At 71.0% G+C, this 57,081-nt stretch carries 55 protein-coding genes and 2 tRNA genes (2 of these 57 only partly in view); 25 read left to right on the top strand and 32 right to left on the bottom strand.

Features of this window, described 5'->3' with window-relative positions; genetic code table 11:
- The 3 genes from F1734_RS11275 to F1734_RS11265 form a co-directional block, all read right to left on the bottom strand.
- Positions 1–258, bottom strand: partial view of a DUF5130 family protein gene (locus tag F1734_RS11275; RefSeq protein WP_026138056.1) — the 5' portion only. It extends 219 nt beyond the left edge of the window; the window shows 258 of its 477 coding nt (coding positions 1–258); it begins with the start codon at positions 256–258; the stop codon falls past the left edge of the window.
- Complete coding sequence (gene ctaJ, locus F1734_RS11270) at positions 245–508, bottom strand: aa3-type cytochrome oxidase subunit CtaJ (RefSeq protein ID WP_003937126.1); 264 nt, start codon at positions 506–508, stop codon at positions 245–247. The genes F1734_RS11275 and ctaJ overlap by 14 nt, the downstream gene beginning before the upstream one ends.
- Before the next feature lie 64 nt (positions 509–572).
- Positions 573–1,196: an HNH endonuclease gene (locus F1734_RS11265; protein WP_010596404.1), complete on the bottom strand. Its 624-nt coding sequence runs from the start codon at positions 1,194–1,196 to the stop codon at positions 573–575.
- Positions 1,197–1,370: 174 nt separating this feature from the next.
- Between F1734_RS11265 and F1734_RS11260 the strand changes: the two genes are divergently transcribed.
- Both F1734_RS11260 and F1734_RS11255 read left to right on the top strand, forming a co-directional pair.
- Complete coding sequence (locus F1734_RS11260; protein WP_010596403.1) at positions 1,371–1,763, top strand: globin; 393 nt, start codon at positions 1,371–1,373, stop codon at positions 1,761–1,763.
- Positions 1,764–1,827: 64 nt separating this feature from the next.
- Positions 1,828–3,417, top strand: a complete 1,590-nt coding sequence (locus F1734_RS11255) for a glycoside hydrolase family 13 protein (RefSeq protein ID WP_017681997.1) — start codon at positions 1,828–1,830, stop codon at positions 3,415–3,417.
- A gap of 47 nt (positions 3,418–3,464) precedes the next feature.
- On the opposite strand, the gene F1734_RS11250 is transcribed toward F1734_RS11255, so the two are convergent.
- From F1734_RS11250 to F1734_RS11215, 8 genes are all read right to left on the bottom strand, one after another.
- Entirely contained in the window at positions 3,465–4,169 is a 705-nt protein-coding gene (locus F1734_RS11250; protein WP_010596400.1) for a DUF8010 domain-containing protein, read from the bottom strand.
- Positions 4,162–4,596, bottom strand: coding sequence for an acyl-CoA thioesterase (locus tag F1734_RS11245; protein WP_010596399.1), 435 nt, complete (start codon positions 4,594–4,596; stop codon positions 4,162–4,164). Before F1734_RS11245 ends, F1734_RS11250 begins: the two co-directional genes overlap by 8 nt.
- 51 nt (positions 4,597–4,647) lie before the next feature.
- Positions 4,648–9,465, bottom strand: a complete 4,818-nt coding sequence (locus F1734_RS11240; RefSeq protein ID WP_238424148.1) for an NAD-glutamate dehydrogenase — start codon at positions 9,463–9,465, stop codon at positions 4,648–4,650.
- Between the two features lie 108 nt (positions 9,466–9,573).
- Positions 9,574–9,984: an acyl-CoA thioesterase gene (locus F1734_RS11235; protein WP_010596396.1), complete on the bottom strand. Its 411-nt coding sequence runs from the start codon at positions 9,982–9,984 to the stop codon at positions 9,574–9,576.
- Positions 9,977–11,650: an energy-dependent translational throttle protein EttA gene (gene ettA, locus F1734_RS11230; RefSeq protein ID WP_017681995.1), complete on the bottom strand. Its 1,674-nt coding sequence runs from the start codon at positions 11,648–11,650 to the stop codon at positions 9,977–9,979. The genes F1734_RS11235 and ettA overlap by 8 nt, the downstream gene beginning before the upstream one ends.
- Before the next feature lie 80 nt (positions 11,651–11,730).
- Positions 11,731–12,867 carry a lipase family protein gene (locus F1734_RS11225; RefSeq protein WP_010596394.1) on the bottom strand — a complete coding sequence of 379 codons (1,137 nt, stop codon included), beginning with the start codon at positions 12,865–12,867 and terminating at the stop codon, positions 11,731–11,733.
- A gap of 79 nt (positions 12,868–12,946) precedes the next feature.
- Positions 12,947–14,029: an alpha/beta hydrolase family protein gene (locus F1734_RS11220; protein ID WP_203011673.1), complete on the bottom strand. Its 1,083-nt coding sequence runs from the start codon at positions 14,027–14,029 to the stop codon at positions 12,947–12,949.
- 78 nt (positions 14,030–14,107) lie between these two features.
- Positions 14,108–14,998: an SRPBCC family protein gene (locus F1734_RS11215; protein ID WP_010596392.1), complete on the bottom strand. Its 891-nt coding sequence runs from the start codon at positions 14,996–14,998 to the stop codon at positions 14,108–14,110.
- Between the two features lie 224 nt (positions 14,999–15,222).
- Between F1734_RS11215 and F1734_RS11210 the strand changes: the two genes are divergently transcribed.
- Both F1734_RS11210 and F1734_RS11205 read left to right on the top strand, forming a co-directional pair.
- Complete coding sequence (locus F1734_RS11210) at positions 15,223–15,579, top strand: ABC transporter permease family protein (protein WP_010596391.1); 357 nt, start codon at positions 15,223–15,225, stop codon at positions 15,577–15,579.
- 79 nt (positions 15,580–15,658) lie between these two features.
- A complete protein-coding gene (locus tag F1734_RS11205) occupies positions 15,659–16,204 on the top strand; it encodes a DUF2716 domain-containing protein (protein ID WP_010596390.1) in 546 nt (181 codons plus the stop codon).
- Between the two features lie 256 nt (positions 16,205–16,460).
- On the opposite strand, the gene F1734_RS11200 is transcribed toward F1734_RS11205, so the two are convergent.
- A complete protein-coding gene (locus F1734_RS11200; protein WP_010596389.1) occupies positions 16,461–17,588 on the bottom strand; it encodes an alpha/beta hydrolase family protein in 1,128 nt (375 codons plus the stop codon).
- A 114-nt stretch (positions 17,589–17,702) separates the two neighbouring features.
- Here F1734_RS11200 and F1734_RS11195 point away from each other — a divergent pair, with 114 nt between their 5' ends.
- Positions 17,703–18,560, top strand: coding sequence for a tryptophan-rich sensory protein (locus F1734_RS11195; protein ID WP_017681991.1), 858 nt, complete (start codon positions 17,703–17,705; stop codon positions 18,558–18,560).
- Here F1734_RS11195 and F1734_RS11190 read toward each other — a convergent pair.
- Genes F1734_RS11190 through F1734_RS11160 form a run of 7 tightly spaced genes read right to left on the bottom strand, consistent with a single transcriptional unit; the run spans position 18,557 to position 27,402 of the window.
- Complete coding sequence (locus F1734_RS11190) at positions 18,557–20,590, bottom strand: bifunctional copper resistance protein CopD/cytochrome c oxidase assembly protein (protein ID WP_017681990.1); 2,034 nt, start codon at positions 20,588–20,590, stop codon at positions 18,557–18,559. The genes F1734_RS11195 and F1734_RS11190 overlap by 4 nt on opposite strands.
- Positions 20,591–20,621: 31 nt before the next feature.
- On the bottom strand, positions 20,622–21,836 hold the full coding sequence (locus tag F1734_RS11185; protein ID WP_010596386.1) for a vWA domain-containing protein: 1,215 nt from the start codon (positions 21,834–21,836) through the stop codon (positions 20,622–20,624).
- Positions 21,833–22,702: an AAA family ATPase gene (locus tag F1734_RS11180; protein ID WP_010596385.1), complete on the bottom strand. Its 870-nt coding sequence runs from the start codon at positions 22,700–22,702 to the stop codon at positions 21,833–21,835. Before F1734_RS11180 ends, F1734_RS11185 begins: the two co-directional genes overlap by 4 nt.
- Before the next feature lie 25 nt (positions 22,703–22,727).
- A complete protein-coding gene (locus F1734_RS11175) occupies positions 22,728–23,615 on the bottom strand; it encodes an XdhC family protein (RefSeq protein ID WP_203011671.1) in 888 nt (295 codons plus the stop codon).
- Positions 23,616–23,643: 28 nt separating this feature from the next.
- A complete protein-coding gene (locus F1734_RS11170; RefSeq protein WP_040271682.1) occupies positions 23,644–26,040 on the bottom strand; it encodes an aerobic carbon-monoxide dehydrogenase large subunit in 2,397 nt (798 codons plus the stop codon).
- Entirely contained in the window at positions 26,037–26,516 is a 480-nt protein-coding gene (locus tag F1734_RS11165) for a (2Fe-2S)-binding protein (protein WP_003936856.1), read from the bottom strand. The genes F1734_RS11170 and F1734_RS11165 overlap by 4 nt, the downstream gene beginning before the upstream one ends.
- Before the next feature lie 4 nt (positions 26,517–26,520).
- Complete coding sequence (locus F1734_RS11160) at positions 26,521–27,402, bottom strand: FAD binding domain-containing protein (protein ID WP_040271681.1); 882 nt, start codon at positions 27,400–27,402, stop codon at positions 26,521–26,523.
- 159 nt (positions 27,403–27,561) lie between these two features.
- On the opposite strand from F1734_RS11160, the gene F1734_RS11155 reads away from it, so the two are divergent.
- Positions 27,562–27,635 (top strand) — tRNA-Arg (locus tag F1734_RS11155).
- A 147-nt stretch (positions 27,636–27,782) separates the two neighbouring features.
- Here the strand turns inward: F1734_RS11155 and F1734_RS11150 are convergent.
- Positions 27,783–28,652 carry an SDR family NAD(P)-dependent oxidoreductase gene (locus F1734_RS11150; protein WP_006554821.1) on the bottom strand — a complete coding sequence of 290 codons (870 nt, stop codon included), beginning with the start codon at positions 28,650–28,652 and terminating at the stop codon, positions 27,783–27,785.
- Positions 28,649–29,170, bottom strand: a complete 522-nt coding sequence (locus tag F1734_RS11145; RefSeq protein WP_006554822.1) for an NUDIX hydrolase — start codon at positions 29,168–29,170, stop codon at positions 28,649–28,651. Before F1734_RS11145 ends, F1734_RS11150 begins: the two co-directional genes overlap by 4 nt.
- A gap of 105 nt (positions 29,171–29,275) precedes the next feature.
- On the opposite strand from F1734_RS11145, the gene F1734_RS11140 reads away from it, so the two are divergent.
- From F1734_RS11140 to otsB, 3 genes are all read left to right on the top strand, one after another.
- Positions 29,276–29,443 carry a hypothetical protein gene (locus tag F1734_RS11140; RefSeq protein WP_017681093.1) on the top strand — a complete coding sequence of 56 codons (168 nt, stop codon included), beginning with the start codon at positions 29,276–29,278 and terminating at the stop codon, positions 29,441–29,443.
- A gap of 128 nt (positions 29,444–29,571) precedes the next feature.
- Positions 29,572–29,853, top strand: coding sequence for a hypothetical protein (locus F1734_RS11135; protein WP_026137847.1), 282 nt, complete (start codon positions 29,572–29,574; stop codon positions 29,851–29,853).
- A gap of 142 nt (positions 29,854–29,995) precedes the next feature.
- Positions 29,996–33,247 carry a trehalose-phosphatase gene (gene otsB / locus F1734_RS11130; RefSeq protein ID WP_203011669.1) on the top strand — a complete coding sequence of 1,084 codons (3,252 nt, stop codon included), beginning with the start codon at positions 29,996–29,998 and terminating at the stop codon, positions 33,245–33,247.
- Here the strand turns inward: otsB and F1734_RS11125 are convergent.
- Complete coding sequence (locus tag F1734_RS11125) at positions 33,244–33,573, bottom strand: DUF6191 domain-containing protein (protein ID WP_006554824.1); 330 nt, start codon at positions 33,571–33,573, stop codon at positions 33,244–33,246. The two genes, otsB and F1734_RS11125, sit on opposite strands and share 4 nt — an antisense overlap.
- Before the next feature lie 169 nt (positions 33,574–33,742).
- Here F1734_RS11125 and F1734_RS11120 point away from each other — a divergent pair, with 169 nt between their 5' ends.
- Positions 33,743–34,261, top strand: coding sequence for a hypothetical protein (locus F1734_RS11120; protein ID WP_010596356.1), 519 nt, complete (start codon positions 33,743–33,745; stop codon positions 34,259–34,261).
- Positions 34,248–34,832: a hypothetical protein gene (locus F1734_RS11115; RefSeq protein WP_059174773.1), complete on the top strand. Its 585-nt coding sequence runs from the start codon at positions 34,248–34,250 to the stop codon at positions 34,830–34,832. The genes F1734_RS11120 and F1734_RS11115 overlap by 14 nt, the downstream gene beginning before the upstream one ends.
- 72 nt (positions 34,833–34,904) lie before the next feature.
- On the opposite strand, the gene F1734_RS11110 is transcribed toward F1734_RS11115, so the two are convergent.
- The 3 genes from F1734_RS11110 to F1734_RS11100 form a co-directional block, all read right to left on the bottom strand.
- Positions 34,905–37,247: a heavy metal translocating P-type ATPase gene (locus F1734_RS11110; protein WP_203011663.1), complete on the bottom strand. Its 2,343-nt coding sequence runs from the start codon at positions 37,245–37,247 to the stop codon at positions 34,905–34,907.
- A gap of 106 nt (positions 37,248–37,353) precedes the next feature.
- Positions 37,354–38,745 (bottom strand): FAD-binding oxidoreductase, encoded by a 1,392-nt coding sequence (locus F1734_RS11105; RefSeq protein ID WP_203011662.1) that lies wholly within the window; start codon positions 38,743–38,745, stop codon positions 37,354–37,356.
- On the bottom strand, positions 38,742–38,912 hold the full coding sequence (locus tag F1734_RS11100) for a hypothetical protein (RefSeq protein ID WP_017681087.1): 171 nt from the start codon (positions 38,910–38,912) through the stop codon (positions 38,742–38,744). Before F1734_RS11100 ends, F1734_RS11105 begins: the two co-directional genes overlap by 4 nt.
- A gap of 153 nt (positions 38,913–39,065) precedes the next feature.
- Here F1734_RS11100 and F1734_RS11095 point away from each other — a divergent pair, with 153 nt between their 5' ends.
- Both F1734_RS11095 and gdhA read left to right on the top strand, forming a co-directional pair.
- The gene (locus F1734_RS11095) at positions 39,066–39,749 is read left to right on the top strand and encodes a GntR family transcriptional regulator (protein ID WP_064066577.1); all 684 of its coding nucleotides are present in this window, start codon (positions 39,066–39,068) and stop codon (positions 39,747–39,749) included.
- Positions 39,750–39,886: 137 nt separating this feature from the next.
- Positions 39,887–41,230 (top strand): NADP-specific glutamate dehydrogenase, encoded by a 1,344-nt coding sequence (gene gdhA, locus F1734_RS11090; protein WP_048773892.1) that lies wholly within the window; start codon positions 39,887–39,889, stop codon positions 41,228–41,230.
- Positions 41,231–41,273: 43 nt separating this feature from the next.
- Here the strand turns inward: gdhA and F1734_RS11085 are convergent, their stop codons facing one another.
- From F1734_RS11085 to F1734_RS11075, 3 genes are read right to left on the bottom strand one after another with little or no spacing between them, the layout of a single operon-like run.
- On the bottom strand, positions 41,274–41,507 hold the full coding sequence (locus F1734_RS11085) for a hypothetical protein (RefSeq protein ID WP_017681084.1): 234 nt from the start codon (positions 41,505–41,507) through the stop codon (positions 41,274–41,276).
- 13 nt (positions 41,508–41,520) lie between these two features.
- Positions 41,521–42,714 (bottom strand): fatty acid desaturase family protein, encoded by a 1,194-nt coding sequence (locus tag F1734_RS11080; RefSeq protein WP_203011659.1) that lies wholly within the window; start codon positions 42,712–42,714, stop codon positions 41,521–41,523.
- A 26-nt stretch (positions 42,715–42,740) separates the two neighbouring features.
- Positions 42,741–43,853 (bottom strand): ferredoxin reductase, encoded by a 1,113-nt coding sequence (locus tag F1734_RS11075; RefSeq protein WP_203011651.1) that lies wholly within the window; start codon positions 43,851–43,853, stop codon positions 42,741–42,743.
- A 95-nt stretch (positions 43,854–43,948) separates the two neighbouring features.
- Here F1734_RS11075 and F1734_RS11070 point away from each other — a divergent pair, with 95 nt between their 5' ends.
- The 5 genes from F1734_RS11070 (at position 43,949) to F1734_RS11050 (ending at position 47,374) form a co-directional block, all read left to right on the top strand.
- Positions 43,949–44,650: a TetR family transcriptional regulator gene (locus tag F1734_RS11070; protein WP_010596349.1), complete on the top strand. Its 702-nt coding sequence runs from the start codon at positions 43,949–43,951 to the stop codon at positions 44,648–44,650.
- Positions 44,651–44,673: 23 nt separating this feature from the next.
- Positions 44,674–45,513 carry an alpha/beta fold hydrolase gene (locus F1734_RS11065; protein WP_203011649.1) on the top strand — a complete coding sequence of 280 codons (840 nt, stop codon included), beginning with the start codon at positions 44,674–44,676 and terminating at the stop codon, positions 45,511–45,513.
- Between the two features lie 22 nt (positions 45,514–45,535).
- Complete coding sequence (locus F1734_RS11060) at positions 45,536–46,459, top strand: SGNH/GDSL hydrolase family protein (protein ID WP_040271737.1); 924 nt, start codon at positions 45,536–45,538, stop codon at positions 46,457–46,459.
- Between the two features lie 92 nt (positions 46,460–46,551).
- On the top strand, positions 46,552–47,022 hold the full coding sequence (locus F1734_RS11055; protein ID WP_237658197.1) for a hypothetical protein: 471 nt from the start codon (positions 46,552–46,554) through the stop codon (positions 47,020–47,022).
- Between the two features lie 49 nt (positions 47,023–47,071).
- Positions 47,072–47,374, top strand: a complete 303-nt coding sequence (locus F1734_RS11050) for a hypothetical protein (protein WP_238424147.1) — start codon at positions 47,072–47,074, stop codon at positions 47,372–47,374.
- Between the two features lie 117 nt (positions 47,375–47,491).
- On the opposite strand, the gene F1734_RS11045 is transcribed toward F1734_RS11050, so the two are convergent.
- Complete coding sequence (locus F1734_RS11045) at positions 47,492–48,142, bottom strand: TetR/AcrR family transcriptional regulator (protein ID WP_203011648.1); 651 nt, start codon at positions 48,140–48,142, stop codon at positions 47,492–47,494.
- 95 nt (positions 48,143–48,237) lie between these two features.
- On the opposite strand from F1734_RS11045, the gene F1734_RS11040 reads away from it, so the two are divergent.
- Entirely contained in the window at positions 48,238–49,059 is an 822-nt protein-coding gene (locus tag F1734_RS11040) for an acyl-CoA thioesterase (RefSeq protein WP_040271653.1), read from the top strand.
- 83 nt (positions 49,060–49,142) lie between these two features.
- Here the strand turns inward: F1734_RS11040 and F1734_RS11035 are convergent, their stop codons facing one another.
- Positions 49,143–49,682, bottom strand: coding sequence for a site-specific integrase (locus F1734_RS11035; RefSeq protein ID WP_238424146.1), 540 nt, complete (start codon positions 49,680–49,682; stop codon positions 49,143–49,145).
- A 193-nt stretch (positions 49,683–49,875) separates the two neighbouring features.
- Here F1734_RS11035 and F1734_RS11030 point away from each other — a divergent pair, with 193 nt between their 5' ends.
- On the top strand, positions 49,876–50,217 hold the full coding sequence (locus F1734_RS11030; protein WP_203011647.1) for a hypothetical protein: 342 nt from the start codon (positions 49,876–49,878) through the stop codon (positions 50,215–50,217).
- Between the two features lie 170 nt (positions 50,218–50,387).
- Here the strand turns inward: F1734_RS11030 and F1734_RS11025 are convergent, their stop codons facing one another.
- On the bottom strand, positions 50,388–51,722 hold the full coding sequence (locus F1734_RS11025; RefSeq protein WP_010596342.1) for an MFS transporter: 1,335 nt from the start codon (positions 51,720–51,722) through the stop codon (positions 50,388–50,390).
- A gap of 164 nt (positions 51,723–51,886) precedes the next feature.
- Here F1734_RS11025 and F1734_RS11020 point away from each other — a divergent pair, with 164 nt between their 5' ends.
- The 5 genes from F1734_RS11020 (at position 51,887) to F1734_RS11000 (ending at position 56,203) form a co-directional block, all read left to right on the top strand.
- A complete protein-coding gene (locus F1734_RS11020; protein WP_010596341.1) occupies positions 51,887–52,432 on the top strand; it encodes a PadR family transcriptional regulator in 546 nt (181 codons plus the stop codon).
- Positions 52,429–54,456 carry an NADPH-dependent 2,4-dienoyl-CoA reductase gene (locus tag F1734_RS11015; protein WP_040271650.1) on the top strand — a complete coding sequence of 676 codons (2,028 nt, stop codon included), beginning with the start codon at positions 52,429–52,431 and terminating at the stop codon, positions 54,454–54,456. Before F1734_RS11020 ends, F1734_RS11015 begins: the two co-directional genes overlap by 4 nt.
- Positions 54,457–54,482: 26 nt before the next feature.
- Positions 54,483–55,286, top strand: coding sequence for a mycolate reductase (gene cmrA / locus F1734_RS11010; RefSeq protein ID WP_040271644.1), 804 nt, complete (start codon positions 54,483–54,485; stop codon positions 55,284–55,286).
- A gap of 156 nt (positions 55,287–55,442) precedes the next feature.
- Positions 55,443–56,042, top strand: coding sequence for an oligoribonuclease (gene orn / locus F1734_RS11005; RefSeq protein ID WP_119699675.1), 600 nt, complete (start codon positions 55,443–55,445; stop codon positions 56,040–56,042).
- A gap of 83 nt (positions 56,043–56,125) precedes the next feature.
- Positions 56,126–56,203, top strand: a tRNA-His gene (locus tag F1734_RS11000).
- Between the two features lie 154 nt (positions 56,204–56,357).
- Here the strand turns inward: F1734_RS11000 and F1734_RS10995 are convergent.
- Positions 56,358–57,081, bottom strand: the final stretch of a protein-coding gene (locus F1734_RS10995) for a selenium-binding protein SBP56-related protein (protein ID WP_059174804.1). It continues 725 nt past the right edge of the window; 724 of the gene's 1,449 nt are visible here — the last part of the coding sequence; the start codon falls outside the window, past its right edge; it ends in the stop codon at positions 56,358–56,360.

Below are 57,081 nucleotides of genomic sequence, written 5' to 3'. Positions count from 1 at the left end.
GAACACCGCGTCGGTCGTGATCGCGGGATCTGCGGCGTCCGCGACGTACACGTTGAAGCGCACCTTCGTCGCCCGGGTGGCCTCGGTGAGCGCATCGTCGAGAGCGATCATGTCGCGGTCGCTGAACGGCGGGCCCTCGAACAGGCCGTCGAGGACACGGGTCCGGGAGATACGGCCGCTCGACGTCAGGGCCGCACCGTACGGCAGCTCCGCGGGAGCGACCGCCGTCCGGCTGTGCATCACGTCACCACTTGCCACTTGCCCTACCTCCGATCGGGTCGACCGGCGCGCCGGCGACGAGTTCATGATGCCCACCGTGATGGCCGTGCGTGGTGACCTCGTCGACCGCGCTCCACAGCATCGGCTCGTGGTCCCACTTCTCCCCGAGCTTGTACTCGGCGGGCCGCGTGCCCGGAATCGGCTTCGTGAAGACGGAGAAGACCCCGAATATCACGATGATCGCCACCGGGATGGCAACGAATATGAGGGTTGTCTCGAGAATGCTCACACCGCAAACGGTAGCCCAGCATGTCCGATCCCGGCGCGCTTGCCCCGACTTGCGGCGACGTCGGTCAGGCCGCGCCCTCGCCGAGGTACGGCAACCAGGTCGGATGCAACTCCGGCAGCGTCGCCAGCAGCCGCCAGTGCCTGCCCTTGGGGGGCACGAGCGCGGCGCGCAGCGTCCAGCCGAGTTCGCTGAGCAGCTTGTCGGCCTTGCGGTGATTGCACGACGCGCAGCACGCCACACAGTTCTCCCACGAGTGTTCCCCACCGCGGCTGCGTGGCACCACGTGGTCGATGGTCTCGGCCTTGGCGCCGCAGTAGGCGCACCGATTCCGGTCGCGGTGCATGAGCGCGGCACGCGTCATCGGCACCCGCGCGTGGTACGGCACGTGCACGAAGGTCCGCAGGCGGATCACCCACGGGATCTGCACGGCCCACTCCGCGGAGCGCACCAACGGGCCGAGCGGGTCGTCGTGCACGGTGTCGGCCTTGCCGCCGGCCATGAGCACGACCGCACGACGGGCGGGCAACGCGGTGAGCGGCTCGTAGGTGGCATTGAGCAGAAGTACGCGGCGTTTGACCCAATCCGGGACGGCGTCGTCGCGTACGACACACAGGGAGTTGGCCCCCGGCGCCCCGGTGGGGGCGTCGGCGGGCGGGAGTTGTCGATGTGCGCTGCGTCGGTGCTTCATACGACCTCCGGAAGACTGCTCACAAGTTGACCACGGATCTACGCACGTCGCACCCCGATTCTGCGGACTTTCCGGGTCGCGGAGGTGAACATCCGGTACCGGCGACATGCGGCTCGGGCGCGTCCCCACCGAACCGGCACAATGGACGAGCGAGAGGAACGGTGAGCAGAACCCATGAGTGACGAGCAGACCTTCTACGACGCGGTCGGCGGCGCCGAGACCTTCCACAAGCTCACGGCGCGGTTCTACGAGGAAGTGGCCAAGGACGAGATCGTCCGCCCGCTGTACCCCGAGGAGGACCTCGGGCCCGCGGAACGTCGCATGCGGATGTTCCTCGAGCAGTACTGGGGCGGACCGCGCACCTACTCGGACGAGCGCGGGCACCCGCGGCTGCGGATGCGCCACCACCCGTTCCGGATCGGTCCGCTCGAACGCGACGCCTGGTTGCGCTGCATGCACACCGCCATCGCCTCGATCGATTCGCAGACGCTCGACGACGCGCACCGCAGCCAGTTGATCGCGTACATGGAGATGGCGGCGGACTCGATGATGAACTCGCCGATCTGACGACGGGCCGGGGCGGCGACATTCGAGTCGTGGCCCACCTGTCGGTTTGGCACTATGGGTGGCTGTGAGCACTCCCCCCGGCACCCCTGAACAACGCTGGTGGGCGGACGCCGTCTTCTACCAGGTGTACCCCCGCTCGTTCGCCGACTCCGACGGAGACGGCGTCGGCGACCTCGACGGGATCCGCGACAAGCTCGGATACCTGGAGCTGCTGGGAGTCGACGCGATCTGGCTGAACCCGGTGATGCGCTCCCCGATGGCCGACCACGGCTACGACGTGTCCGATCCGCGCGACGTCGACCCCCTGTTCGGCGACCTGGCCGCCCTCGACGCCCTGATCGAGGCCGCGCACGCGCGCCGGATCCGTGTCGTGATGGACCTGGTCCCCAACCACACGAGCTCCGAACATCCCTGGTTCCGGGAGGCCCTGGCCGCCGCGCCCGGCAGCCCCGCGCGGGCCCGCTACCACTTCCGGGACGGACGCGGGCCGAACGGCGACCTGCCGCCGAACAACTGGCCGAGTGTGTTCGGCGGCCCCGCATGGTCCCGCGTCACCGACCCCGACGGCGCGCCCGGCCAGTGGTACCTGCACCTGTTCGCGCCGGAGCAGCCGGACCTGAACTGGCGCAACGACGAGGTGTTCGAGGACCTGGAGAAGACCCTGCGCTTCTGGCTCGACCGCGGCGTCGACGGCTTCCGCATCGACGTCGCGCACGGCATGGCCAAACCCGGCGGGCTGCCCGACTTCGACCACTGGGAACAGAACCGGCTGCTGCGGCACTTCGACGACGATCCCCGCTTCAACAACGCCGAGGTCCACGACATCCACCGCCGGATCCGCACGGTGCTCGACGAGTACCCGGACGCGGTGGCCGTCGGCGAGATCTGGGTGCACGACCATGTGCTGTTCTCGGAGTACCTGCGCCCCGACGAACTGCACCTGGCATTCAACTTCCATCTGGCACTCGCGAGCTGGGACGCCGCCCGGATCCGGGAGGCGATCGACACGTCGCTCGCCGCGGTCGCACCCATCGGTGGGGTCGCGACGTGGACGCTGTCCAATCACGACATCGAGCGTGAGGTGACCCGCTACGGCGGCGGGCCGCTCGGGCGCGACCGCGCGCGGGCGATGATCCTCGTCGAGCTGGCACTGCCCGGCGCGGCCTTCCTCTACAACGGTGCCGAACTCGGTCTGCCCAACGTCGACGACCTGCCCGAGGAGGTGCTGCAGGACCCGGTGTGGGAGCGGTCGGGGCACACCGACCGCGGCCGGGACGGGTGCCGGGTGCCGATGCCGTGGGAGGGCGCCCGGCCGCCGTTCGGCTTCACCACCGCAGCACAGACGTGGCTGCCGCAACCGGACGAGTGGTCCGAGCTGACCGTCGAGGCGCAACTCGAGGATGTCTCGTCCACCCTGTCGCTGTACCGGGCGGCGCTCGAGGCGCGACGGCGACGGCCGGAGTTCGACGGCCCCGACGTGGAGTGGTACGGCAGCCCACCCGGATGCCTGGCCTTCCGCCGGCCCGGGGGGCTGATCTGCGCCCTCAACACCACCGAGCACCCGGTGGAGATGCCGCCGGGCACGGTGATCCTGTCCAGCGCTCCGCTCGTGGACGGACAGCTGCGCGGCAACTGCGCGGCGTGGCTGATCTGACGGCACACTGCACGCCGACCGGGCCACTCACCCTGGTGCCGGCGGCGTCAGCGCACGCTGAGGCCGAGACCGCCCCCGCGACGGAGGTAGACCGATCCGTAGCGGGCGTCGAGCCGCAGCCACGTCGCCGTCGCCCGCACGCGCACCACCTCGGCCGGATCGATCCGGTCCAGGTCGATCTCCGCCGTCGCGCGGGCGCCGCCGGTGGGCACGAACCCCATCGCGTTGAGCGCGAACACCAGCCGCATCGGCACCCCGGCCCGCTCTCCCCCGCCGGCGACCTCGAGCACCTCCTGCGCGAGCAGCGACGACGGCGGTCCCTGTCCCTGCTCGCGGCTGAGCGCGACGCCGCGCTGCGCGAGGTCGACGAGAATGCGGGCGGGAACGTCGTCGAGGTGGACGTACCCGGTTTCCGGGGGCAGCGCGCCGCGCCACACCGAGTCCATCGCCCACCCGGGATCCACCCCGTCGTCGCCGGCGGCGACGAGGATCGCGCGCAGCCCGTCCGCGGCGACGGTCGTGTCCGGCGGGGCGACCGTGCCGCGCAGCACCCGGACGGCGAGGGCATCGAATCCGGTGTTCACCCAGGCCGAGAGGAGGCCGTCGCGCCGTTGCCGCAGCCGCACCACGGCGGCCTCGTCGAGACGGACCGCACGGGTGAGGAACGCGACGAGGTCGGCGCGGTCGACGGGGTCCGGGATCTGCAACCACCGTTCGGGTGCCGTCCCGGCCGCTCCGACGGCGTCAGTCACGACGCCACCGTTGCAGGTACTCGCGTTCGGGATCGGTGAGCCGGCGCAGCCGCTGGGTTCCGATGTCGAACGCCGCGATCTGGGTCGAGGCGACGACGGAGGCCGTGGCGTCGGCCGGCGCACCACCGGGCCGGACCTCGTAGCCGATGGTGAAGTCGACCGCCCGCACCCGCTCGATCCACATCAGCACGTCCAGGGGGCTGTCCTCGTGCCGCAACTGGCCGCGGTACCGCACGTGCAGGTCGGCGATCACGGCGCCTTCCCGCAGGTTCACGGTGGGCCGGCCGTCGGCGAACAACCACGGGATGCGGGCCTCCTCGAGGAGGGTGACCATGCGCGCGTGGTTGATGTGCTGGAACGCGTCCATGTCGGACCAGCGGACCTCCACCGCGGTGTGGAAGCCGAACTGTTCGGTCGCGTCGCTCACTGCGCGGTCCCCACGGCTCCACGGTGGTCGGCCCCGGCGTGCTTCAACTGTCTACCTCCTGTCGGGTGCGCCGGCGCGCACCATGCTCCTGACCTGACGCGCCGCCACGGACAGCGTCGCGAGGTCCAGGTTTCCAGACAGGAAGATCTCCTCGAGCGCCGACCTCGCGCGGCCGAGCCGCGAGCCGTTGGTCAGCTCCCAGTCCTCGATCATCTCGCGGGTGCTCTCGCCGGGTTCGGCCGTGGCGAGCACGTCGAGGGTGAGCGTGCGCAGCGACCCGTACAGCTCGTCGCGCAGGGCGAGCCGCGCCAGCGAGTGCCAGCGGTCGCCGCGTTCGAGGGACGTCACCGCCGAGAGCAGCCAGTCGATCCCCATGTGCGCGTCCATCGCGTAGTACAGCTCGGCGACCTCGGCCTCGTCCCGTTCGGCGATGTCGGCGATGTCGATCACGTCCAGCAGCGGGAACTGGTCGAGGAGGCGGAACACGTCCCACGTCAACTCCTCGGGGGCGCCGCGCGCGAGCAGCGGCTCGGCGCGCTCCTTCAGGTCCTGCACGTGGTGACCCTGCATCCACTCCCCCACGCGGGGGGCGAGCCGCGCGAACATCGCCCGGTACCGGCTGATCTCGGCGCCGACGGCCAGAGGTTGCGGCCGGTTCGACAGCAGCCACCGCGACGCCCGGTCGAGGACGCGGTGCGATTCGAGCAGCAGGTCGTCGGCGACGGCCGTGGTCGTGTCGGCGGAGCGGATACGGGCCCACACGCCGGGCAGGTCGAAGATCTCGGTGACGGCGGCGTAGGCGCGGATGGCGTCGGTGCTCGATGCGCCGGCCTCCTCGGAGAGCCGGTAGACGTAGCTGATCCCGCCGTTGTCGACGGTCTCGTTGGCGAGGATGGTCGCGACGATCTGCCGGCGCAGGGGGTGGGACCGGATGCCGGCGCGGAAGGGTTCGCGCAGTTGCCTCGGGAAATAGCCGGGTAGCCGTCCGGCGAAGGTCTCGCTGTCGGGCAGGTCGGTGTCGAGCAGGTCGTCGGCGAGGGCGAGTTTGACGTGGGCGAGCAGGGTGGACAGCTCCGGCGAGGTGAGTCCCTCACCTTCGAGGCGGCGCCGCTCGATCTCGGCGTCGCCGGGCAGCGCCTCGAGGGACCGGTCGATCCCGCGCTCGGCGACGAGATCGGCGATCAGCCGCTGGTGCACCGCGAGCATCGTGGGGGCGCCGGTGCGGGAGTAGCCGAGCAGGTTGTTCTGGGAAATGTTGTCCTCGAGGACGATTCGCCCGACCTCGTCGGTCATGGATTCGAGCAGCGGATTGCGGTCGGCGGCGGCGAGCGCGCCGGCGGTGACCATCGAGTCGAGCAGGATCTTGATGTTGACCTCGTGGTCGGAGCAGTCGACCCCGGCGGAGTTGTCGATCGCGTCGGTGTTGATCTTGCCGCCGGCCCGGGCGTACTCGATGCGGCCGCGCTGGGTGACGCCGAGGTTGCCGCCCTCCCCCACCACCCGGGCGCGGAGGGTGCCGCCGTTGACGCGGACCGCGTCGTTGCTCTTGTCGCCCACGTCGGCGTCGGTTTCGGGAGCGGCCTTGACGTACGTGCCGATGCCACCGTTCCACAGCAGGTCCACCGGGGCGCGCAGGATCGCGCGGATCAGTTCGGGAGGCGAGAGCTCGGTGACGTCGTTGTCGAGTCCGAGCACGCTCCGCACCTCGGCGCTGAGGGGGACGGACTTGAGGGAGCGCTCCCATACCCCGCCGCCGGTGCTTATCAGGTCCGTGTCGTAGTCGGCCCACGACGAACGGGGCAGCTCGTACAGGCGGCGCCGCTCGGCGTACGAAGCGGCGGGCTCCGGATCGGGATCGAGGAAGATGTGCCGATGGTCGAACGCGGCCACCAACCGGATGTGCGTGCTCAGGAGCATTCCGTTGCCGAACACGTCGCCGCTCATGTCGCCGATGCCGGCGACGGTGAAGTCCTCGCTCTGGGTGTCGACGCCCAGTTCACGGAAGTGCCGCTTGACGCTCTCCCAGGCTCCGCGGGCGGTGATGCCCATCGCCTTGTGGTCGTAGCCGGCGGAGCCGCCGGAGGCGAAGGCGTCGCCGAGCCAGAACCCGTACTCGCGGGCGACCTCGTTGGCGAGGTCGGAGAAGGTGGCGGTGCCCTTGTCGGCGGCGACCACGAGGTAGGTGTCGTCGCCGTCGCGGCGGACGACCCGCGGCGGCGGCACGGCCACACCCCGCGCGCGGTCGAGGTTGTCGGTGACGTCGAGCAGACCGGCGATGAACCGCCGGTAGCAGGCCTCGCCCTGCGCGCGGACCGCCTGTCGGTCGGCGGCCGCATCGCCGGTCGGCGAGACCGGACGCTTGACCACGAAGCCTCCCTTGGCGCCGACGGGGACGATGACGGCGTTCTTCACGGCCTGCGCTTTCGCGAGACCGAGGATCTCGGTGCGGAAGTCCTCCCGCCGGTCCGACCAGCGCAGGCCACCGCGGGCGACCGCCCCGAAACGCATGTGCACACCCTCGACGTCGGGGGCGTAGACGAACACCTCGAACTTCGGTCGCGGCTGGGGCAACTCGTCGATGCGGGTCGGGTCGAGTTTGAACGACAGGGCCCGGGCGGGTGCGGCGTCGGCGCGTGCGGGCGGGAGGGCCCCGTCGTCGCCCGACACGAAGTAGTTGGTACGCAACGTCGCCCGGATCAGGCCGAAGAGGCCGCGCAGGATCCGGTCGGCGTCGAGACCGACGACGGCGTCGATCCGGCCGGCCAGTTCGGCGGTGGTGTCCTGCTCGCGGTCGGCGGACGCCTCGTCCGGGTCGAACATCGCCTCGAACAGCTCCGCGAGCAGCGCGGTGGTGGCCGGGTCGGCGAGCAGGACTCCTTCGATGTGGTACTGGCTGTAGGGGAAGCCGGCCTGCCGCAGGTACTTGGCGTAGGCGCGCAGCATCATGGCCTGCCGCCAGCCCATTCCGGCCCGCAGGACCAGTTCGTTGAACCGGTCCGGTTCCGACAGTCCGTGCCACACGGCGGCGAACGCCGCGGTGAAGCGGGTGGTCACCTTCGGGTCGGGTTCGAGGTCGACGGGCAGGACCAGTCCGAAATCGTAGATCCAGCAGCTCATCCGGTCGGCGCGGATGATCTGGTACGGCCGCTCGTCGAGTACCTCGACGCCGAGGCTCTGCAGCACCGGCAGCACCTGGCTGAGGGTGATGCCCTCACTTCCGATGTAGAGCGTGAAACGCCAACGCCGTGGGTCGGCGCCGGGCCGCCGGTACAGCAGCAGGTCGATGCTGCCGTCCCGCAGCGCCTCGAGACGGGCGATGTCGGCCAGCGCCCGGTCTGCGTCGAAGTCCTCCTTGTAGCCGTCGGGCAGCACCTCCGCGTACCGCTGCACGAGCACGGGATCGACGGTGTGGTCGGTGGCGGCCAGGTCGGCGAGGTGATCGTCCCAGCTGCGGCTGGCCTCGGCGAGCAGGGCCTGGATGCGCAGCCGATTGTCCTCGGAGGTGTCGATCCGCGGCAGGGCCTGGCCCGGCGGCGTCCGGATGGTCACGTGCAGCAACGCCAGATCGCCCTCGGTGACCCGGGCGGTGTAGTGGATGGCACCTCCGCCGTACTCGCGCAGCAGGATCTGCTGCATCGCGACCCGCACGCGGGTGTTGTAGCGGTCACGGGGCAGGTAGATCAGGCACGAGACGAAGCGGCCGTAGGGATCGACCCGCACGAACAGCCGCAGTTGCCGGCGCATCGCGACGACCGCGGTGACGGTCTCGTGGAGGGTCTCGGTGTCGGCGGAGAACAGTTCCACCCGGGGCAGCGCCTGCAGCACCTCGAGCATGGCCTGTCCGGTGAACGACGACAGTTCCACGCCGGCGCGGGCCACCACCTCTCGTACCCGCCGGGCCAGCACCGGAATGTCGAGCACGTTCTCGTGCAGCGCGGTCACGGCGAGCACACCGAGGAACCGGTGCTCGCCGACGACCCGGCCGTCGGAGTCGAGAACGGCGACTCCCACGAAGTACGGGTACACCGAGCGGTGCACCGTGGCAGGCAGGGACGCCTGGGTGAGCACCAGCAGCGGGCGGTCGGCGGCCTCGACCGTTGCCGACATGTCGATCACGTCGTCGGCGGCCAGGTCGGAGCGCAGCACCCCGAGTCCGCTGCCCGGCACGGCGCGGGCATGGCGCGTTCCCGAGGCGTCGGCGACGACGTCGTAGCGCCGATAGCCGAGGACGGTGTAGTTGCCCCGCGCGAACCAGCGCAGCAGCGCCGCCGTCTCCCGCAGATCCTCCGCGGCGCGCCGCGGCGGCGGGTTCTCGGCGAGCGCGTCGAGTTCGGTGGCGAGATCGCGTTCCCGGACGAGCATTTCGGCGGTGTCCGCGCCGACCTGCCGGACGTCGGCGAGCACGCCCCCGATCTCGGTGCCGACCGCGTCGAGGGCGGCCTCGGCGGTGGCCGGATGCAACTGGACGTGTATCCACGACTCGGTGACGAAGCCGGACGGGGGCGTCGTGTCGGCCACCATCTCGCGCAGGCCGCCGTCCTCGTCGCGCCGGACGGACACGACGGGATGGACAAGTTCGCGGATGGCGACGCCGAGCCGGGTCAGCAGCGCGATGACGGATTCGACGAGCAGGGGCATGTCGTCGGTGACGATCTGCAGGGCGGCACCGATGTCCCATCGGTCGCCGGGCCGGTAGACGCGGGTCAGGACCTCGGCCTCGTGCCGCTGCCGGCCGAGGTCCAGGTGAGCGGCCAGGGCGCGCTCGGGGGCGTCGACGGTGTCCGCGTAGCGCCGGTAGCTGTCCTCGAGAGCGGATGCCGCGAGCTGCCGGTTCGGCGAAACCCCGTGGGGTGGGGCGGACTCGGCCATGGTGCTCACTCCCTCATTCGCGGCCGGAAACCGGCAGCGCCGCGGACAGGCTCTGGTGCGAGCCTATCCGCGGCGCCGGGTGTGAGGGGGGAATCCCGCGCCGGGCGGTCAGGCGACCGGGGCGGCGACGTACTCCTCGAGAACCGCCCGCTCCTCGGCGGACAGCGGCCGGGCGGTCTCCGTGCGCGGGTCGAACCCGACGAGCACCGCGTCCCCGGAGCCGCACGGGTGGCCCTGCACATCGGTGATCACGTGCCGCAGGGTGTACGAGCTGTTGCCCACATGCAGTACCGAGATGGCGACGGTGATCGGACCGGAGTCGTCCTTGAGCGGACGCAGGAACTCCACGTCCATCTTCCGCACCACCACGGCGCCGCGCGCGAACGGGCCGCTCTGCAGGAACTTGATCCGGGCTTCCTGCATGTACTCCACGAACTTCGTGTTGTTGACGTGCCCGAGGCGGTCGGAGTCGGCCCAGCGCACCTCCAGCGTGCAGGTGAAGGTCTTCCGCTCAGTCACGGGTGAGCTTCCGGTGGGTGACGCGGTGCGGACGCGCCGCCTCCGCTCCGAGCCGCTCGACCTTGTTGGCCTCGTACGACTCGAAGTTGCCCTCGAACCAGAACCACTTGCCCTCCTCGACGTTGCCCTCCCACGCGAGGATGTGGGTGCAGGTGCGGTCGAGGAACCAGCGGTCGTGGGAGATCACGACGGCACAGCCGGGGAACTTCTGCAGCGCGTTCTCGAGCGAGCTGAGGGTTTCGACGTCGAGGTCGTTGGTCGGCTCGTCGAGCAGGATCAGATTGCCGCCCTCCTTGAGGGTCAGCGCCAGGTTGAGGCGGTTGCGCTCGCCACCGGAGAGCACCTCGGCCTTCTTCTGCTGATCCGGTCCCTTGAAGCCGAAGGCGCTGACGTACGCCCGTGAGGGCATCTCGTTCTGGCCGACCTCGATGTAGTCGAGCCCGTCGGACACGACCTCCCAGACCGTCTTGTTCGGGTCGATGTTCGCGCGGGACTGGTCGACGTAGCTCAGCTTGACGGTGTCGCCGACCCTCACGGTGCCGGAGTCCGGCTTCTCGAGGCCGACGATGGTCTTGAACAGGGTGGTCTTGCCGACGCCGTTGGGGCCGATCACGCCGACGATGCCGTTGCGCGGCAGCGTGAAGGACAGGTCCTTGATCAGCACGCGGCCTTCGAACCCCTTGTCGAGGTGGTCGACCTCGACCACGACGTCGCCCAGGCGCGGCGGCGTCGGGATCTGGATCTCCTCGAAGTCCAGCTTGCGGAACTTCTCGGCCTCGGCGGCCATCTCCTCGTAGCGGGCCAGACGGGCCTTGTTCTTGGTCTGGCGGGCCTTGGCCCCGGACCGGACCCACTCGAGCTCCTCGCGCAGGCGCTTCTGCAGCTTCTGGTCCTTCTTGCCCTGCACCTCGAGGCGCTCGGCCTTCTTCTCCAGGTAGGTGGAGTAGTTGCCCTCGTACGGGTGCAGCTTGCCGCGGTCGACCTCACAGATCCACTGCGCGACGTGGTCGAGGAAGTACCGGTCGTGGGTGACGGCGAGGACGGCACCGGGGTAGCTCGCGAGGAACTGCTCGAGCCACAGCACCGACTCGGCGTCGAGGTGGTTGGTGGGCTCGTCGAGCAGCAGCAGGTCGGGCTTGCTCAGCAGCAGCTTGCACAGGGCGACGCGGCGGCGCTCACCGCCCGACAGGTGGGTGACCGGCTCGTCCGGCGGCGGGCAGCGCAGGGCGTCCATCGCCTGCTCGAGCTGCGAGTCGATGTCCCAGGCGTTGGCGTGGTCGAGTTCCTCCTGGAGCTTGCCCATCTCCTCCATGAGCTCGTCGGAGTAGTCGGTCGCCATCAGCTCGGCGATCTCGTTGAACCGGTCGAGCTTGACCTTGATCTCGCCGAGACCCTCCTCCACGTTGCCGCGGACGGTCTTGTCCTCGTTGAGCGGCGGTTCCTGCAGGAGGATGCCGACGGAGGCTTCGGGATCGAGGAAGGCCTCCCCGTTGCTGGGCTGGTCCAGCCCGGCCATGATCTTGAGGATGGACGACTTGCCCGCGCCGTTCGGTCCGACCACACCGATCTTGGCACCCGGGTAGAAGCTCATGGTGACGTCGTCGAGAATGACCTTGTCACCGTGCGCCTTGCGCACCTTCTTCATCGTGTAAATGAACTCCGCCATAGGTCCAGCGTATCGGGCCGACCCGCGGACACCACATCCCGGACGATCGGCCCGGTCGGTAAGACCCGGAAGCGGCCCGGCTACGAGGCGAACAGCCGCGCCACGAACGGGGTGGTGTCGGGCAGGGAACGGGTCATGGTCGTGTTGTGGCCGGCGACGTACACCCGATAGTCGATGTCGGCACCCGCCGCCAGCAGGTCGGCTGCGAGCCCGGCCGACAACGGCGCGGGGACCATCGTGTCGTGGATGCCCTGGGCGAGGAACATGGGGCGGTCGTACCCGCTGGTCGGGACGCCGAGGTAGTCGGTGAACACGGCGGGAAAGGGGCCTTCGGACAGGGGCCGCGCCGCGAGGTCGCCGACCCGGACGTCGCTGGCGAGCGCGTCGAGCTCGTTGTAGCAGAGTCGTTCGGCCGCATCGACGAACTCCCGCCCGGTGGGGGTCAGGTAGCTGTTCACGTCCAGGTCGGGATGGGCGGCGCGGAGTCCGGCGAAGATGTAGGAGCTGAACGCGACCAGACCTTCGAAACCCGGATCGGGGAATCCGGGCCCGCCGAAGGGGAACAGCCGCTCGAGGTTGGACGGCGCCCCGGTGGTGACCGTGCCGCGGAAGTCGAGTTCCGGCGCCCGCAACGAGGCCCGGTGTGCGGTGTGCAGCGCGGCGTGCCCGCCCTGCGACTGGCCGACGACGACCCACCGCGGCGACAGCGACGGCTCGGCGGCACGGCCCGCGCGCACGATGTCGACGACGCTGTTGGCGGCGCTCTGGCCGTCGAGGTAGGTGTGGACGCCGTCGGTGCCCAGTCCCGGGTAGTCGGCCGCCACGACGGCGTACCCCTGGGCTAGCCAGTGTTCGAGGTACGCGCGCTCGACGTCGGCGCGCGGATTCCGCGACGGTGCGCAGTCGTCGCCGATGCCGACGGTGCCGTGGGCGTAGGAGATCACCGGCCGGCCGCCCTCCGGGGCCGGGCCCGGAGGCACGAACAGCACTCCGGTGCCGACGGCCGGCGCACCGGAGCGCCACTCGGTGCGGTACGTGAGCCGCTGGGCGACCGCGGCGCCGGACACCGACAGTTCGGGTGGCAACGGTTCGACCGAGACGATCGCGCCGGGGTCGGCGGCTGCGGGTTCGGCCCCGGCGACGGGCGGAGTGAGCCCGCCCGCCAGCACCGCACCGACCGCACACAGCGCCCATCGCCACCGCCTGGTCCGGCCCATGAAAGTCCTCCGCTCGTCCGACGCGCGTGCCGGTCGTCGGCAGGCACCACCTCGCACGTCGGTCCCCGACCGTCCGGCGTTACCGGACGAATCGGGCGGTGACGAACCTCGTGGTGTCGGGGAGGGCCTCGAAGAGGGTGGCGAAGTGGTCGGCCGGATAGGTGCGGTAGTCGACGTCGGCGCCGCCGGCCCACAGGTCGGCGACGAGCTTGAACGACAACGGGGCCGGCACCATCCGGTCCTCCAGGCCCTGGCCCAGGAACAGGGGCCGGTCGTAACCGCGGGCCGGGACGCCGAGGTAGTCCGCGAGCGTGGCGCGCATCCGGTCGTCACCGAGCGGCCGGGACAACAGCTGCCCGACGGCCACACCGGCGGCGCGGTCCTCGAGCTCGCTGTAGCAGAGGCGCTCGGCGGCATCGACGAGTTCGCGTCCGACGGGCGTGAGGTAGCTGTTCACATCGACGTCGGGACGGGCCGTCCGCAGACCGGCCATGATGTACGCGCTGAACGAGACGAGCCCGTCGAGGTCGAGGTCGGGGAAGCCGGGCACACCGAACGGGAACAGCAGCTCGAGGTTGGACGGCGCACCGGTGGCGACCGCGCCGCGGAAGTCGAGCTCCGGCGCGCGCGCCGTGGCCCGGTGCGCGGTGTGCAGCGCCGCGTGCCCGCCCTGCGACTGACCGACGACGACCCAGCGGGGCGACAGGGACGGCTCCACTGCGCGCGCCGCCCGCACGATGTCGATCACGCTGTTCGCGGCCGTGGGCCCGTCGAGATATGTGTGCAGGCCGTCGGTGCCGAGTCCGGGGTAGTCGGCGGCCACCACGGCGTAGCCCTGCGACAGCCAGTGCGCGAGATACCGCTGTTCCCGGTCGACGCGTGGGTTGCGCGACGGGGCACAGTCGTCGCCGAGACCGACGGTGCCGTGGGCCCACGACACCACCGGACGGCCACCCTCGGGTGTCGGGCCCGGCGGCAGGAACAGCACCCCGGTGTCGACGGCGGCGGCACCGGAGCGCCACTGGGTGCGGTAGGTGAGCCGCTCCGCGACCGCAGCGCCCGGCACGGACAGCTCGGCCGGCAGCGGTTCCACGGACATCACCGCCCCGGGCACCGGTTCGGCGACCGCGACGGCCGGGCACAGCCCGGACGGGAACAACACGGCCGACGACGCGCGGTCGGGGACGGCGTGCCGGCCGCTGCGACGGTGCGATCCGGCACCCGGCGCGACCGGCTCGGGTCAGCCCACACGCTCGATCCGGGTCTTCAGGTGGGCCGGCATCTGCTGCATGCTGCTCTCGGTCCATTTCGGGAGATGATCGCCGAGGGGGACGTCGGCGACGAGGACGGCGACATGCGAGGTTCCTGCCAGCGTCACCTCGGTGCCGCCGTCGGCGGGCGCAAGCGTGAGCGTCCACAGGAACTCGATGCCCGCCCGGGGCGTCGACCGGACGACGATGCGTTCGTCGGGGACGACCTCGACGAACTCGACGTGATCCTCGAAATGCAGGCCCCGGAGTCCTCCGAACCACTGGGCGCTCGACCCGACACCGTCCGGGGTCGAGTGGACCTCCCGGACCGCCATGTTCGGGTGAGCGGACCACAGCTTCCCGATGTCGCGCGCGAACCCGAACACCTTCTCGACGGGGGCATCGATCGTGATGCTCTGCGCCGCACGCGCGCTCGGCGGCGCGGCCGGAGTCCGGGCACCCTCGACCCGTGCCTTCACGGTCGCGAGCATCCGTTCGATGTCACCCCCGCTCAACTTGAACATCAACTCCTCGACGGGCACCCCGACGACCGGAACGTCGAGTGTCCATTCGCAGTCCAAGGTCAGGCTCGTCGCGCCGTCCTGCGGCGCGAACGTGAAGGTCCAGACCGGTCCCATGCTGGATCGGGCCACGATGCGCTCGCCGGGGACGACCTCGGTGTACTCCACGCGTCCTTTCAGGTGCAGGCCCAGCAGCTTCTCGAACCACTCGGCACTCGTCCCGACCCCGTCCGGGGTGAGGTCGACGTCCCTCACTGCGCAGTCGGGAAAGCAGACCCACAACTTCCCGACGTCCTTCGCGAACTCGAACACCTCCGCCACGGGCGCCTCGATCGTGGTGGTGCGGCTCATCTTCGCCATCGGTCCGATCCCTTCCGTCCTGACTGTCACCGAATTACGGCCGCCGGATCACACGTTTCGCACGCTACGCTCCGCCGGCCACCCGGAGCTCGGGATCGGCCGGTTGTGGTCTCGATGTCACCGCTCCGTGGGCCCAGGCTGCTGTGCTGTTCGACGATCTTCGAACAGCACTCCGTACGTTGGTTTCCCGACCTTCCAGCGGAAGGGCCGTATCGTCCGAGCGCATGGCATGGTTGGTGTTCGGAGTTCTGGCGCTGATGGGGCTGGTGGCGGGCGTGGTGGTGCGACAGCGAGACCGGGTGGAACGCGCTTCCGGGTTTCCGTGGTTCTGGGTGGCATTCCCGGCGACCTGCATCGTCATCGCGGCTGCGGTGAGTGTCTTCGCATGGCCTCAGGTGCTGACCGGCTCGGGCAGTTACTGGTGGGATCCGCCCACCGTGAATCAGCCGGGTTTGCAGTTCCTGTCGAACGAGCAGTACCAGCGGTTCATGACATTGCGTCGGTGGAGATGGGTACTACCTGCGATATCACTCGTGGGAATTGCCTTGTGCGTGTGGACCTGGCGGCGACGCCACGTGTGACCCCGCCCTTGTGATGGTCCCGCACAGCAACAGAGGTATCGCTGTGGGCGCGGCGGTACCGGTTACGAGGAGACGCGCCATGATGAGACACACACTCGACTTCGGTAGCCCGTTGCCCCCGGGCTGGACCACACTCGACGACCAGAACCGGTACTGGGATCAGTTCACCGACCGGTTCAGGTTCCGGCCTGGTCTTACCGAGTCGGATTGGCCGGCGATGGCAGAACCGACACCGTCGATCACGTTCGATCTCACCGCGCCTGCCGACATCGCAGGCGCGTGGCAGAGCCGCTTCGATGCGATCAACGCCGAAGCGTTACGTTGTTTCGTCTCCGATTTCCCCGAGGACCCGATGTTCGTGGTGCTGGACTGGCAGCACACCTGCTATCGGCTCGATACGGCCGTGCATGCCGCCACCCCGGACACCGAGTGGCGGGTTCCGGTCTACCCCAACGGCGACTACCACCTCTTTCTGCGCGACGACCTCAGCGAGGGCACGTTCGGACACCCGTGGGAGCAGACCCTGTGCGTGTTCGGCGAACGTCCTGTCGGTTCATTGGGCCGGACCCTCGCGACGTGGCTGCCTGTCATACGGATCGACGGCCGTCGACCCGACGCCCTGTAACACAACAGCACACCACTCGCGCACCGCGGGACGGGGCCACGACATCGGCCCGGACTGTGCGAAGCCCTCGCCACCTGTCGAGAAGGCGACACCCTCATCGTCGCCGGATTCGGCTGACTGGGCCGATCCGCCGGCGACCACAGTCTTCGCGCCGGCCTCGTGCAGGTCGAACATCTTGCGGCCCTGCGCCCGCGTCAGCTGACGCGTCGACCCGCAGCAGCCTCGACAATCACCGGGCCCCGCACGAACAGCGGCTCTACCCGCCGAACAGGGTCGCCGCGAACGGCGTGGTGGCCGGCAGTGCGTCGAACATGGTCTCGGAATGCCCGTTGGGGTAGGTGCGGTAGTCGACGTTTGTACCCCCGGACCACAGGTCGGCGACGAGCTTGAACGACAGCGGCGCCGGCACGACCTGATCGCGCAATCCCTGGCCGAGGAACAGCGGCCGGTCGTAGCCACGGGTGGGCACTCCCATGTAGTCGGCGAGGGCCGCGCGCATGCGGTCGTCGCCGAGCGGGCGGGCGAGGATTTCCCCCACTCCGATGCCGTCGACGCGGTCGCTGAGTTCGGCGTAGCAGAGCCGCTCCGCGTCGTCGACCACGTCCCGTCCGACCGGGGTGAGGTAGCTGTTCACGTCCACGTCGGGCCGTGCGACTCGCAGACCGGCCAGGACGTAGGACAGGAACACGGTGGTGCCGTCGAGGCCCAGATCCGGAAAGCCGGGACCGCCGAACGGGAACAGCGTCTCGAGGTTCGACGGCGCGCCGGTGGCGATCATGCCGCGGAAGTCGAGTTCGGGGGCCCGCGACGTCGCCAGGAGCGCGGTGTGCAGGGCCGCGTGGCCGCCCTGCGACTGGCCGATCACGATCCACCGGTTCGACAGCGACGGCTCGGCGGCGCGGGCGGCCCGGACGACGTCGACGACGCTGTTCGCGGCACTCGGCCCGTCGAGGTAGGTGTGGAGCCCGTCGCTGCCCAGGCCGGGATAGTCGGAGGCGACCACGGCGTAGCCCCGGGACAGCCAGTGTCCGAGATATGCCCGGTCGCGGTCGGTGCGCGGGTTGCGCGACGGGGCGCAGTCGTCGCCGACGCCGACGGTGCCGTGGGCCCACGACACGACCGGCCAGCCACCCTCGGGCGCCTGACCCGGAGGCAGGTACAGGACACCCGAGGCGGTCGTCGACGCACCCGATCGCCACTGGGTGCGGAAGGCCAGTCGCTCGGCCGTGGCCGCTCCCGGCACCGACAGCTCACCGGGCAGTGACTCGACCGCGACCACCGTGCCGGGCCCGGGTTGCGCGCCGGCCGTCGCGGGCACGACCAGCCCGGCCGCCACGGCCCCGATGCACGCGAGCGCCCGCAGCCGCCACCCGATTCCCCTCATCGTGTCCTCCCGTCGTCGGTGCAGGCGCTCGAACCTACAGGCGCTCAAACCTAGCAGCGGCGCCCAGCCGGACAGGACGTTTCGGGCACGGTGACGCCGGGCATCTTCCGAGGCATGACGACTTTCCCGGCGAGCTCGACGACCCCACAGGCCACCGCCGCCGATCGGCTCCGCGTCGCAGGCGTCGCCGTGTCGGCGATCGCCGCGGTCGCTCTGTCCTTCCTCGGTTCCGGGGCCGTGGTGGGCACACCGATCTCCGAGGTGGCCGACGGGGCGCTCTCCGCCGATGCGACGGCGGTGGCGCCGGGCGGTCCGGCATTCGCGATCTGGTCGGTGATCTACGCGGGTCTGCTGGCGCTCGCGGTGTGGCAGGCGCTGCCCGCGCACCACGCCGACCCCCGCCAGCGGGCGCTCGGCTGGTGGATCGCCGCGTCGATGCTGCTCAACGCCGCGTGGATCCTCGTCGTGCAGCTCGAACTGCTCGCGCTCAGCGTCGCGGTCATCGTCGCGCTGCTGGCCGTGCTGGTCCGGATCTTCCTCGGCCTGACCCGCACCGCGCCGTCGTCCCGCGTGGAAGCGGTCGTCGTGGACGGCACGATGTTCCTGTACCTGGGCTGGGTCGCGGTGGCCACCGTCGCGAACACGGCGGCGGCGCTGCGCGCCGCGGACGTCGACCCGTTCTCGCTGGGCGCCGACGCCTGGGCGGTGATCGTCCTGGTCGCGGTCGCCGCGGTGTCGGTGCTCCTGGCCATCGCCGGGCACGGGCGGCTCGCCGTCGCCGCGGCCATGGCGTGGGGCCTGGTGTGGATCGCGGTGGCCCGCAGCGGCGACACCGGATTCACCTCAGTCCCGGCCGCCGTCGCGGCGGGCGGCGCGGCGGCCGTGGCGGTGCTGTCCGCGGTGATCGTGCGGCTGCGCACCGAGGCCGCGCGGCGGCGGCGCACCGACACCGCGCGGCGCCGGCGAACCTAGTGGCCCTCGTGGTCCCGCCGCGCCAGCTCGGCGAACATCGCGTTGTGGGCGGCGAGATCGGCGTCGTCGTCGCGCTCGGCGGCGCGGTCCACCCGTCGCGCGGTGCGCTCGTCGCTGCGCGACCACTGCACCAGCAGCGCCAGCATGACCAGCACCAGCGGGATCTCCCCCGCCGACCAGGCGATACTGCCCCCCACCTTCTGATCGGCGAACAGGTCGCTGTTCCAGGCCAGGCCGAGCCCGCGATAGTAGGACTCCGCCATCACCGAGCCCATGCTCATCAACGTCACGCCGAAGAACGCGTGGAACGGCAGGGAGCCGAACACCATCGCCAGCTTCGTCACCGGCGTCACGTCCCGCGGCGACGGGTCCACGCCGATCACGACCCAGTAGAACAGGTAGCCGCTGATCAGGAAGTGCAGGTTCATCAGCACGTGCGCGGCATGGCTGTCGGCGTTGGCCTCGAAGATCCCACCCAGGTACAACGCGTAGAAGCCGCCGACGAACATCACCGACGCGACGACCGGATGGGTGAAGAACCGCGACGGCGGGCTGTGCAGGAACGCGAGGAGCCATTCCCGCGGGCCGGGGTAGCCGTCGCGGCCCGCCGGTTTGAAGGCCCGCAGCGCCAGGGTCATCGCCCCGCCGAGGGCGAGCAGCACGGGCGCCAGCATCGACATCGCCATGTGGGCGCCCATGTGGACGCTGAACATCGCCGGCGAGTACATGCCCACGCCCGACGACGTGGCGACCAGCAGCACGAAGCAGCCGGAGAACCAGGCGATCGACCGGCCGACGGGCCAGCTGTCGCCGCGCCGGCGCAGCGTCCACAGCCCGATCGCGTAGGCGACCGCGAGGACGAGGGCGATCGTGCCGAAGATCAGGTCGAAGCGCCACGCCCCGAAGAAGAGGGTGCCGAGTGTCGGGGGGCCGTCCAGGTTGTAGCCCAGCTCCACCTCGAGCAGCGACGGCACCGTCGCGGGCGGGGGCGGCGGGGTGCGGCCCAGCCCGACGGCCAGGCCGACCGTGGCGGCCAGGATGACGGCCTCGACGGCCGCGAACCGGACGAGCGCGCCCCGATCGTCGGGGTTCGCCTCGAGCGCGGGCAGCGCACGGCGCCGCTGCATCCACCCGAGGACACCCAGGGCGATCAGTGCCAGCGCCTTGGCCACGATCAGCCGGCCGTAGGTGCTGGTGAGCAGCTCGTCCGCGGGCAGCCGGACCGCGGCGTTGACGACCCCGCTCAGGGCCATCACCGCGAACGCCAGCCCGGCGACGAACGAGAACCGGCGGGCCGCGAGGTCGGTGTGCGTGCCGCGGCGCCACCCGTGGGCGAGCAGGGCGAACAACCCGCCCGCCCACACCGACGCCGCGACCAGGTGCAGCACGAGACTGTTGGTGGCCATGTCGTGCGACCCGCCCGACGACGAGTGCCCGGTCAGGGCCAGCGGCATCAGGGTCACCAGCGACAGCAGCAGCAGGTACGGCACCCACGACCAGCGCACCGCGGCGCGGATCAGCACCGCCAGGATCAGGGCGAGCGCCGACGTCCACGCCCACGCGAGCGCCGTGTCGACCTGCCCGATCGCGCCCCACAGGTTCTCCGGCTTCAGCGCCTCGGCCAGCGGCTGCCCGGAGGTGTCGGACAGGGTCAGCGGCACCAGCACCGCCGAGCACAACGCCCAGATCAGGGCGGCGGCGCCCGCGGTCCGCACGGCCCGGTAGCCGCCCACGTCCAGCACCCCGCTGCGCTGCGGCGGCACCAGGAACGCGGCGAAGAACAACGATCCGACCGCGGCGACGGCCGCGACCTCCGCGATCGCGCGCACCGCGGGCAGTCCGTAGGTGGTGAGCGGTCCCGGGTCCGGGATGCCCAGCAGCACCAGCGCCTGCGCGGCGGACAGACCGACCACGATCGGCGCGACGACCGCGGCGACGAGCCCGAGGAGGACGTACAGTGCCGACGTGTTGCGCCGCCCGGCCGGCGGCGAGGAGGTCGGCGCGGCCGACGCGAGCTCGGGTGATGCCATAGGTACCAGGGTAGGACCTCGGCGAGCGCCGCTACGACGCACCGTCGGAGACGTGCGCCACCCACCCGGCGACCGGGTCGAGATCGAACACCACGCGCAGGGCGTCGAGGGTGTCGGCCGCGTGCAGAGCGTCGCAGTGCGGCAGCGCTGCCGCCATGGGCCCCGTCTCGGGACGGTAGCCGGGCCGGCCGGCCCGCGGGTTCAGCCACACCAGCCGGTGGGCGCGGCGACGGATCCGCGCGACGGCCCGGCCGAGCGCCTGCGGATCGTCGCTGTCCCACCCGTCGGAGGCGACGAACACGACGGCGCCGCGCAGCAGGTTGCCGTGGTGGGAGGCGAGCAACGCCTCGAGGCTCCCGGCGATGTGGGTGCCGCCGTAGCGGTCGACGACCGTGTCGTTGGCGCGGGCGACGGCGTGCTCGGCGGAGCGGTGCGCCAGGGTCGCGGTGAGCCGGGTCAGGCTCGTGGAGAACGCGAACACCTCGGCGTCGCCGGCGCGCACCGCGGCCCGCATCAGGTGCAGGTAGGTGTCGGCGTAGCCGTGCATGGACCGGCTCACGTCGCACAGCACCACGATCCGGCGCGGCCGGCGGATCGGCCGCGCCCGGCACAGACGGATCAGCTCGAACCCGGTGTGCCGGGAGGCGGCGAGGGTGGCCCGCACGTCGAGGCGGCCGTGGTGGTGCGGCGTGCGGCGGCGGCCGAGGCGCCGCGGCCAGCGCACCCGGGCCTGCTCGAGCCACTGCCCCAGCAGGCGCAGGTCCTCGGGCCGGAGGTCGCCGAACGGTTGGTCGGCGACGATCTCGACGGGGCTCGGCGCCCATGGCCCGGGCCGGCCCGTCTCGCCGGGTCCGCCGGATCGACGCGGGGCGCCGGTGTGCCACGGCACACCGGACTGCGGCGCCCCCGGCGGCGCGTGCGGCGCCGGCACGGTGGTCTCCCCCGCGCCCGTCGCCCCGTCGGGTCCGGTGCGCCGGGCGTGCGGGTCGACGGCGAGCGCCTGCTGGTCGAAGACCTCGGCGAAGACGGCGTCGAATGCCTCGAGCGCGTCCTGCCGGTCGACGAGGGCGATCCGCGCCGTCCAGTACAGGCGACTGCGGGTGCGCGGCGGGTGCAGGCGCAGTGCCCGCACCAGGGTCGCGGTGGCGGTCGCGGCGACGGGCACGCCGGCGCGGCGCAACCGGTCGGTGAGCGCCACGGTGAACGCGGCGAGGTCGACGCCGCGCAGCAGCAGCGCGCTGCTCACGCGCGGAACTCCTCGTATTCGGCGCGGATGGTGGTCCGGTCGTCGGGGGTCTTGGCGAGCGCGGTCAGTGTCGCCACCGCGCCCGGGTGGACCAGATCCGCCACTCCGAGCGCCACGAGTGCGGACACCCAGTCGATGGTCTCGGCGATGCCCGGCGCCTTGTCCAGGTCCAACCGGCGCACGGAGGCGACGAAGTCGGCGGCCGATTCGACCAGCGCGAGGTTCGCGGCGGGGACGGTGCGGCGCAGGATCGCCACGGCGCGGTGCCGGTCCGGATAGTCGATCCAGTGGTACAGGCAGCGCCGGCGCAGCGCGTCGTGCAGGTCGCGACTGCGGTTGGAGGTGAGCACGACGATCGGGGGCCGAGCGGCGGCGAGGGTGCCGAGTTCGGGGATCGTGACCGAGTACTCGCCGAGGAACTCGAGCAGCAGCGCCTCGAATTCGTCGTCGGCCCGGTCGATCTCGTCGATGAGCAGCACCGGGACGGTGGGCCCGCGGTGGCGCACGCAGCGCAGCACCGGCCGTTCGAGCAGGAACTCCTCGGTGTAGAGGTCGGCCTCGCGCAGCGTCTCGCCGCGGGTTTCCGCGAGCCGGATCGCGAGCAGCTGCCGCTGGTAGTTCCAGTCGTAGAGGGCCTCGCTCGCGGCGAGACCCTCGTAGCACTGCAACCGGATCAGCTCGGTGCCCACGGCGGCGGCGAGGGCCTTGGCGGCGGTGGTCTTGCCGACGCCGGGTTCGCCCTCGAGCAGCAGCGGCCGGCCGAGTTCCACTGCGAGATACAGGGCGGTGGCGGTGCCCTCGTCGAGCAGGTAGTCCCGGTCGTCGAACCGGCGGACGACGTCGTCGACGTCGGCGAACACGCTCATCGGCCGGCTCCCGGAGCCGGTCCCGTCACGAACACGTGGCGTGTTCCTTCTGGTAGGCGCGGCGGCATCCCGGGCAGCAGAACCACACATCGGTGCAGGCGTCGGACAGATGCGGCGTGTCGGCGGTGACGGTGACGGTCATCCCGCACACGGGGTCCACCGCGGTGTGCGGGGCCGCGATCGGCGCGGTGGGCGACCCGAGATTCTCGCGGCGGACCGCCTGCACCAGTTCGGCGACGATCGACAGCCCGATCTCCGCGGCGGTGCGCGCCCCGATGTCGAGACCCGCGGGGGTGTGCACGCGCGCTCGTTCGTCGGGGCGCACCTCGGCCTGCGCGAGCACGTCGGCGCCGCGCCGCCGGCTGGCGACGAGCCCGACGTAGCCGATCCCGGCGTCGAGGGCGGCCCGGATGACGCCCGGCTCCTCGCCACCGAGGCTCGCGACGACGACGGCCGCGGCGTCGGCGGCGGGCGTGGCGCCCGGCTCGAGGCGGTCGACCACGAAGTCGAGCCGCTCGGCGAAGTCCGCGACGGCCTCGGCCACCGGCGTCGACCCCGACACGACGAGCATCGGGGCGGGTAGCTGCGGCTCGAGGAAGATCTCCGTCGCGCCGCCCGACAGGCACGGATTGACCGCGACGGTGGCCCCCGGGGTGTCGGGGAAGGTCTGCGCGGTGCCGGGCAGGACCCGCAGCAGGGTGCTCTCCCCCGTGGTCAGGGCCTGTCGCGCGGCGTCCCGCACCGAGGTCTCGGTGCACTGGCCACCGACGAAACCTTCGATCGTGCCGTCGTCGAGTACCAGCGCGCAGTCGCCGGGCCGCGCGGACGTCGGCCGCTGGGCGCGCACCACGGTGGCACGGACGAACGCCCGGCGCCGGCGGGTCAGTTCCGCGGCACGCATCGTCAGGTCCATACGGCTCTCCCTGGTTCGGGCCGGTGGGTCAGATCGGCGGGGTGGGCCGGCCCTGCATCGCCTCCCACACCCGGGACGGGGTCAGCGGCATGTCGGCGTGCCGCACCCCGAAGGGGCGCAGGGCATCGACGACGGCGTTGACCACGGCGGGCGGCGAGCCGACGGTCGCGGACTCGCCGATGCCCTTGGCGCCGATCGGGTGGTGCGGCGACGGGGTGACGGTGAACCCGGTCTCGAAGTGCGGCACCTCCATGGCCGTGGGGATGAGGTAGTCCATGAGCGAGCCGCCGAGGCAGTTGCCGTCCTCGTCGAACTCGATCATCTCCATCAGCGCCATCCCGATGCCGTCGACGAGTCCGCCGTGGACCTGGCCCTCGATGATCATCGGGTTGATGCGGGTGCCGCAGTCGTCGACGGCAAGGAATCGGCGGACCGTCACCTCACCCGTGCCGGGGTCGACGTCGACGACGCAGAAGTACGCCCCGTACGGGTAGGTGAGGTTCTCGGGGTTGTAGCAGATCTGGGCCTCGAGTCCGCCCTCGACACCCTCGGGCAGATCGCCGGCGCCGTGCGCCCGCATCGCGATGTCCTGGATGGTCACCGACGCGGTCGGATCGCCCTTGACGTGGAAGGAGCCCTTGGTCCAGTCGAGGTCGGCGACGGACACCTCGAGCATGCCGGAGGCGATGATCCGGGCCTTGTCGCGGACCTTGCGCGCGACGAGGGCGGCGGCCGCGCCGGAGACCGGGGTGGACCGGCTGCCGTAGGTGCCGAGACCGAACGGGGTGTTGTCGGTGTCGCCGTGCACGACGTCGATGTCCTCGGGTGGGATGCCGAGTTCCTCGGCGACGATCTGCGCGAACGTCGTCTCGTGCCCCTGGCCCTGGGTCTGCACGGACAGCCGCACCACCGCCTTGCCGGTGGGGTGCACGCGCAGCTCGCAGCCGTCGGCCATGCCGAGACCGAGGATGTCCATGTCCTTGCGGGGGCCGGCACCGACGGCCTCGGTGAAGAACGCCACGCCGATGCCCATCAGTTCGCCCCGCGCGCGGCGCTCGGCCTGCTCGCGGCGCAACTCCTCGTACCCGACCATCTCCGCCGCCTTGCGCAGGGTGGTCGCGTAGTCGCCGGAGTCGTACTTCCATCCGGTCTTGCTGGTGTACGGAAACTGTTCGGGCCGCAGCAGGTTCTGCAGCCGCAGCTGCACCGGATCGAGCTCGAGATCGTAGGCCAGGCAGTCCACGAGCCGCTCGACGAGGTAGACGGCTTCGGTGATGCGGAACGAGCACGCGTAGGCCACGCCGCCGGGCGCCTTGTTGGTGTAGACGGCGGTCATGTGGCAGTAGGCGGCCTCGATGTCGTAGCTGCCGGTGAACACCCCGAAGAAGCCGGCCGGGTACTTCACCGGGGCGGCGGTGCCGTTGAACGCGCCGTGGTCCGCGAGGACCTGGGTGCGGATCGCGAGGATCTTCCCCTCGCGGGTCGCTGCGATCTCACCGACCATCACGTAGTCGCGGGCGAAGCCGGTGCTCACCAGGTTCTCGCTGCGGTCCTCCATCCACTTGACCGGCTTGCCCGTGACGAGGGACGCGACGATCGCGCAGACGTACCCGGGATAGATGGGCACCTTGTTGCCGAACCCGCCGCCGATGTCCGGGGCGATCACCCGGATCTTGTGTTCGGGCAGACCCGCGACGAGGGCGTAGAGGGTGCGGTGGGCGTGCGGCGCCTGGCTCGTCGACCACAGCGTGAGCTTGCCGGTGATCCGGTCGTAGTCGGCCACGGCACCGCAGGTTTCCATCGGCGCCGGGTGCACCCGGGGATAGACCATCTCCTGCCGGGTGATCACGTCGGCCTTCGCGAACGCGGCTTCGGTGGCGGCGGCGTCCCCGGTCTCCCAGTCGAAGCAGTGGTTGTCGGTCTTGCCCTCGAGGTCGGTGCGGATCACCGGGGCCTCGGGTGCGAGGGCGCGACGGACGTCGACGACCGGATCGAGGATGTCGTACTCGACGTCGATGAGTTCGAGGGCGTCGCGGGCGGAGTACCGGTCCTCGGCGACGACGAAGGCGACCTCCTGGCCCTGGAAGCGGACCTTGTCGGTGGCGAGGACGGCCTGGACGTCGTTGGACAGGGTCGGCATCCAGGCCAGGCCCTTGTCCGCGAGGTCGGCGCCGGTGACGACGGCCCGCACCTTCGGGTGGGCCTGCGCGGCGCTGGTGTCGATGCCGAGGATCTTCGCGTGCGCGACCGGGGAGCGCAGGATCGCCAGGTGCAGCATGCCGGGTAGTTGCACGTCGTCGACGAAGCGGCCGTGGCCGCGGATGAATCGCGGGTCCTCCTTGCGCAGCATGCGGCCGTGGCCGCACGGCTTCTCGTCGTTGTCGACGGTGTCGAGCAGCTCGGGGGTCGGGTCGACGGCGGTCATGACGGCGCCTTCTCGGTGGCGGGGTGTTCGGCGGCCCAGCGGACGGACCGCACGATGGTGGTGTAGCCGGTACAGCGGCAGATCTGCCCGGAGATCGCCTCGCGGATGGTCTGCTCGTCGGGGTCCGGGTTGCGGTCGAGCAGGGCGCGGGCGGTGATCATCATGCCGGGGGTGCAGAAGCCGCACTGCAGCCCGTGGCAGCGCATGAAGCCCTCCTGGACGGGGTCGAGCACGCCGTCGCGCTCGAGTCCCTCGACGGTGCGCACGTCGTGGCCGCTCGCCATGGCAGCGAGCATGGTGCACGACTTGACGGGCTCGCCGTCGACCGCGACGACGCAGGTGCCGCAGTTGCTGGTGTCGCAGCCCCAGTGCGTGCCGGTCAGGCCGAGGTGATCGCGCAGGAAGTGGACGAGCAGCAGCCGCGGTTCCACCTCGGCACTGACCTCGTCTCCGTTGACGGTCATCGAAACACGCATCGGGTCAACCCCTTTCGGAGGTGGTGAGCCGCTCGACGGCGCGGCGCAGGGTCCGCACCGTGAGCTCCGCGGCGAGGTGGCGTTTGTAGTCGACGGTGCCGCGCTGGTCCGCGACCGGGTCGCTCGCGGCGGCGGCGAGTTCGCCGGCCTCGCGGTAGAGGTCCTCGGACGGCGTCGCGCCGCGCAGCCGGTCGGAGATGCCGGCCAGGGCCTGCGCGTCCGCCCGGACCGCGGTGAGGCCGACGCGCGCGTCGTCGATGGCGCCGTCGCTCATCCACACCGCCGCGCCGGCGGCGGCGATCGCCCAGTCCCCCGTTCGTCGCTCGACCTTGGCGTAGGCGCTCGACCCGCGGCCCCGTCGCGGCAGCCGGACCTCGACGAGCAGTTCGTTGGCGGCGGCGGTCGTCTCGTAGGGGCCCAGGTGGAACTCCTCCATCGTCAGCGTCCGGCTGCCGCGCGGACCGCGCAGCACGACCGATGCGTCGAGGACCTGGCACACGGTGGACAGGTCCTCGGCGGGGTCGGCCTGGCACAGCGACCCGCCGATCGTGCCGCGGTTGCGCACCACGGGGTCGGCGATAACGCGTTCGGCGTCGCGGAAGATCGGGAAGATCTCGGCGAGCGCCTCGTTTTCGAGGAGTTCGCGGTGCCGCGCCAGCGCGCCGATCCGCACGACGTCGGGCTCGACGGCGATGTAGCCGAGCTCGCCGGCCAGGTCGTTGATGTCGATCAGACACTCGGGGCCGGCGAGCCGCAGTTTCATCATCGGCAGGAGACTGTGCCCACCAGCGACGACTCGGGCTTCCTCGCCGCGTTCGTCCAGTAGAGCGATGGCGTGTTCGATGCCGGTGGCGCGCTCGTATTCGAAAGCCGAAGGTACTTGCATGTGGCATACCTCACATTTCAGCTACCTACGGAGTGTATGCCCGCGCTCGCGGCGCGACGGGTGGATTCGCCGCCCGATCGGGACGCACGCGCCCACCGCGCCGGCAGCGGCGGGGCCTCGGTCGGGCACGCACCGGCAAACAGTTAAGATTCTGGCCGCGCCTCCGTAGCTCAGCTGGATAGAGCAAGAGCCTTCTAATCTCTAGGTCGCAGGTTCGAGTCCTGCCGGGGGCACCGTGACACTGCCGGCCTCCGGCCGCGGTGACACTGCCGGCCTCCGGCCGGGGTCCAGTATCCGCGGCGTTCCCAGTCAGCCGCGGCCCCGATAGTCGCCGCGGTTGACTGGCGCCCGCGCGTCTGTGCCGGTCGCGGGCTGTGCGGTCACGCCGCGCGGGTGAGGCGTTCGGCGAGTTCCCAGAACCGCCGGGCCTGAGCGACGTCGTGGGACTGCGGGCTGGAGTCGATCTCGTGGCACTCGCCGAAGAACCGGCCGCCGATTCCGTCGAGCGACGGGTCGACGGCCATGAACACCAGCGAGTCGGTGGCCGCGTCGACGGACGTGGCGAACGGCATGTGCGGCAACACGTGCGCCATGAACAGCCGCATGAGACCGCGGGTGCTCGCCGCAGCGGTGGTGGGCACGAAACCGGGGCACACGGCGTTCGCGGTGATCGGACGCCCCTCGAGGCGGCGCTGGAGCTCGTAGGTGAACCACAGCACCGCCAGCTTCGAATTCTTGTACGCCCGATCGGGGTGGTACCCGTGCTCGAGCTGGACGTCGGCGAAGTCGAAGTCGACCGGCGCACCGCGGGATCCGGGCAGATGCAGCCGCGAGCCGACGGTGACGACGCGCGCGGCCTCGCTGCGTTCGAGTGCCGGTAGGAGCAGGCGGGTGAGCAGAAACGGGGCCAGGACGTTGACGGCCACCGTCTCCTCGTACCCGTCGACGGTGAGCCGGCGCTGCTTGCTCGTCTGCAGGATTCCGGCGATGTGGAACAGCACGTCGATCGGTGCGCCCCGCGCGGCTTCCGCGACGGCGAAGGAGCGGACCTGTTCGAGGGAGGACAGGTCCACCCAGCGGGGCTCGGCTCGCGCACCGGGATGCTCCCGCCGTATCGCCGCGACGGCGTCCTCCGCGGCAGCCCGGGTACGCGCGGTGAGCAGGACGTTGTGCCCTCGGGCGGCGAGCTTCCCGGCCGTGACCCGGCCGAGTCCCCGCCCTCCCCCGGTGATCAGCACGGTCTTGCTCACGTACCCGCGTCCTCCGTTCCGCTGCTGGACGTCCCCGCGGACGCCCGGCCGGCCGCGTGCACCCGCTCGCCGAGCCGGGCGAGGATCGGGCGCTGCCCCTTCACGAGCTTGACGTCCGCGACGGCGAGCGGGAACCAGCGGGCGTCGTCCACCTCGGGAAAGCTCTGCACCTTTTCGGACCGCGGCGGCCACTCCAGATCGAAGGTGTTGCTGCCCAGGAAGGCCAGCTCCGCGGCGGTCTCGGCGGCGTAGACGGTGACGATCTTCCCGGAGGGCTGCTTGAACCGCCCGAGCATCTCGTAGTCCACCGAGGGCGCGGGCATTCCGCATTCCTCCTCGAATTCCCGTAGCGCCACGGCGAACGGATCCTCGTCCTCGCCGTACACACCCTTGGGAATCGACCAGGCCGCCTCGTCCTTGCCGGTCCAGTACGGGCCGCCCGGATGCACGATCCACACCTCGAGCACACCGGCATCGTCGATCCGGTACAGCAGAATCCCGGCGCTCGTGACAGCCATCGATCCACCTTTCCGGCACCGGCCTGTGCGCCCGCACCCACACGGTAGTTCTTCCGGGCAGACTGAGACCCGGCAACCGTGCCCCCGAACCGGAAGGACCCAGCCGTGACCGATACGACCGGCGATCATCCCGTCACCGCCCGCGCGAACGGACCCGGCGTCGTGCTCGACCTGCCGGAAGGCCTCGGTGTCGCTCTCGACATCGCGCAGGCCCGAGCGCTACTGGACCAGCTGCAGGCGGCAATCGAGGAGGCCGAGCAGCTGGAGGTCTGATTCCGGACAGCGGTGCCGGTTCGGGCGAACGCCTGCGCGGCGGGTGTCCGCCGGTGATCATCGAGGGGCGGGTTCCGGCGGAGGACGCGACAGGCTGCCGGGACCGTTCCCGAACCGAAGGAGTCCTCGTGTCGAAGAAGGTCGCCCGCCGGGCCGCCGCCCTCGCCGGTCTGGTCGCCGCCCCGGTCGTCCTCGGTGCCACCGTGGGACCCGGGACCGCCGCTGCGGCGCCGTGGCGCATCGGTCCGCTCTACCGCGCCGAATTCGCGGGGCCGGAAGGCAGCGCCGTCTGCTCCAAGGCCGAGGCGTTCGATCGGTCCATCGGTGCTGTCGTCCTCGTGTCGTGTTCGTGGGATCCCGCGGCGAATGCCTGGTTCTACGTCGCCTTCAACCCGAGGACCTGGTCGTAGCCGACCCGACCGGCGGCGGGCCGCATCGAAACGGGCCTGCCCACCGGCGAGCACATCGTAGAATCGGGAAAACTCCTGTGGGCCTGTTCCGCAACGGCGCCGAGGGACAGACTGCCATGCACTCATCATCCGAGCCGAGCCGATGACCACCCCCACGGTCGAACCGCGTCCCCGTGACCGCCGGCTGTCGGAAATCCCGGACGCCCTGGCATCCCGGCACCAGGCGACCGCCATGCTGCGCACCCGCCGCTACGCCGTGTTCCTGGACTTCGACGGCACCCTCGCCCACCTCGCGGACGATCCCAGTGCGGCCACCCTCGTGGACGGCGCGGCGGAGGAGCTCGCCCGGCTCGCCCGGTACTGCCCGGTCGGCGTGATCAGCGGCCGCGATGTGGCCGACCTGCAGGCGCGGGTCGGCGTGCCCGGCCTCTGGTACGCGGGTAGCCACGGTTTCGAGCTCGTGGGTCCGGACGGCACGTACCACCGGCACGAGGCCGCCGATCGCGCGGTGCCCGACCTCGGGCAGCTCGCCGTCGCCCTCCGGGACAGCCTGGCCGCCGTGCCCGGCGTTCTGGTCGAGCCCAAGCGTTTCACCGTCGCCGTTCATCATCGCCACGTCGCCGGGGACCGGATGGATGAGGTCCTCGCGGCGGTGCGCGATGCGGCCGGCCGGGACGGCCCGCTGCGGGTCACGCACGGGCGCGGGGTCACCGAACTGCGCCCCGACGTCGAGTGGGACAAGGGACGGGCGGTGGCCTGGGTACTCGAGCACGTCCGCGGCGCAGGCGACCCCATGCCGGTCTACATCGGCGACGACCTCACCGGCGACGAGGCGTTCGGGGCCCTGACGTCGACCGGGATCGGCGTCGTCGTGCGCCACCCCGGGGAGGGTGACCGGCGGTCGACGGCCCAGTTCGCGGTCGACGGCCCGGACCGGGTTCGCGAGATCCTGCAGCGGCTGGCGGATCTGCTCGGCAGCGACCCGGGGATCGCGCCGCCCCCGGACGACGCCTGGACGATGTTCTTCGACGGTTACGACCCGTCCACCGAGAAGCTGCGCGAGGCCCTCTGCACGGTCGGCAACGGCTACTTCGCCACCCGCGGCTGCGCTCCCGAATCCCGGGCCGACGGCGTGCACTACCCCGGCACCTACGTGGCCGGCATCTTCAACCGGCTCGACGACGAGGTCTCGGGGAGCATCGTCGACCACGAGAGTCTGGTGAACCTGCCGAACTGGCTGCCGGTGACCTTCCGCGTCGACGGCGGGCAGTGGTTCGACCTCGACTCGGCCGAACTGCTCGACTACCACCAGTACCTCGATCTGCGCCGCGCCGTCCTCACCCGGCGGCTGCGTTTCCGCGACGCCGCGGGCCGCACCACCTCGGTGCGGCAGCGGCGGTTCGTCGCCATGAACGTCCCGCACGCCTGCGCCCTCGAGACGACGATCGCGGCCGAGGACTGGTCGGGCCGGCTCGAGATCCGTTCCCTGCTGGACGGCACGGTCCGGAACTCCCTCGTCGAGCGCTACCGCGCCCTCGCCGACGAGCACCTCGGGCCGCTGCAGGCCACCGCCCTGTCGGCCGACTCGGTGCTGCTGGCGGTGCAGACCAACCAGTCGCGGATCCCGGTGGCGATGGCGGCCCGGCACACGGTGTGGTGCGGCGGGGAACCGGTTGCGGCCGAGTGCCGGTTGGTCGACGGCGGCGACCGGATCGGACACGAGATCGTCGTCGACGTCGACCCCGACCGGGCCGTGACGCTCGAGAAGATCGTGACGGTGTTCACCGGACGTGACCCGGCGGTGTCCGAACCGGCCGACGAAGCCGCGCGGTGGCTCCCCCGGCTGGGCCGGTTCGACGAACTGCTCGACGGCCACGTGCTCGCCTGGGGATACCTGTGGGATCACCTGGGCATCGACTACGAGGGTCCGGGTCACGGCCACGCCCTGCGCGTCGTCCGGTTCCATCTTCTGCATCTGCTGCAGACCGTCTCCGCGAACACCACCGACCTCGACGTGGGCGTGCCGGCCCGTGGGCTGCACGGTGAGGCGTACCGCGGGCACGTCTTCTGGGACGAGCTGTTCGTGTTCCCGGTGCTCAACCTGCGGCTGCCCGCGCTGACCCGGTCGCTGCTGCGCTACCGCTACCGTCGCCTGCGGGAGGCGCGCCGGATGGCACGCGAAGCCGGGCACCGGGGCGCGATGTTCCCGTGGCAGTCGGGCAGCGACGGCCGCGAGGAGAGCCCGCAGCTCCACCTCAACCCCAGATCCGGGCGGTGGAACCCGGATCCGAGCCGGCGCCAGCACCACATCGGCATCGCGATCGCCTACAACGTGTGGCAGTACTACCAGGTCACCGGCGACCTGGAGTTCCTGATCGAGTACGGCGCCGAGATGCTCGTCGAGATCGCCCGCTTCTACGCCGACCTCGCGTCCTACGACGAGACTCGCGACCGGTACAGCATCCGGGGAGTCATCGGCCCCGACGAGTTCCACTCCGGCTACCCCGGCGCCCCGTACGACGGGATCGACAACAACGCGTACACCAACGTCATGTCGGTCTGGGTGATCCTGCGGGCGCTGGAGACACTCGACCTGCTCCCGCTGCAGATCCGCTCGTATCTGACCCAGGCGCTGGGGCTGCACGCGCAGGAGACGACACGCTGGGAGGACATCACACGCAAGATGTTCGTCCCGTTCCACGACCGTGTCCTCAGCCAGTTCGAGGGGTACGACGAGCTCGCCGAGCTGGACTGGGACGGCTACCGGCGCCGCTACGGCGACATCCAGCGACTCGACCGGATCCTCGAGGCCGAAGGCGACGACGTCAACTGTTACCGGGCGTCGAAGCAGGCCGACGTGCTGATGCTGTTCTATCTGCTGTCCGCCGACGAACTGCAGGAACTGCTCGAACGGCTCGGCTACCGGTTCCCGACCGAGGAGATCCCGCGGACCATCGACTACTACATGGCGCGAACCTCGCACGGCTCCACCCTGAGCGGGGTGGTCCATTCCTGGGTGCTGGCCCGAGCCCACCGGGACGAGGCCGTGGACTACTTCTACCAGGCGCTGAAGGCCGACATCGCCGACATCCAGGGCGGCACCACCATGGAGGGCATTCATCTCGCGGCCATGGCCGGCAGCGTCGACTTCTTGCAGCGGTGCGTCCCCGGCCTCGAAACCCGCGGCGGCCGGCTCGTGTTCTCCCCGCAGTGGCCCGAGCCGCTGGGCGCCCTGGAGTTCCCCATCTTCTACCGGGGTTACCGTCTTCGCCTGCGCATCAAAGGCAGAGAGGTCCAGGTGAGCGCGGGCCCCGGGAACCAGGCGCCGATCGAGATCGAATGCCGCGGCCGCGTCGCGCATCTGCAGCCGGGAGGCACGGTTCGCCTGAGCTAGTGCGACGACGGACCGCCCTGCGGCGCGCGACCGCGAACGTCGATCGCCACGGTTCCCGCGTGCAGGTCGAGGATCATCCGTTCGGTTTCCCCCGCGGCCGTGTCCGACCGCGACATCTGCCTGGAGCGGCCCTCGTCGATCACGTGCCGGTGCGAGGGCGAGAACAGCGCCTGCATCTCACCGAAAAGACCCGCGGCACCGGCTCCGTTCGCCGGTGGCCGATTCTTGCGCCAGTAGACCCAGCCTCGACGCTCCGCCCACAGCCCGAGCCGATCGAGCAGCAGCACGGCGACGACGAGCGCGACGGCACCTGCCAGCAGATACATGACTCTCCTCGGGGCGGCGGCCGACATGTCCGAGGATAGAGCGCCGAGTCCCGTCCACGCCCCGTCGGCGCCGCCCTCTCGGGACCAACGGCCCTGGAAAGGGCACGGTTCCGCGGTTCACGATGAGAACGAGCCCGCTCCCGCGGGCCGGGATCGGGAGGATGGGCCCGTGGATTCTGCTGCCTCGTATGTCCGGAAGCAGGCCGTCGTCACCGGCCTGGTGAACGTCGTCGTCAATCCACTGCTGGCGTGGGCGGGCAAGCGCGGCACGTCCTTCGTGCCGCTGTGGTCCGCGGACGGGATCGTCGTCGACATCGCGCTGACCGCGATCATCCTCTCCGTGCTCGTCGCCGGGTTCTCCGCCGCCGGGGTGCGTCGGGCGCTGCGCGGAGGGCTCGACGCAACCACCGCAGACGCCCCGCAGGCCGGTCGGTGGCTGTCGCGGTTGCCGTCCGGGACCTGGTCTCTGGGTCTGTCGCTCGGGGCGGCCGCCGCGGCCGTCTCCGTGCTCGCGATCTGGGTGCTGCACCTGCTCGGTGTGTCCGGGCTGTCGACGGGATGGTTCCTGGTACTGAAGGCCGTCTACGGCGGTGTCCTCGGCTACCTCGTCGCGCGCTGGGTGATGGTCCGGCAGCTGTCGGCGAATCGGACGGCGCAGCTCCCGAGGAGCAACAATGCCGGACGGTGACTCCACTGCGACCGACCGGCAGCTGCCGGTTTTCGAGCAACGGGTCGTACGCGCGCGGGTGGTCGACGCCCCCGCCGGGGACACGTTCGCCGCGATCCGCCGCATCGACTTCATGCGATCCCCGGTGATCGCCGCCCCCAATCTGGCCCGGATGGCCTTCGACGCCGTGCGCGCGCCGCGGCACCGGACGGTGCGGGCGCGCCGCGCGGTCCGTCTCGGGGACCTGATCGGTCCGCAGGGCGGCTTCGAGGTGGTCGCCGAGGAACCGGGGCGCGAACTCGTGCTCGGCTTCGTCGGCCGGTGGTGGGAGCCGGGGTACGGCCGTGTCGACTGGGATCCCGGCACGCCCCTGTCGAGCATCTCGGTTCCCGAATGCGGGGTCGGCACATGGAGTTTCACCGTTCTGCCGTACGGCGCGCAGACCTGCGTCCTGCTCACCGAGATCCGGGTGCACGGCACCGACGAAAAGGCCCGCAGACTCTTCCGCCGCTACTGGACGGCGGCCGGGCCGTTCGTGCGGGCCATGGCACGGCCGACTCTGTCGATGATCGCGGCCGAGGCCCGACGCTGACCGACGGCTCCACCGCGAACGTCGCGTCGGCAGAACCGGATACGAGCGTCCGCCGCCGTCCGCCCGCGCCGCTCAGGCCGAGCCGTCCGTCCGTTCGGCCTCGGGCGCGAGGGCGAAGTAGTTCTCCTCCTCCTGCACGAAGTGCAACCGCAGCAGCGCGTACAGCCCGTACAGGCAGGCGAGCAGGTCGTCGCACTGGTCCGGTCTCAGGCCGCCGCCGGAGTCGGCCTGCGCCAGGTGAGTGCGCAGGCGGCGGCTGAGCCGGTCGATCTCGGCGTGCATCCGGCTCATCGTCGCGGTCGCCTCTCCGCTGCCGAGCGGGACCGCGAGCGCCGGGTACAACTCGGCGTCCTCGGCCCGTTCGTGCGGAAGCAGCGTGTCGAACAGGAACGCATCGGTGCGGCGCAGCGCGGCATGAGCAGCCGGCAGATCACCGGAGGCGAGCAGCTGGGCGGTGTCGCGCAGGATCGCGAGGTCGTCCCGCAGCACATCGTGTTCGGCCGAGAACCGGTGCAGCATCGCCTCGGTGTCGTCGGGCAGGGCCAGCTCCCGGTCCCGGTCACCGCGCAGGGCACGCAGGGCGTTGAGGATGACCGCGACGTCGATGCCCTCCTGCAGCAACGCGCCCACCGCGGGCGGCAGGTATCCGAACGCGGCGAATCCCATGGCGACCAGCGACAGGCCCATGCCGACGACGGCGCTCTGCACGGCGATGCGCCGGGAGCGGCGGGCGATCTCCATCGCATCGGCGAGCCGGTCGAGCCGGTCGGTGGTGAGCACGATGTCCGCCGCCTCCGAGCTCGCCGTGGATCCGCGGGCACCCATCGCGACTCCGACGGTCGCCGCGGCGAGGGCCGGGGCGTCGTTGACACCGTCGCCGACCATCACCGTGACCGCCGCCTCCCGCTCGGCGCGGACGCCGTTGACCTTGTCCGCCGGGGTCTGCTCGGCGTATACGCCGTCGAGGCCGAGGACGGAGCCGATCTCCTCGGCCGGTTCGCGACGGTCGCCGGTGAGCATGACCAGCCGGTCCAGGCCGGCCGCGCGCAGCCGCCGCAGGGTGCGCGCGGCGTCGCGGCGCAGCGGGTCCACGAGCAGCAGGGCGCCGGCCAGAGCGTCGTCGACGGTGATCCAGGCGACGACGGCGCCGTCGAGGGCGGCACGGCTGAGCACCGCCCGCGCCCACCCCGGCGCGTCGTCGGGCAGGACCAGGCTGCCGACGGTGACGCGGCGGCCGTCGACGGTCGCGGCCACGCCGGTGCCGGCCTGCTCGGCGACGTCGGTGGGCAGCGACAGGACGAGCCCTCGCATCTTCGCCTCCTGCACGATGGCCTCGGCGAGCACGTGCGGGGAGAGCTGGTCGGCGGACGCCGCCAGGCGCAGCACCTCGGTGCCGTCGCCGCCGGGCGCGGTGACGATGTCGGTTCCGGCGGGCCGGCCGCTGGTGAGCGTGCCCGTCTTGTCCATCACGAGGGTGGTCGCGTGCCCGAGGTTCTCGAGTGCGCCGCCACTGCGGATCACCACCCCCAGTCGCGAGGCGCGGGAGAGGCCGGAGACGATCGCGACGGGCGCGGCGAGCAGCAGTGGGCACGGGGTGGCCACCACCAGCACGGCGACGGCGCGGGTGGCCGAGCCGCTGATCAGCCACGCGAGTCCCGCCGCCGTCAGCGACAGCGGCAGGAACCACGCGGCGACCCGGTCCGCGATCCGCACCACCGGGGCGCTCTCGGCGGCGGCCTCGCGGGCCAGGCGCACGATGCCGGCGTAGGTGCTGTCCTCGGCGGTGGCGCGGGCGTGGAGCTCGAAGGCGCCGCCGGCGGCGACGACGCCGCTGCGCACGGCCTCCCCGGTGCGGCGCTGCACGTGCATCGGTTCGCCGGTGAGGACCGACTCGTCGAGCACCGCGAGCTCGGAGGCGACCCAGCCGTCGACCGGCACCACCTCCCCCGGCCCCACGACCAGGGTGTCTCCGGGCACCACGTCGCCGAGCGGCACGACCTCCACCTCGTCGCCGACGCGGCGACGGGCGGTGTGCGGAGCGTGCTCGAGCAGGGCACGCAGGTCCTTGGTGGCACGACGTTCCGCGGCCGCGTCGAGGGCCTGCCCGGAGGCGAGCATCACGCCGATGAGCGCCCCGGCGACGTATTCGCCGACGAGCAGGGTGCCGACCAGGGACAGCACCGCGATCAGGTCCACCCCGACGCGTCCGCGCCGCAGCGCATCGATCACCCACCAGGTGGCGGGGACGATCGCGACGACGGTGCCGGCGATCCAGCACGCGTCGGCGACGGCGTGCGCGTCGAGAAGCCACGCGATGCCCCCGGCCGTCAGGGCGGTGAGGGTGACGGCGAGCAGCGTGGGTTCGAAGGCACGGCGAAGCTTCTCCCGCCGCGCGGATTCCGGTTGCGTCGCCACTGCCGCACTCTCCCGTTCCGCACCTGGGCCGTTGTGTCGACCTTCACCGTGCCACCCTCAGCCGTCGGCCGGTAGGGACGGAAGTCGGTCCCGGGTCGCCGTCCCGTCAGATCCCGCGTCCCGGGTTGAGGATCCCGGTCGGGTCGAACGCCGCCTTGACGCGGTGCATGAGGGCGCGCTCGACGGGGCCGACCTGTGTTTCGAGGTACAGCTGCTTGAGCACTCCGATGCCGTGCTCACCGCTGATCGACCCGCCGAGCGCCAGGCATTCGGCGACCATCTCGTCGAACGCCTGCCGGGCGCGTCGCGCGACGGCCTCGTCGGCGGCGTCGAACACGATGGTGGGGTGCAGGTTTCCGTCCGCCGCGTGCCCGAACGTGCCGATGAGCAGGTCGTGCCGCGCGGCGATCGCCTCGATGGCGGCGAGCATCTCGGGCAGCCGGGGCACGGGGACGGCCAGGTCGTCGAGCAGGGTGCTGCCACACCGCTCGAGCGCGGTGAGCGCCACCCGCCGCGCGGCCATGAATTCCTCCCCCTCGACCGGGTCGGCGGTGTCGTACACCTCCGTCGCGCCCGCCGCGGTGCAGGCCAGCGCGCACACCTGGGCCTCGGCGGCGGCGTCGCGCCCGTCGCACTGGACGAGCAGCAGCGCGCCGGCCGTGCGGTCGAGCCCCATGTGCGTCATGTCGTCGACGGCGGCGATGGTGGTCCGGTCCATCAGTTCGACGAGGCACGGTTCGGCCTGCTCACGGATGGCCAGGACCGCGGCGACGGCCTGCGCGGTGCCCGGGAAGCTCGCGACCACCGTGGCCGCCGCGGTTGCGGCGGCGCGCAGCCGCACCGTGGCCTCGACGATGACGGCGAGGGTGCCCTCGGAGCCGACGAGCAGTTGCGTGAGGTTCAGTCCCGCCACGTTCTTCCGGGTGGTGGCGCCGGTGTGGATGATCTGCCCGTCGGCGAGCACCGCCTTGATGCGGGCGACATGGTCGGCCGTGACGCCGTACTTCGCGCAGCAGGTGCCGCCGGCGTTGGTGGCGAGGTTGCCGCCGATGGTGGAGACGGCGCGGCTGCCGGGATCCGGCACGTACCACAACCCCCGCTCAGCGGCCGCGGCGGCAAGATCACCGTTGATCACGCCGGGTTGCACTGTGGCGGTGCGTGATTCGGTGTCGATGTCGAGGATGGCGTTCATCTTCTCGACACTGAGCACGATGCCGCCGTCGAGGGCGTTGGCCGCGCCCGCGAGGCCGGTGCCGGCGCCGCGGGTGACGACGGGGATGCCGTGCCGGTGCGCGACGGTCAGGGTGGCGACGACGTCGTCGGCGTCCCGGGCCCGGACCAGCGCGAGCGGCGTCCCGGCGGGCGTGAGCAGCGACTGGTCGCGCCGGTAGGCGAGCATCCGGTCCGGATCGGTGACGACGACGTCGCCGAGGGCGGCGACGAGTGCGGCAACGGCCTGCCCGGTGCCGGGGACAGAAGTTACGGCGCCGGCGTTCACGGGACCGTCCGATCGAGAACGGGGGTGGGCTGCCGGTAGGCGACGGCGAACCCGAGCGACCCGAGGCTCCAGTCGATCAGGCGGCACGGGACGACGGCCCCGGCCTGGCCGGTCACGGCCGACCAGGCGAGGGAACCGCCGGTCGGGTCGAGTGTCTGCTGGTCCATGAACGCCCTCTCGTCGTGAGGCCTGCTGCCGATCGCGAAGAATTGTCAGACAAGTACACAAGCGTGTCAAGGATGTATGTGCGGCGTCGTGCAAGAATGCAGGGATTCGTGCAGGTCCGTGCGGGTGCGCGGAGAGCCGGAAGGAGCGGAGCGTTGGCCGGACGCGTCGAAGCCCTGTCGATCGTCGACGCCCTCGCCCTCGAACTCCGCCGACGGGTCTTCGCCGGCGAGCTGACACACGAGGATGCGCTCACCGAGGCCGAGGTCTCGCGCGCCTACGAGGTCGCCAGGCCGACCGCCAAGGCGGCCATCGAGAAGCTCGTGGGCGAGGGTCTGCTGCAGCGCAGTGTCCACAAGACCGCCCGCGTGCCCCACCTGGGTCCCGACGACGTGCGCGACATCTACCGCACCCGAGCCCACCTGGAATCCGTGGTGTTGCGGGCGCTGGCCGAGACCCGCACGGTGCCGGCGGCGGCGTCGGCTGCCAATGCCGAGATCGCCGCCATGACCGAGGGGGACCCGCTCACCGTCGTCGATCCCGACATGCGCTTCCACGCCGCCCTGGTGGACGCGCTGGGCAGCCCGCGCACCAGCCGCATGTTCGGTTCGCTCGTGTCCGAGGTCCGGTTGTGCATGGTGCAGGTGCAGGGCAAACAACTGCTCACCACCGCGAGCATCGCCGCCGAACACCAGCAGATTCTCGACGCCGTCCTGGCCGGCGACGGCGAGGCGGCGGTCGAGGCGATCACCCGCCACCTCGGACGCGCACGGGAACGCCTCGTCGCCGCACTCGGCGGCAGCCCGGGTCCGGAAGCCACCCTCCCGGAGCCTGCGTAACCACCTCCCCCGCCGTGCCGGGCCGACGCCGCACGCATGTGGGTGCTCGCCACCCCTCTACGGGACCTCTCGTGGCTGCGCCTAGAATCAACGTGTTAACGCCATGTAACAGTCTCCTCACAGTCAGGTAGGTGAGCGTGTCGACCGCGGACCGCATTGCAGAGATCTACGAACAGGTGAAGGCGCGCAACGCCGGTGAACCCGAGTTCCATCAGGCAGCCGCCGAGGTGTTCGAGTCCCTGCACGTCGTTCTCGAGCGCCACCCCCGGTACTTCGAATCCGGACTCATCGAGCGGCTCACCGAACCCGAGCGGCAGATCATCTTCCGGGTGCCGTGGACCGACGACCAGGGCAACGTGCACGTCAACCGCGGCTTCCGGGTGCAGTACAACAGCGTGCTCGGTCCGTACAAGGGCGGCCTGCGCTTCCACCCGAGCGTCAACCTCGGCATCGTGAAGTTCCTCGGGTTCGAGCAGATCTTCAAGAACGCCCTCACCGGCCTGCCCATCGGCGGCGGCAAGGGCGGCTCGGACTTCGACCCCAAGGGACGGTCGGAGCAGGAGGTCATGCGCTTCTGCCAGTCCTTCATGACCGAGCTGCACCGCCACGTCGGCGAGTACACCGACGTCCCGGCCGGCGACATCGGCGTCGGCGGACGCGAGATCGGCTACCTGTTCGGCCAGTACAAGCGCCTGACCAACTCCTACGAGTCGGGCGTCCTCACCGGCAAGGGTCTGACCTGGGGCGGTTCGCAGGTGCGCAAGGAGGCGACCGGCTACGGCGTCGCCTACTTCGTGGCGGAGATGGCCAAGTCCGTGAACTCCTCGCTCGAGGGTCGCAAGGTCGTCGTCTCCGGGTCGGGCAACGTGGCGATCTACGCGATCCAGAAGGTGCACCAGCTCGGCGGCATCGCCATCGCCTGCTCCGACTCCTCCGGCTACATCGTCGACCAGAACGGCATCGACCTCGAGCTGCTCAAGGAGATCAAGGAAGTCCGTCGCGGCCGCATCAGCGAGTACGTCGACGAGCGTCCCGACGCGCAGTACTTCCCCGGTGGTTCGATCTGGGACGTGCCGTGCGACGTCGCGATCCCCTGCGCCACCCAGAACGAGCTGGACGAGACCGCCGCGAAGACCCTGGTGAACAACGGCGTGCGCGTCGTCGCCGAGGGCGCGAACATGCCCACCACCCCCGGCGGCATCGCGGTGTTCCGCGAGGCGGGCGTCGCGTTCGCCCCGGGCAAGGCCGCCAACGCCGGCGGCGTGGCGACCTCCGCCCTCGAGATGCAGCAGAACGCCTCCCGCGACTCGTGGCACTTCGACTACACCGACGAGCGCCTCGCCGGCATCATGCGCGACATCCACCAGAACTGCGTGGACACCGCCGCCGAGTACGGCAAGCCCGGTGACTACGTCCACGGCGCCAACATCGCCGGCTTCGTGAAGGTGGCCGACGCGATGTTCGCGCTCGGCGTCATCTGACCCGAACCCTCGCCGTCTCTGCGTTCTCGGATCGGTCCGTGTGCTACACCTGCCCGCCGGAAGGCTCGGACGACGGACCCGCTCCGCGCTCGTCGTCGGCGCCGGCCTTGCGGGCGGCTTCGCGCATCTCGATGCCGTCGCTGATCCAGTCCCCGATTTCGCGGGTGACCTCCCGGACCGCGCCGGTGATGATGCCGGCGATATTGCCGACGTGCGTCGCCGCGGATTCGGTCAGTTCCTGAAACGTGTCCTTGTTGCGTTCGAACCTACCCACCATGGCGGTACCCCCTTCAGGCGCTGTCGTGGGCGAGGGTACCCGCGACCGGCACGCTGCGCTCGATGAGCACCGACGTCGTGGGCTCCTCCGTGACCCAACTCGGCGGCAGGGCCAGCTTCACGATCTTGCGCCACACCGAACCGACCTGGGCGAGCAGTCCGCCGGTGTTGTAGGGCAGGCCGTGCCGTTCGCACAGCTCCCGCACCTGGGGTGCCAGCTCCGGGTACCGGTGCGCCGGCAGGTCCGGGAACAGGTGGTGCTCGATCTGGTGCGAGAGGTTGCCGGACATGATGTGGAACAACGGCGTGCCGGTGATGTTCGCGCTGCCGAGCAACTGGCGCACATACCATTCGCCGCGGGTCTCGTGCGCGGTCTCCTCCTCGGTGAAGGACTGCACCCCCGACGGGAAGTGCCCGCAGAAGATGATGGAGAAGGCCCACACGTTGCGGACGAGGTTCGCGGCGACGTTGCCGAGCAGCGTCGGCACGAACATCGGCCCGGACAGCAGCGGGAAGGCGACATAGTCCTTGACCACCTGGCCACGCGCCTTGCGCCACCAGCCCCTGGCGAGCGGGATCACGTCGCGCCAGCTCCGTTTGCCGGCGACCACGTTCTCGACCTCGGCGTCGTGCAGCATCACGCCCCACTCGAACAACAGCATCAGTGCCGTCGCGTAGACGGGATTGCCGAGGTAGTACGGGTGCCAGCGCTGCGCCGGGTCCATCCGCAGGATGCCGTAGCCGACGTCGCGGTCCATGCCGAGGATGTTGGTGTAGGTGTGGTGCAGGAAGTTGTGCGAGTGCCGCCACTGGTCGGCGGGACATACGGTGTCCCACTCGAAGTTGCGGGAGTTCAGTTCCGGTTCCCGCATCCAGTCGTACTGGCCGTGCATCACATTGTGGCCGATCTCCATGTTGTCGAGGATCTTCGACACACTCAGCGCCGCCACGCCCGCCACCCAGGCCGGCGGCAGGAAGCCCATGAACAACAGTGCGCGACCGGCGATCTCGAAGCGTCGCTGCGTCCCGACGATGCGATAGATGTACTCACGGTCGGCCGCGCCGAGCGAGGCGACGGTGCGTTCGCGCAGCGCGTCGAGTTCGCGGCCGATCTCCTCGACCTGCTCGCGGCGCAGCACGACCGGTGCCGGGTCGGGTTCGCGACGGCCGGCCAGGAATGCGGGAAGGGGAAGGGACAAACCGAACATGCTGTCCTCCAGGTGTTTCGATGGGGTCAAAGGTCGAAGGCCGCGTCGCCGAGGGGGACGTTGACGCAGATCTGCACCTCGGCGCCGGGCTCGTCGTCCGTCTCGCCGGTGCGCACGTCGCGGGTGCAGCCGGACAGCCGGGTCACCGTACAGGAGTGGCAGATTCCCATGCGGCAGCCGTGCTGCGGGGTGAGTCCGGCCGCCTCGGCCTGCTCGAGGGCGGTGACGCCGCTGTTGTCGGCGCGGATCCCGGAGGCGGCGAAGGTCACGGTGCCGCTCGCGTCGTCGTCGCGGACCACCGCGGGCGGCGTGAACTGCTCGGTGTGCAGCAGATGCGTGGCGTCGGCGTCACCGTAGACCGCCCGCACGCCGTCGACGAGGGCTGCCGGGCCGCAGACGTAGGCGGGCGCGCCGGCGAACCAGGGTGCGACCTGCTCGAGGTGGTCCCGCTCGAAGTGGCCTCGCACGGCACCGTCCGCCGCCCGGGTGTAGCCGAAGGTCACGTCGATACCGGGGTGGGCGTCGGCCAGGGATTCGATGGCCTCCCGGTGCGGCACGTGCGCGGCGGTCGGCGCGTAGTGCAGGAAGGCGACGGTCCCGGAATGGCCCTCGTCGGCGAGGGTGCGCAGCATCGACAGCACCGGAGTGATGCCGCTGCCGCCGCTGACGAGCACGAGCCGGTCCGGCCGCTGCGCCGGCAGGCAGAACTCGCCGGCGACGGCCGCGAGGTCGACGACGTCGCCCGCGGCGGCGTTCTCGTGCAGGTGCCGTGAGACGACACCGTCCGGCCGCACCCCGACGGTGAGCTGAATGCGCCCGTCGGGGCGATGCTGGGAACCGACCGGCGAGTAGGTGCGGCTGTGCCGCACGCCGTCCACCACCACGCCGAGTTGCACGTGCTGGCCGGCCCGGAACTCGAGGGGCCGGGCCGGATGCAGCTCGAGCGTCACCGACCCGGGGACGGTTCGGTCAACGTGCGTGATCCGGGCCCGGGTGCGCTGCACGGCCAGGAGAGGATCGGCCAGTTCGAGGTACCGGTCCGGGTGATGCGGGGCGGAGAGCACGTTCAGCGCCTTGATCAGGGCTTTTCGTCCGATATCCGGCCCCGCGGCGCGTCGGGCGCGATGAAGCAGTGTCATGGCGTCGCTCCTCTCGAGCGAGTCTCCAATTTCAGTGTACAAACGTGCACTGAACTCAGTGTGCCAGGCCCGCCCGGCCCGCTGTCAACGTCGATGTGGCCGCCGTCACCCCCGTCCCCGGCCACCGGTTCACCGCACTGCCTAGACTCGAACCCGTGTCCGCAGCCCCCGTTCCCGAACCCGCGACGCGGGCTGCGCGCAAGGAGCGCACCCGCCAGGCCCTGCTCGACGCCGCGCTCGAGCTCTCGGCCGATCGCAGCTTCGCCACGGTGAGCCTGCGCGAGGTGGCCCGTCGGGCCGGAATCGTGCCCACGGCGTTCTACCGCCACTTCGACTCGATGGAAGAACTCGGCGTCGCGCTCGCCGCCGACACCATGCGCATGCTCCGCCGGCTGCTGCGCGAGGCCCGGCGTGCGCGCGGCCCGTCCTCGGCGCGAGCATCGCTCGAGACCCTGGTGCGGCAGGTCCGCGCCCACGAACAGGCGTTCCGGTTCCTCGCCCGCGAGCGCCACGGCGGGCAACCGGCCGTCGCGCGCACCGTCACCGTCGAATTGCGGCTGATCACCAGCGAACTCTCCGTCGACCTCTCCCGCATGCCCGGCATGGCGGACTGGGAGGTCGACGACCTGGAGATGGCGGCCGACCTGCTGGTGACCGCCATGCTCGAGGTGGTGCTCGAACTGCTCGACGTGGACCGGCCCGGCGGACCGGCGGAAGCCGAGGTCCTGGCGCGCGCCGAGAAACAGATGCGTCTCATCGTTCTCGGCATGGGGGCCTGGAGACCTACCCACCGCTGACGGCAACCCGTACGGTGGGCGCCATGTTCGAGACCACGCGCGTCACCCTCGGAGACCTCACCTTCGACGTACACACCGCCGGGCCCGTCGACGGCACGCCGGTCGTGCTGCTGCACGGCTTCCCGGAGACCGCCCGCAGCTGGGAGTCCGTCGCCCCGCAGCTCGCGGAGGCGGGACTCCGGGTACTCGCGCCCGACCAGCGGGGCTACTCCCCCGGTGCCCGCCCGGACGGCGTGGCGGCCTACACCGTCGACCTGCTCGTCGGCGACGTCGTCGGGCTGCTCGACGCGACCGGGCTCGACCGGGCCCACCTGGTGGGGCACGACTGGGGGGCGGCCGTGGCCTGGCAGGTCGCGGCACACCACCCCGACCGCATCACGACCCTGACCGCGGTGTCGGTGCCGCACCCCGCGGCCTACGGTTGGGCCCTGCGCGAGGACGCCGATCAGCAGGCCCGCGCGGCCTACATCAAGCTGCTCCGGCAGGAGGGAAAGGCCGAGCACGTCCTGCTCGAGGACGAAGCTCGTCGGCTGCGCGCGATGTACGGCGACCGGGTGAGCTCCGAGTCGATCGACGAGTACGTGCGCGTGCTGTCCGAGCCCGGCGCCCTGACCGCCACGCTCAACTGGTACCGCGCCATGACACGCGAGTTCGCCGAACTCGCGCCGGTGCGGGTGCCCACCACCTACGTGTGGAGCACAGCGGATTCGGCCCTCGGCCGGGCGGGCGCCGAGCGCTGCGGCGAGTTCGTCGACGCGCCATACGAATTCGTCGTCCTCGACGACGTCAGCCACTGGGTTCCCGAGGAGGCGCCGGACGCGCTGGCGAAGGCGATCCTCGCCCGGATCGACGACCGGCCGTGAGCGGATGTCCGCACGAGACGCCGTGACCACGGCACGGCACCGCCGGCTCGGCGCGGTCGCGGCCGCCGCCTTCTCCGTGCTGGCCGCCGCGGCCTGCACCGATCCCGGGCCGTCGACCGGGTCCGGGGCGTCGACCGGGTCCGATCCGGGTCCGGCCTACAGTTCCTATGTGGCCCTGGGGGACTCGTTCACGGCAGGCCCGATGATCCCGCCCCGGGTCGACCCGGCATGCGCCCGCTCGGGCAGCAACTATCCCCATGCCGTGGCCCGGACACTCGGCATCGACGACTTCCGCGACGTGTCGTGCAGTTCCGCGACGACAGCGAACCTGTCAGGGCCCCAAGTAGTCTCGTCGGGCTCCACCGTGGCCGCCCAGTACGAGGCGCTCACCCCCGACACCGAGCTGGTCACCGTCGGGATCGGTGGCAACGACATCGGCCTGGTCGCGCTGGCCGGGTCGTGTCTCGCGCTCGATCGCTCGTCCGGAAGGGCCTCGGCACCGGCCGGACCCCTGTGCGCGACCGCGAACGTCCGCGACGGCGTCGATCTCGTGGATCGCGCGATCGACGACTTCGCGCCGACCTACGGCGCGATCGCGCAGGAGATCCGCGACCGCGCCCCGCAGGCGCGCATCCTGCTGGTCGGCTACCCGACCGGGATCCGGGACGGCGGCTGCTATCCCGATCAGCCGATCCTGCCGGACGACGCGACGTACCTGCAGGCCAAGATCGACCGGCTCAACGCCGCGATGCGGCAGCAGGCCGACGCGGCGGGTGTCGACTACGTCGACCTGCGCGAGTCCACAGTGGGGCACGATGCGTGCCAGCCGGCCGCGCAACGCTGGACCGAGGGCCTGTTCCCGTCCCAGCCGGCGGCCCCCCTCCATCCCAACGCGGACGGCCATCGCAACGCCGCGGAACAGGTGCTGGTCACCATCGCGGACTAGATCGGACCGGATCGCGATCGTCGCTTCGGTCCATCCGAGGAGTGGCGGGCCTCGACAGACCATGACTTTAGAAGCAATTCTAAAGTATGCGCATGGATGAGGTGTCGTTCCCGGACCTGCAGTTGCGGGGCAAGGCCACGGTCGAGCGGCTCCGGCGCTCACCGGCGCAGTCGCTGCGGGTGCGCCGGCGCGATGCGGAGGACCTGGTGCTCACCACCGCGGCGCGGGCGGAGCTCGAGCACGCGGCGGCGTCGGTGACGACGCGGATGTTCGTGGCGGTGATGCGACGTGACACCCGCGCGCGGGAGCTGGTGACCGAGGTGCTGCCCGAGGTGTTCCCGTGGGTGACGTTCCTCTCCCGCGAGGAGGTCCAGGAGTTGGTGCTCGAGCTGGTCTCGACGCTGCGCGCTGCAGAATCGCTCGACAACCCGGCCCCGGCGGTACAGGTGATCGATGCCTGGCGGCACACCGCCGAAGCGCTGGCCGATCCGGACCTTGCGGCCCTGCTCGCCGCCGACACCGACGAAGACCACGGTGTGGTTTCCCCGCCGGGCGCTGCGTGAGCCCCGAACGCGGTGACCGGGTCGCCCCGCCCGCCGACCCCACCGGCGGGTGGGAGTTACGGTTCGCCACTACCGACGCCGTCAAGGGTGGGAAGCGCTGTGTCAGCAGGCGCCGTCGAACACCCTCACCGCGTGGAACGAGCTGCGCGCCCGCCCCGAGACACCGGCACCGACCTCGCGACACCATCAACTCAAAGGCTCTCTGGCCACCGCCGCGCACGGCGGGACGGTGACGGAGCAGTGGCAGTACGAGGTCACCGCCGGCGGACGGCTGTGGTATCTCGTCGACACCGCTCGCCGCACCCTGTGGATCAAGGCCGCCGGCACTGCGCACCCCAAGTCCACCGAATAGTCGACGGTGCTGACACTCGAAGCACTCAGCCGGTGTGCTGCAACAGAAGGCATTCGATCCCCGTCGCAGCGGTGCCGGGCCCTCCCTCGATGAACCCTCTCCGGAATCTCCGCTCATTCAGCGCTCGCGACACGCCTCACCGCCCGAACGGCCTGGTGATTCCACACTTCCGAAACACGGCCCGACAGCAGGGTCGATCGCCGATCGGCACAGGACCGTGAGCTCGTCGACCACCGCGTCGAGCGGCGCCGAGGTGCGTTGTGCCTGGGCGAGCACCAGCGCGCCCTCGAGCGCGCCGACGACGAGCACCGCCAGCGACCGTGCGCGTTCCGGACCGACCCCGTCCGCGACGAGAGCGTCGGCGAGCAGGTCGCACCAGGTCTCGAACGCGACGCCTGCGACGTCGCGGGCGCCGCGTTCGGTGCCGAGGGCGGCCGCGACGATCGGGCAGCCGACCGCGTAGTCACCGTCCTCGAGCCCGCGGCGCCACAGGTCGGCGAGCGCCCGCAGCGCACCGGGGGTGTCCGAGGCTTCCAGCACCCGCGTCACGCCGTCGCCCAGGTGATCGGCGGCGCTGCGCGTGGCCTCCTCGACGAGCTGCGCCTTTCCGCCCGGGAAATGGTGGTACACCGACCCGCGGGGCGCTCCGCTGTGGGCGAGCACGTCGGCGAACGAGGTCGCGGCGACGCCCCGCTCCCGGATGAGCCGGATCGCGCTGCGGATCATCGCGGCACGGGGGCCGGTGGTCGGGTCGCTGCGCCTCGCCATGTTCCTGCTCCGCTCTTGCCGCCGATTTCTATGTATGTTGTCATACTTAAGTCCGGTTCGCGCCGGAACGGACCCGTTCTTCCCGAGGAGTCGTCGTGACCGAGATCGCCGCCCCGCCCCACCCCTTCGACGCCGCCGTGGCGCTCGAGCCCGCGGAGGACGGTCACACGCGGGGGCGGACCAGCCCCGAGTACACGAACATGGTCGGCCCGTTCGGCGGCGTCACCGCCGCCGCCCTGCTGCGGGCCGTCCAGCAGCACCCGGACCGGCTCGGCGATCCCATCTCCCTGACCGTCAACTACGCCGGCCCGGTCGCCGACGGCGAGTTCGACATCACCCTGCGGGCGGTCCGCACCAACCGCACCAACCAGCACTGGCTGCTCGAGCTGACGCAGGACGGCATGGTCACCACCACCGCCACCGCGGTGTTCGGCACCCGCCGCGACACCTGGTCGGACACCGAGCTCGACGTTCCGGAGGTGCCGCCCGCGGAGACGGTTCCCGCCCGGACCTTTCCGGACTTCATCGCCTGGGCCCGCAACTACGAGATGCGGTTCGTCGAGGGCGCGGTGCCCGAGCAGGACGCCGCCGAGCACCCCGACTCCACCACGACACTGTGGGTGCGCGACGCACCGGTCCGCCCACTCGACTTCCCGGCGCTGACGGCGTTGTGCGACGTCTTCTACCCGAGGGTGTTCCTGCGGCGCGGCCGGTACATGCCGGCCGGGACCGTGTCCCTGACCGTGTACTTCCACGCCGACGCCGCACAGCTCGACGCCCAGGGCGACGACTTCGTGCTGGGCACCGCGCGCACGCACCGCTTCTCGCAGGGCTACTTCGACCAGGCCGCCCAGCTGTGGAGCCGCGACGGCACGCTGCTCGCCACGAGCCACCAGCTCGTCTACTTCAAGGACTGACAAGCACCCCATCCTTCCCGCATTCGAAACCGCTCACGAGCTGCATGAATCCGAGACCGGGGCCGCTGCAGGCCGCCCGAGTGTCACGCCGTTGTCACAACACCCCCGAGAACCGCGGCCGCAGCCTGCAGCGCCTCGTGCTGACTGTGCGCGTACGTGCGCAGCGTGAAACTCCCGTCACTGTGCCCGATCCACGCCGCAATCACCGCCACCGGCACCCCCTGCAAATGCAGCGCCGTCGCCGCCGTGTGCCGCGCATCGTGCAGCCGGATGGGGCGCACACCGGCCCGGCGCACATGCCGGCGCCAGTATTCCGAGATCACCTCGGGTGAATACGGCTCGCCGGCCTCGTTCGACACGACGTAAGCGCCGGCGCCGTAGTCCGGGCCCAGGGCGAGCCGCTCGCGCTGCTGTCGCCGGCGTGCCGCCTCGAGCGCCACCCGTAGCGCCGGCAGAATCGGGAGTGTGCGCCGTCCGGCCGCAGACTTGGGCTCACCCTCGACTGTGCGCGAGCCGGCCCGTGCCCGACTGTTCGCGATCGTGAGCGTGCCGGCGCCGAGATCAACGTCGGGCCACCGGAGCCCAGCGATCTCGCCGCACCGCAGCCCGCACAGCGGTGCCACCCATGCCCGATGCGATCCTCGTCGGCCGCCTCGAGCACCCGAGGAACCTCGGCGGCGTGTAGGTCTGCCGGGGCCGCCGTCGCCTCATCGGCGAGCTCAACTCGCTGCCTGTCGGGTCCATTCGCGGTGATAGCGTCCGCAACGCAAGACGGCCCCAGGCTGTGACGCCCTCACGATCTCCCCGGAAGGACCGATGCGACCTCACGGAATGACCGTCGACGAGCTGCTGCAGCTCGCCCGCACGAGCCGCGCTGATTCGATCGCCGCCGCTGACGAGCTCGTCGCCGAGCTGGCCGCACAGCTCGACCGGGCCGCCCACGTGACACACCGCGCCGCGATGCTCGCCGACCGCTCTCGGAGTCGGGTCGACCAGCTCGCGAACGTCCATCCTGCCAACCGTGGCGCCGTGCACGAGGCCGCCCACACCACGGCTGCGATCGCCGGCCGTGTGGCTGCCGTGCGTGCCGCCGCCGGCGAGCTCGTCGTCGAGCTCGTCGTCGAGCTGCGCCGGCTCGGTGCCACGGCTCAGCACTGAGCCCGCCGGCGCTACCGCGCCCGATCCCGTATACGCGCCGTCGGCTCGTGTCACGTGCGTGTCAGTCGGGCCAGCGAATCCGAGCGAACAACAGTGAAGGCACCCGGAGGGCTAGACCGCACGCGAGCAGCGACAACGAACCTTAACGGACGCTCCCGCAAAGTCTTTGCCTACTTCAAGGACTGACCTTCCGGGGCCCGCACCGCGAGCAGCGCCACCAGCCCGGCGCCGAGCACGACGAGCAGACCGGCGATTCCGGCCCGGTCCGCGCCGAACGTCCAGGCGAAGAGCCCGAACAGGGTCGGGGCCAGGAACGACACGGCGCGGCCCGTCGTCGCGTAGAGCCCGAACATCTGGCCCTCCCGTCCGGCGGGGGTGATGCGTGCGAGGAAGGTGCGGGCCGACGACTGCGCGGGCCCGACGAACAGGCACAGCAGCAGACCGAAAATCCAGAACATCACCGGCCCCGACACCAGAAGCAGCACGATGCCGACGGCCATCATGGCGGTGAGTGAGGCGACGATCACCGCCTTGGGGCCGACCCGGTCGTCGAAGCGCCCCGCCGCGAGGGCACCGAGCGCCGACACCACGTTCGCGGCCACACCGAACAGCAGTACGTCGGCGGCGTCGATGCCGTACACGTTCACCGCGAGCACCGCGCCGAACGTGAACACCCCGGCCAGACCGTCGCGGAACAGTGCCGACGCGCCGAGATAGCCGACGGTGCGCCGGTCCATCGCCCACAGCTCGCGGAGGTCGCGCAGCAGCACCCGGTAGGAGTGCACGATCCCGGTCCGTTCCGCGCCGGGATCGGCGCCGGTGGGCCGAACCTCGGGCACCGCGAGCAGCACCGGGACGGCGAAGATCGCGAACCACACCGCCGCGGCCAGCACCACCAGGCGGATGTTGAGACCGGCCTCGGTGCTCACCCCGAGGAAGCCGCGGGTGTCGCCGTCGCCGGCGATGAAACCGAAGTACCCGAGCAGCAACAGCAGCAGCCCGCCGACGTAGCCCATGGCCCAGCCCAGACCGGAGACCCGGCCCATGTTCTCCTCGGTGGAGACCTGCCGGAGCATGGCGTTGTAGGGCACCTGCGCGAGTTCGACGACGACCGACGACACCCCCAGCAGCACGAGGCCCAGCCACAGGTAACGGTGGTCGTCGCGCACGAACACCATCGCCGCCATGAGCGCGACGCCGGTGTAGGACAGCACCGCGAGGGACCGCTTGCGCCGGCCGGCCGCGTCGTAGCGCTGCCCCGAGACGGGGGCGGTGATCGCGATGACGAACCCCGAGATGCCCAGCGCCCACCCGAGCCACGTGCTCGCCGACATCGACCCCGGCAGGTCGTCGCCCACGGCGTCGGTGAGATACACGGAGAAGACGAAGGTCAGCACCACCGCGTGGTAGGCCGACGACCCGAAGTCCCACATGCCCCAGGCGAAGACCTGGCGCCGCGAGGTGGCCTCCCCGATCCCGGCGACGGCGTCCGTGTGCGCACTCATGCCCGCAGCCTAGGAGATCGTCGCGCCGAGAACCGGCCTCTGACGATCCGCGCGATCCCCCGTCAGCCGCGAACACAATCGCGTTCGCGACTGACCGGGTGGTTCGCGGACGTCCTCTCCAATGTGCACTTGATTGCATATGCACCTCGGTGCATACTCGCGGCATGGCACTGGAACACGCGCTGCTCGCCGCACTCGTCGAGCGGTCCGGCTCCGGCTACGAGCTCGCCCGCCGGTTCGACAAGTCGATCGGCTTCTTCCACAGCGCAACCCACCAGCAGATCTACCGCGTGCTGCGGCGGATGGAGGAGAGCGGCTGGATCACCGGCCGCACCGTGCCCCAGGACGGGCGACCCGACAAGAAGGTCTACCGCGTCAGCGCCGCTGGACGCACCGAACTGGACCGCTGGATCTCCCAGCCCTCCGACCCCGAGCAACTACGCAGCGACCTGGCCGTGAAGATCCGCGCCGCCGGGCCCGACACCCTCCCCGCCCTCCTCGCGGAGCTCACCCGCCACCGCGACGCCCACGCCGCACGCCTCGAGGTGTACCGCACCATCGAGAAACGCGACTTCCCCGCACCTCACCGGCTCACCGGGCCCTCACTCCACCAGTACTTGGTCCTGCGCGGCGGCATCCGCGTCGAGCAGGGTTTCGCGGACTGGTGCCAGGAAGTGCTCGACGCCCTCACCATCGAGGACAACACGTGACGAATCCGTATCCCCACCTGCTCTCCCCCCTCGATCTCGGGCCGTTCACCGTGCCCAACCGGGTCGTGATGGGCTCGATGCACACCGGTCTCGAGGACCGGGCCAGGAACACCGGTCGCCTCGCCGCGTATTTCGCCGAGCGCGCCCGCGGCGGCGTCGGCCTCATCGTCACCGGCGGCTACGCCCCCAACCGGACCGGCTGGCTGCTGCCGTTCGGCGCCAAACTCACCAACCGGCTCGAGGCCCGCCGGCACCGGACGATCACCGATGCGGTCCACGCGGAAGGCGGCCGCATCCTGCTGCAGATCCTGCACGCCGGGCGCTACAGCTACTGGCCGCTGAGTGTGTCCGCGTCGTCGATCAAGGCACCGATCAACCCGTTCCGCCCGCGCAGGCTCACCTCGTGGGGGGTGCGGCGGCAGATCCGCGCCTACGTCCGCTGCGCCCGCCTCGCCCAGCAGGCCGGCTACGACGGCGTCGAGATCATGGGCGGCGAAGGGTACTTCATCAACCAGTTCCTCGCCGAGCGCACCAACCGCCGGACCGACGCGTGGGGCGGCAGCGCCGAGAACCGTCGCCGGCTGCCCGTCGAGATCGTCCGCCGCACCCGCGAGGCCGTCGGGCCGAACTTCGGGATCTGCTTCCGGCTGTCCATGGCCGACCTCGTCGAAGGCGGCCAGCGCTGGGACGAGATCGTCGCCCTCGCCCAGGAGATCGAACGCGCGGGCGCCACGCTGATCAACACCGACATCGGCTGGCACGAGTCGCGGGTGCCCACCATCGTCACCTCCGTCCCGCGCGCCGCGTTCGCGGACGTCACCGCCGAGCTGGCGAAGCACGTCGGGATCCCGGTCGCAGCCTCCAACCGGATCAACATGCCCGAGACGGCCGAGGAGATCCTCGCTCGCGGCGACGCACAGCTGATCTCGATGGCGCGGCCGATGCTGGCCGACCCGGAATGGGTCCGCAAGGCCGCCGCCGGCGTACCCGACGAGATCAACACCTGCATCGCCTGCAATCAGGCCTGCCTCGACCACGCCTTCGTCAACAAGCACGTCTCGTGCCTGCTCAACCCCCGCGCCGGCCGGGAGACCGAACTGCTGCTCGCCCCCACCCGCCGCCGCAAGACCGTCGCGGTCGTCGGCGCCGGACCTGCCGGACTCGCGGCGGCCGTGAACCTGGCCCGTCGCGGCCACTCCGTCACCCTGTTCGAAGCCGACGACGAGATCGGCGGCCAGTTCGGCATCGCCCGCCGCATCCCCGGCAAGGAGGAGTTCGCCGAGACCGTGCGGTACTTCCGCCGCCAGCTGGAGCTGACGAAGGTGCAGGTCCGCCTCGGTACCCGCGCGGGCGCCGACGACCTGATCGGCGCGTACGACGAGGTGGTCGTCGCGACCGGCGTCACCCCCCGCGTGCCCGCAATCCCCGGCATCGATCATCCCAGCGTGCTGTCCTACCCGCAGGTCGTCCGGGACGGTGCGCCCGTCGGCGCCCGTGTCGCCGTGATCGGGGCGGGCGGGATCGGCGTCGACGTCTCCGAGTTCCTCACCCACGACCGTTCCCCCACCCTCGACCTGGCCGAATGGAAGCGCGAGTGGGGCGTCACCGACCCGAAGGCCGCCCCGGGGGCACTCACCGCGCCCCGCCCGTCGCCGTCGCCGCGGGAGGTGTTCCTGCTGCAGCGCAAGCCCGGCCCGATCGGGAAGGGCCTCGGCAAGACCAGCGGATGGGTGCACCGGGCGTCCCTGAAGCACAAGAAGGTGCACGAGATCTGCGGTGTCAACTACGAGCGGATCGACGACGCCGGCCTGCACATCAGCTTCGGTGCGGAGCGCCGTGACCCGAAGGTGCTCGACGTCGACAACGTGGTGATCTGCGCGGGGCAGGAACCGGTCCGTGACCTCGTCGATCGGCTCACCGCCGCGGGCGTGACCACCCACGTCATCGGCGGGGCCGACGTCGCCGCGGAGCTCGACGCCAAGCGCGCGATCGAGCAGGGCACCCGCCTGGCGGATCGCATCTGAGCCGGCCGCCGCTACGCTGAGCGACCATGACTCTGCCGACTCCCACCCCCGACGCCCGAGCCGTCGTGACCGGCGCCTCCTCCGGCATCGGCGAGGCTCTCGCCGCCGAACTCGCCGCGCGCGGGCACTCGCTGATCCTGGTCGCCCGCCGCGGCGACGTGATGGAGGAGCTCGCGGCGGCGCTGCGGGCGAAGCACGGCGTCACCGTCGAGGTCCGCGCGTGCGACCTGTCCGACCGCGACGCACGAACCGCGCTCGTCGAGGAACTCGGCAAGCGCCCGATCAGCATCCTGTGCAACAACGCGGGCATCGCGACGTTCGGCCCGGTGGCCCAGCTCGATCCGGCCTACGAACGGGCTCAGGTCGAACTGAACGCCGTCGCCGTGCACGATCTGACCCTCGCGGTGCTGCCGCAGATGGTCGAGCGCCGATCCGGGGCGATCCTGATGGTCGGTTCCGCGGCGGGCAACATGCCGATACCCAACAACGCGACCTATGCGGCGACGAAGGCGTTCGTCAACACCTTCTCCGAGTCGCTGCGCGGGGAACTGAAGGACAGCGGCGTGCACGTGACGCTGCTGGCGCCGGGCCCGGTGCGCACGGAGACCCCGGACCCGGCCGAGGCGTCGATCGTCGACAGGCTCGTGCCGGATTTCCTGTGGATCTCGAGCGAGCACACCGCGAAGGTGTCGCTCGACGCGCTCGCGGAGAACAAGATGCGCATCGTGCCGGGCCTGATCAGCAAGGCGATGTCCGTCGCCGGCAACTACACCCCGCGCGGTGTCGTCGCGCCGATCGTCGGCGCCTTCTACAAGAAGCTGGGCGCGTAGCGCCCGGTGTGCCGTTTGGGCTGCGGGAGCAGCCCAAACGGCACACCGGACTCGGCGTCGGATCGACCGTCATCCGGTGTCCTCCTCGTCCACGTGCGGCCGCGGAATGGTCACCGTGACCGTATCGCCACGACCGGGCTGACTACGCTGTGTTTCGTGCAGGACAAACTTGTGTGGATCGATTGCGAAATGACCGGCTTGCGGATCGACAGCGACCAGCTGATCGAGATCGCCGCCCTCGTCACCGACAGTGATCTCAACGTGCTGGGAGACGGGGTGGACATCGTCATCCACGCCGACGACGAGGCACTCGCCGCGATGCCCGACGTCGTCACCGAGATGCACGAGCGCTCGGGGCTCACCGAGGAGGTGCGCAGGTCCACGGTGAGCGTCGCCGAGGCGGAGAAGATGGTGCTCGACTACATCCGGGCACACGTCCCGGAGGCCGGCACCGCGCCCCTGGCGGGCAACTCGATCGCGACGGACCGCGGGTTCATCGCTCGCGACATGCCCGAGCTCGACGCCTACCTCCACTACCGGATGGTGGACGTCAGCTCCGTCAAGGAGCTGTGCCGCCGCTGGTACCCGCGGATCTACTTCGGCCAACCGGCCAAGGGCCTGTCACACCGGGCGCTCGCCGACATCAAGGAGTCGATTCGCGAGTTGCGGTATTACCGGCGTACCGCGTTCGTCGCACCTCCGGGCCCCCCGTCCGCCGAGATCGCCGCCGTCACGAAGGAGTTGGGCCCGGCCTGACCTGCGGATTCGCCGTTTCCGGCAAACTCAGGCTAGTATCTGTACCGCAGGCGCAACCGGCCCAGGCCGATCGCGAATGCGATGGTGAGTGTAGTTCAGTTGGTAGAGCACCAGGTTGTGATCCTGGCTGTCGCGGGTTCGAGTCCCGTCACTCACCCCCACAGGGCGAGTCCCTGATCGGCGGAAGCCGGTCAGGGACTCGCCTGTTTTCGGCGCCGTGTGTCGAACTCCGCACCAGTGCCCCCGTCCGAACACGGTCCGGGCAGCCATCGGGTGTACCCAGACGATGGGGCGGAAGGCGCCGTGCGACGACGCTCACCCGGTGAAGCAGTACGAGTCGCTGGACGCATCCCCGCCCTGCAGGCGCGTCTGGTGCACCCGAAGTCCGCGGAAGTCGTCGCCGTGCGGGAAGAACCCGCCGTCGACGACCAGGCCGCCGGCGGAGACATCGGCGTCGAACTTCGCCATCCACGCCCCCACACCGTCCGGGTAGAAGACCTCGTCCCAGGCCGCATAGAGCGAGTTGGTGGCGTAGACCCGGCGCCCGTCGCGACTGATCTCCACCATCTGCGGGCCTCCCGCGATCGGGAGGTCCGGAACCGCCGGGTGCGGCGCGCGGCCCACGATCCCACCGAGGCGCACCGATGCCGTCTCCCGTGGGTGGAACGGGTCGCCGACGTCGTACTGCTTGAGTTCTCCGGTGCCCCAGCACGAGACGTACAGCCAACGGTCGTCGACCGACAGGTCGATGTCGGAGACGAGCGGCGGTACCGCGCCGAAGGGTTTCAGCGCCGGCGGCAGATCGTCGGGGTCGGCCGGCTCCGCCGGAATGGTGATCACCTTCTCCACCGCCCACCGGTCGTCGCTCTTGTGCCACATCCACACCGACGCCGACAGATCCTCCACGCTGATGACGACGCCCACGAACCCGAACGCCGCGGAAGGATTGTGCGCCGGGCGGAGTTCGAGAACCATCTGATGCTCGTCACCGAGATCGATGCGCTGCGTCGGCTTGCGCTCGGACATGCTCCAGAAGTTC

This window comes from Rhodococcus ruber (assembly GCF_016804345.1).
Lineage (GTDB): Bacteria > Actinomycetota > Actinomycetes > Mycobacteriales > Mycobacteriaceae > Rhodococcus > Rhodococcus ruber.
The sequence above is the reverse complement of the archived record's forward strand: the minus strand, read 5'-3'. Positions and strand labels throughout refer to the sequence as shown.

Bases quoted from the DNA above. Each gene is read 5' to 3' on its own strand.
- F1734_RS11265 (WP_010596404.1), bottom strand. From the start codon at position 1,196: ATGAAGCACCGACGCAGCGCACATCGACAACTCCCGCCCGCCGACGCC.
- F1734_RS11260 (WP_010596403.1), top strand. From the start codon at position 1,371: ATGAGTGACGAGCAGACCTTCTACGACGCGGTCGGCGGCGCCGAGACC.
- F1734_RS11240 (WP_238424148.1), bottom strand. From the start codon at position 9,465: ATGGCCGAGTCCGCCCCACCCCACGGGGTTTCGCCGAACCGGCAGCTC.
- ettA (WP_017681995.1), bottom strand. From the start codon at position 11,650: ATGGCGGAGTTCATTTACACGATGAAGAAGGTGCGCAAGGCGCACGGT.
- F1734_RS11225 (WP_010596394.1), bottom strand. From the start codon at position 12,867: ATGGGCCGGACCAGGCGGTGGCGATGGGCGCTGTGTGCGGTCGGTGCG.
- F1734_RS11215 (WP_010596392.1), bottom strand. From the start codon at position 14,998: ATGGCGAAGATGAGCCGCACCACCACGATCGAGGCGCCCGTGGCGGAG.
- F1734_RS11210 (WP_010596391.1), top strand. From the start codon at position 15,223: ATGGCATGGTTGGTGTTCGGAGTTCTGGCGCTGATGGGGCTGGTGGCG.
- F1734_RS11205 (WP_010596390.1), top strand. From the start codon at position 15,659: ATGATGAGACACACACTCGACTTCGGTAGCCCGTTGCCCCCGGGCTGG.
- F1734_RS11200 (WP_010596389.1), bottom strand. From the start codon at position 17,588: ATGAGGGGAATCGGGTGGCGGCTGCGGGCGCTCGCGTGCATCGGGGCC.
- F1734_RS11195 (WP_017681991.1), top strand. From the start codon at position 17,703: ATGACGACTTTCCCGGCGAGCTCGACGACCCCACAGGCCACCGCCGCC.
- F1734_RS11190 (WP_017681990.1), bottom strand. From the start codon at position 20,590: ATGGCATCACCCGAGCTCGCGTCGGCCGCGCCGACCTCCTCGCCGCCG.
- F1734_RS11180 (WP_010596385.1), bottom strand. From the start codon at position 22,702: ATGAGCGTGTTCGCCGACGTCGACGACGTCGTCCGCCGGTTCGACGAC.
- F1734_RS11175 (WP_203011671.1), bottom strand. From the start codon at position 23,615: ATGGACCTGACGATGCGTGCCGCGGAACTGACCCGCCGGCGCCGGGCG.
- F1734_RS11170 (WP_040271682.1), bottom strand. From the start codon at position 26,040: ATGACCGCCGTCGACCCGACCCCCGAGCTGCTCGACACCGTCGACAAC.
- F1734_RS11165 (WP_003936856.1), bottom strand. From the start codon at position 26,516: ATGCGTGTTTCGATGACCGTCAACGGAGACGAGGTCAGTGCCGAGGTG.
- F1734_RS11160 (WP_040271681.1), bottom strand. From the start codon at position 27,402: ATGCAAGTACCTTCGGCTTTCGAATACGAGCGCGCCACCGGCATCGAA.
- F1734_RS11145 (WP_006554822.1), bottom strand. From the start codon at position 29,170: ATGGCTGTCACGAGCGCCGGGATTCTGCTGTACCGGATCGACGATGCC.
- otsB (WP_203011669.1), top strand. From the start codon at position 29,996: ATGACCACCCCCACGGTCGAACCGCGTCCCCGTGACCGCCGGCTGTCG.
- F1734_RS11125 (WP_006554824.1), bottom strand. From the start codon at position 33,573: ATGTATCTGCTGGCAGGTGCCGTCGCGCTCGTCGTCGCCGTGCTGCTG.
- F1734_RS11115 (WP_059174773.1), top strand. From the start codon at position 34,248: ATGCCGGACGGTGACTCCACTGCGACCGACCGGCAGCTGCCGGTTTTC.
- F1734_RS11100 (WP_017681087.1), bottom strand. From the start codon at position 38,912: ATGGACCAGCAGACACTCGACCCGACCGGCGGTTCCCTCGCCTGGTCG.
- F1734_RS11085 (WP_017681084.1), bottom strand. From the start codon at position 41,507: ATGGTGGGTAGGTTCGAACGCAACAAGGACACGTTTCAGGAACTGACC.
- F1734_RS11080 (WP_203011659.1), bottom strand. From the start codon at position 42,714: ATGTTCGGTTTGTCCCTTCCCCTTCCCGCATTCCTGGCCGGCCGTCGC.
- F1734_RS11075 (WP_203011651.1), bottom strand. From the start codon at position 43,853: ATGACACTGCTTCATCGCGCCCGACGCGCCGCGGGGCCGGATATCGGA.
- F1734_RS11065 (WP_203011649.1), top strand. From the start codon at position 44,674: ATGTTCGAGACCACGCGCGTCACCCTCGGAGACCTCACCTTCGACGTA.
- F1734_RS11055 (WP_237658197.1), top strand. From the start codon at position 46,552: ATGGATGAGGTGTCGTTCCCGGACCTGCAGTTGCGGGGCAAGGCCACG.
- F1734_RS11045 (WP_203011648.1), bottom strand. From the start codon at position 48,142: ATGGCGAGGCGCAGCGACCCGACCACCGGCCCCCGTGCCGCGATGATC.
- F1734_RS11030 (WP_203011647.1), top strand. From the start codon at position 49,876: ATGCGACCTCACGGAATGACCGTCGACGAGCTGCTGCAGCTCGCCCGC.
- F1734_RS11025 (WP_010596342.1), bottom strand. From the start codon at position 51,722: ATGAGTGCGCACACGGACGCCGTCGCCGGGATCGGGGAGGCCACCTCG.
- F1734_RS11020 (WP_010596341.1), top strand. From the start codon at position 51,887: ATGGCACTGGAACACGCGCTGCTCGCCGCACTCGTCGAGCGGTCCGGC.
- cmrA (WP_040271644.1), top strand. From the start codon at position 54,483: ATGACTCTGCCGACTCCCACCCCCGACGCCCGAGCCGTCGTGACCGGC.